Annotated in this window: 39 protein-coding genes (1 of these 39 only partly in view); 17 read left to right on the top strand and 22 right to left on the bottom strand. The window is 60.1% G+C overall.

Annotation, left to right across the window (positions count from 1 at the left end):
- A partial coding sequence (locus DXY16_RS04005; protein ID WP_305791104.1) for a sigma factor-like helix-turn-helix DNA-binding protein occupies positions 1 to 162 on the top strand: 162 nt, incomplete at its 5' end.
- A 182-nt stretch (positions 163 to 344) separates the two neighbouring features.
- On the opposite strand, the gene DXY16_RS04000 is transcribed toward DXY16_RS04005, so the two are convergent.
- Positions 345 to 824: a hypothetical protein gene (locus DXY16_RS04000; protein ID WP_115119706.1), complete on the bottom strand. Its 480-nt coding sequence runs from the start codon at positions 822 to 824 to the stop codon at positions 345 to 347.
- Between the two features lie 49 nt (positions 825 to 873).
- Positions 874 to 2,556, bottom strand: a complete 1,683-nt coding sequence (locus tag DXY16_RS03995) for an AarF/ABC1/UbiB kinase family protein (RefSeq protein WP_170953832.1) — start codon at positions 2,554 to 2,556, stop codon at positions 874 to 876.
- A 105-nt stretch (positions 2,557 to 2,661) separates the two neighbouring features.
- Between DXY16_RS03995 and DXY16_RS03990 the strand changes: the two genes are divergently transcribed.
- Positions 2,662 to 4,071 (top strand): lysine decarboxylase, encoded by a 1,410-nt coding sequence (locus DXY16_RS03990; protein ID WP_115119744.1) that lies wholly within the window; start codon positions 2,662 to 2,664, stop codon positions 4,069 to 4,071.
- 10 nt (positions 4,072 to 4,081) lie between these two features.
- Positions 4,082 to 4,948: a phosphatidate cytidylyltransferase gene (locus DXY16_RS03985; protein ID WP_115119742.1), complete on the top strand. Its 867-nt coding sequence runs from the start codon at positions 4,082 to 4,084 to the stop codon at positions 4,946 to 4,948.
- Between the two features lie 8 nt (positions 4,949 to 4,956).
- Here DXY16_RS03985 and DXY16_RS03980 read toward each other — a convergent pair whose 3' ends face one another.
- The 5 genes from DXY16_RS03980 to DXY16_RS03960 all read right to left on the bottom strand — a co-directional run bounded on the left by DXY16_RS03980 (position 4,957) and on the right by DXY16_RS03960 (position 10,866).
- Positions 4,957 to 5,592: a DUF2993 domain-containing protein gene (locus DXY16_RS03980; RefSeq protein ID WP_115119704.1), complete on the bottom strand. Its 636-nt coding sequence runs from the start codon at positions 5,590 to 5,592 to the stop codon at positions 4,957 to 4,959.
- A gap of 5 nt (positions 5,593 to 5,597) precedes the next feature.
- Entirely contained in the window at positions 5,598 to 6,458 is an 861-nt protein-coding gene (locus DXY16_RS03975) for an alpha/beta fold hydrolase (RefSeq protein ID WP_115119702.1), read from the bottom strand.
- Entirely contained in the window at positions 6,455 to 7,594 is a 1,140-nt protein-coding gene (locus DXY16_RS03970) for an iron-containing alcohol dehydrogenase (RefSeq protein ID WP_115119700.1), read from the bottom strand. The genes DXY16_RS03975 and DXY16_RS03970 overlap by 4 nt, the downstream gene beginning before the upstream one ends.
- A 7-nt stretch (positions 7,595 to 7,601) precedes the next feature.
- Positions 7,602 to 10,211, bottom strand: coding sequence for an ATP-dependent Clp protease ATP-binding subunit (locus tag DXY16_RS03965; RefSeq protein WP_115119698.1), 2,610 nt, complete (start codon positions 10,209 to 10,211; stop codon positions 7,602 to 7,604).
- A 202-nt stretch (positions 10,212 to 10,413) separates the two neighbouring features.
- Entirely contained in the window at positions 10,414 to 10,866 is a 453-nt protein-coding gene (locus DXY16_RS03960; RefSeq protein ID WP_115119696.1) for a GNAT family N-acetyltransferase, read from the bottom strand.
- Between the two features lie 79 nt (positions 10,867 to 10,945).
- On the opposite strand from DXY16_RS03960, the gene lysA reads away from it, so the two are divergent.
- The 4 genes from lysA to bioB are packed head-to-tail and all read left to right on the top strand — an operon-like array spanning position 10,946 to position 15,011.
- Positions 10,946 to 12,316, top strand: coding sequence for a diaminopimelate decarboxylase (gene lysA / locus DXY16_RS03955; protein ID WP_115119740.1), 1,371 nt, complete (start codon positions 10,946 to 10,948; stop codon positions 12,314 to 12,316).
- Between the two features lie 21 nt (positions 12,317 to 12,337).
- Complete coding sequence (cdaA, locus tag DXY16_RS03950) at positions 12,338 to 13,207, top strand: diadenylate cyclase CdaA (RefSeq protein WP_115119694.1); 870 nt, start codon at positions 12,338 to 12,340, stop codon at positions 13,205 to 13,207.
- Positions 13,204 to 14,001, top strand: coding sequence for an isoprenyl transferase (locus DXY16_RS03945; RefSeq protein WP_115119692.1), 798 nt, complete (start codon positions 13,204 to 13,206; stop codon positions 13,999 to 14,001). Before cdaA ends, DXY16_RS03945 begins: the two co-directional genes overlap by 4 nt.
- A 20-nt stretch (positions 14,002 to 14,021) precedes the next feature.
- The gene (gene bioB, locus DXY16_RS03940) at positions 14,022 to 15,011 is read left to right on the top strand and encodes a biotin synthase BioB (RefSeq protein ID WP_115119690.1); all 990 of its coding nucleotides are present in this window, start codon (positions 14,022 to 14,024) and stop codon (positions 15,009 to 15,011) included.
- A gap of 77 nt (positions 15,012 to 15,088) precedes the next feature.
- Here bioB and DXY16_RS14295 read toward each other — a convergent pair whose 3' ends face one another.
- Positions 15,089 to 15,331: a hypothetical protein gene (locus DXY16_RS14295; protein ID WP_137007015.1), complete on the bottom strand. Its 243-nt coding sequence runs from the start codon at positions 15,329 to 15,331 to the stop codon at positions 15,089 to 15,091.
- A gap of 8 nt (positions 15,332 to 15,339) precedes the next feature.
- Here DXY16_RS14295 and DXY16_RS03935 point away from each other — a divergent pair, with 8 nt between their 5' ends.
- Genes DXY16_RS03935 through DXY16_RS03915 form a run of 6 tightly spaced genes read left to right on the top strand, consistent with a single transcriptional unit; the run spans position 15,340 to position 18,551 of the window.
- Positions 15,340 to 15,594 carry a DUF1651 domain-containing protein gene (locus DXY16_RS03935; RefSeq protein WP_371410857.1) on the top strand — a complete coding sequence of 85 codons (255 nt, stop codon included), beginning with the start codon at positions 15,340 to 15,342 and terminating at the stop codon, positions 15,592 to 15,594.
- Positions 15,595 to 15,645: 51 nt separating this feature from the next.
- Positions 15,646 to 15,804 (top strand): hypothetical protein, encoded by a 159-nt coding sequence (locus DXY16_RS14610; protein ID WP_170953831.1) that lies wholly within the window; start codon positions 15,646 to 15,648, stop codon positions 15,802 to 15,804.
- Positions 15,805 to 15,808: 4 nt separating this feature from the next.
- Positions 15,809 to 16,021, top strand: a complete 213-nt coding sequence (locus tag DXY16_RS14290; protein WP_137007014.1) for a hypothetical protein — start codon at positions 15,809 to 15,811, stop codon at positions 16,019 to 16,021.
- Positions 16,018 to 17,046, top strand: a complete 1,029-nt coding sequence (locus DXY16_RS03925) for a rhodanese-related sulfurtransferase (protein ID WP_115119686.1) — start codon at positions 16,018 to 16,020, stop codon at positions 17,044 to 17,046. The genes DXY16_RS14290 and DXY16_RS03925 overlap by 4 nt, the downstream gene beginning before the upstream one ends.
- Positions 17,043 to 18,035, top strand: coding sequence for a DUF952 domain-containing protein (locus tag DXY16_RS03920; RefSeq protein WP_115119684.1), 993 nt, complete (start codon positions 17,043 to 17,045; stop codon positions 18,033 to 18,035). Before DXY16_RS03925 ends, DXY16_RS03920 begins: the two co-directional genes overlap by 4 nt.
- A gap of 3 nt (positions 18,036 to 18,038) precedes the next feature.
- Positions 18,039 to 18,551: a hypothetical protein gene (locus DXY16_RS03915; RefSeq protein ID WP_115119736.1), complete on the top strand. Its 513-nt coding sequence runs from the start codon at positions 18,039 to 18,041 to the stop codon at positions 18,549 to 18,551.
- A gap of 48 nt (positions 18,552 to 18,599) precedes the next feature.
- Here the strand turns inward: DXY16_RS03915 and lipA are convergent, their stop codons facing one another.
- Complete coding sequence (gene lipA, locus DXY16_RS03910; RefSeq protein ID WP_115119682.1) at positions 18,600 to 19,535, bottom strand: lipoyl synthase; 936 nt, start codon at positions 19,533 to 19,535, stop codon at positions 18,600 to 18,602.
- A 19-nt stretch (positions 19,536 to 19,554) separates the two neighbouring features.
- The gene (recR, locus tag DXY16_RS03905) at positions 19,555 to 20,124 is read right to left on the bottom strand and encodes a recombination mediator RecR (RefSeq protein ID WP_244281534.1); all 570 of its coding nucleotides are present in this window, start codon (positions 20,122 to 20,124) and stop codon (positions 19,555 to 19,557) included.
- A gap of 102 nt (positions 20,125 to 20,226) precedes the next feature.
- Between recR and psbP the strand changes: the two genes are divergently transcribed.
- The 3 genes from psbP to DXY16_RS14605 are packed head-to-tail and all read left to right on the top strand — an operon-like array spanning position 20,227 to position 22,311.
- Positions 20,227 to 20,781 (top strand): photosystem II reaction center PsbP, encoded by a 555-nt coding sequence (psbP, locus tag DXY16_RS03900; protein WP_115119678.1) that lies wholly within the window; start codon positions 20,227 to 20,229, stop codon positions 20,779 to 20,781.
- Between the two features lie 46 nt (positions 20,782 to 20,827).
- Entirely contained in the window at positions 20,828 to 22,141 is a 1,314-nt protein-coding gene (locus DXY16_RS03895; RefSeq protein ID WP_115119676.1) for an NHLP bacteriocin system secretion protein, read from the top strand.
- Positions 22,141 to 22,311 (top strand): hypothetical protein, encoded by a 171-nt coding sequence (locus DXY16_RS14605; RefSeq protein WP_170953830.1) that lies wholly within the window; start codon positions 22,141 to 22,143, stop codon positions 22,309 to 22,311. Before DXY16_RS03895 ends, DXY16_RS14605 begins: the two co-directional genes overlap by 1 nt.
- 28 nt (positions 22,312 to 22,339) lie before the next feature.
- On the opposite strand, the gene DXY16_RS03890 is transcribed toward DXY16_RS14605, so the two are convergent.
- The 5 genes from DXY16_RS03890 to DXY16_RS03870 form a co-directional block, all read right to left on the bottom strand.
- Positions 22,340 to 23,509, bottom strand: coding sequence for an FUSC family protein (locus DXY16_RS03890; RefSeq protein WP_115119674.1), 1,170 nt, complete (start codon positions 23,507 to 23,509; stop codon positions 22,340 to 22,342).
- Positions 23,506 to 24,459, bottom strand: coding sequence for an aromatic acid exporter family protein (locus DXY16_RS03885; protein ID WP_115119672.1), 954 nt, complete (start codon positions 24,457 to 24,459; stop codon positions 23,506 to 23,508). Before DXY16_RS03885 ends, DXY16_RS03890 begins: the two co-directional genes overlap by 4 nt.
- Positions 24,460 to 24,513: 54 nt before the next feature.
- Positions 24,514 to 25,458, bottom strand: a complete 945-nt coding sequence (locus tag DXY16_RS03880) for an LCP family protein (protein WP_115119670.1) — start codon at positions 25,456 to 25,458, stop codon at positions 24,514 to 24,516.
- A 70-nt stretch (positions 25,459 to 25,528) separates the two neighbouring features.
- Positions 25,529 to 27,631, bottom strand: coding sequence for a cation:proton antiporter (locus DXY16_RS03875; RefSeq protein WP_115119668.1), 2,103 nt, complete (start codon positions 27,629 to 27,631; stop codon positions 25,529 to 25,531).
- A 32-nt stretch (positions 27,632 to 27,663) separates the two neighbouring features.
- On the bottom strand, positions 27,664 to 29,469 hold the full coding sequence (locus DXY16_RS03870) for an ABC transporter ATP-binding protein (RefSeq protein WP_115119666.1): 1,806 nt from the start codon (positions 29,467 to 29,469) through the stop codon (positions 27,664 to 27,666).
- Positions 29,470 to 29,540: 71 nt separating this feature from the next.
- Between DXY16_RS03870 and DXY16_RS03865 the strand changes: the two genes are divergently transcribed.
- A complete protein-coding gene (locus DXY16_RS03865) occupies positions 29,541 to 29,738 on the top strand; it encodes a hypothetical protein (RefSeq protein ID WP_115119664.1) in 198 nt (65 codons plus the stop codon).
- An 83-nt stretch (positions 29,739 to 29,821) separates the two neighbouring features.
- Here the strand turns inward: DXY16_RS03865 and DXY16_RS03860 are convergent, their stop codons facing one another.
- The 7 genes from DXY16_RS03860 to DXY16_RS03830 form a co-directional block, all read right to left on the bottom strand.
- Entirely contained in the window at positions 29,822 to 30,193 is a 372-nt protein-coding gene (locus DXY16_RS03860) for an RNA-binding protein (RefSeq protein ID WP_115119662.1), read from the bottom strand.
- 403 nt (positions 30,194 to 30,596) lie between these two features.
- Entirely contained in the window at positions 30,597 to 30,887 is a 291-nt protein-coding gene (locus DXY16_RS03855) for a hypothetical protein (RefSeq protein ID WP_244281533.1), read from the bottom strand.
- Between the two features lie 4 nt (positions 30,888 to 30,891).
- Complete coding sequence (locus DXY16_RS03850) at positions 30,892 to 32,721, bottom strand: DEAD/DEAH box helicase (RefSeq protein WP_115119658.1); 1,830 nt, start codon at positions 32,719 to 32,721, stop codon at positions 30,892 to 30,894.
- A 104-nt stretch (positions 32,722 to 32,825) separates the two neighbouring features.
- Entirely contained in the window at positions 32,826 to 33,182 is a 357-nt protein-coding gene (locus tag DXY16_RS03845) for a phosphomannose isomerase type II C-terminal cupin domain (RefSeq protein WP_244281532.1), read from the bottom strand.
- A gap of 17 nt (positions 33,183 to 33,199) precedes the next feature.
- Entirely contained in the window at positions 33,200 to 34,864 is a 1,665-nt protein-coding gene (locus DXY16_RS03840; RefSeq protein ID WP_115119654.1) for an ATP-dependent RecD-like DNA helicase, read from the bottom strand.
- Complete coding sequence (locus DXY16_RS03835; protein WP_115119652.1) at positions 34,861 to 38,520, bottom strand: UvrD-helicase domain-containing protein; 3,660 nt, start codon at positions 38,518 to 38,520, stop codon at positions 34,861 to 34,863. The genes DXY16_RS03840 and DXY16_RS03835 overlap by 4 nt, the downstream gene beginning before the upstream one ends.
- A protein-coding gene (locus tag DXY16_RS03830; RefSeq protein WP_115119650.1) for an exodeoxyribonuclease V subunit gamma crosses the window boundary here: on the bottom strand, positions 38,517 to 40,790 show its 3' portion. 969 nt of this gene lie beyond the right edge of the window; 2,274 of the gene's 3,243 nt are visible here — the last part of the coding sequence; its start codon lies beyond the right edge, outside the window — the gene reads right to left on this strand; it ends in the stop codon at positions 38,517 to 38,519. The genes DXY16_RS03835 and DXY16_RS03830 overlap by 4 nt, the downstream gene beginning before the upstream one ends.

The following is a 40,790-nucleotide window of genomic DNA, read 5'->3' as shown; positions in this document are numbered from 1 at the left end:
TTGCGGATGCGCTATGGGATGACGGGGGAGGACCCGATGAGCCTCACCGGCATCGCTAAGTCCCTGAAGATGAGTCGAGATCGCACCCGGCGTCTCGAGCGCGAGGGTCTTGAAATGCTGCGTCATAGGGATGCACAGCTTGAGGCCTATGTGGCCATCTGAGCCATGCGCCCAACCTGCAGTCTCGAGAGATTTTGGGCTTGATTTGTAAGCGTTTTGTTTGAGGCCTTTGTTGGATCTCTTGTTAAACGCTGGTTCAGATTGCGGCAATCGCAGCAGCTGTTGCTTTGGTGATCACCGGCTCACGACATCTGAATCACTCAGCGCCACACCTCTCGCTGGTTTCAGAAGAACTCGTCAAAATTGTCGAAGTCAACAGCCTTGAAGGTTCCAGCCTCCACCTGCTTCATCAGGCCTTCAAGCTGAGTCCAAAGGGCTCCTCCTGTTAGCAGAGATAACAATAATGCGACCAGAAATGCGGCGCCGGAAGCAAATCCGAACACCTGCAGAGAGCCGCCGATGAACAGCGTCACTCCGATCACGATGCCTGCATAGCTGCTGGTGGTTTCGAATCGGCCGAGGGGGAGTAATGGCAGTCGGTCGTTTTTCCAACCATTGAGCCGATCTTTGATCAGTTGCGCGAAGGTGAGACCACACACCACCCCAATCGCAAGCCCCAGGCCTGCTAGCAAATACGGGGGCTGACTTATCCTGGCGTATTCGAGAAAGATCTCGTCAGCATTGAGATCTCCGAACAAGCCGGAGTAGGTATCAAGATCAGCTTGCTGGAGGTCAACGGGCGCGAAATCTGGCGCGAGTGCCATGGCTAGGAGGCTCCGTTGAACGGCAGAACAACGATCGACCTTAAAGGACTCATGCCGCCGCCAGAGGGTTCAGACGCTGAAGCATGGTCTCGGCCATCTTGACTGGTGCGAAGGTTCTGCCAAGCATCGATCCCAGGGCGCGCAGATCACTGGTACTGAGGCGATCGTCCTTAATCAGGGTGAGCAGGAGGCGCCGGCGCAGATCGCTGCCATCTTTGCCAAGCAGCAGTTTTAGTCCCGCCCCAGCGACTGGGATGAGCTCTAGCCCAGGTGAGGTTCCACTGTCTCCAACCACCTGAAGCAGGCTCTCCAAGCGTTCGATCCGCAGTTGGCCCTGTTGATCGAAGATCACCTCCAGGAGCTTCTCTCGCATTTCTCGGGTGTCTCCCGCTAAGAGCCGCTTGGCCACATAGGGATAGGCCACTGCAATGATCCTGAAGTCAGGGTCCAGCCGCAGGGCAAGACCCTCCTGGCTCACGACGGCACGGATGATGAGGGCGAAGCGAGCTGGCACCCGGAAGGGGTAGTCGTACATCAGCTCTGAGAAGCGGTCGGTGATCGCCTTGAAGTTGAACGAACCGACGGAATCACCAAGGCTGCCGCCTAAAACCTCCTCAAGCGCCGGCACAATCGGTGCGAGGTCGGCATGGGGCAGAAGGAATCCCAGTTGTTGGAAGTCTCGGGCAAGGGCTTCAAATTCTCTGTTGATCAGATGCACGACAGCCCCGGTGAGCGTGAGCCTGTCGGTATCGCTGATTGAGTCCATCATTCCGAAATCCACATAGGCCACGTGGCCTAGTTCGCCGGTCCGACCGCTGAGTGCGAACAGATTGCCGGGGTGGGGATCGGCATGGAAATAGCCGAACTCCAGCAACTGCTGCAGTCCACTAATCACGCCAGTGCGGATCAGAGCACTTGGGTCCAGGCGTTGAGCACGTAGTTCCTGGCGATCGCGCAGTTTGGTGCCGTGAATCCAGCTTGTGGTCAGCACCCGTCGTGAGGTGAGCATCCTCTCCACCCGCGGGATCGTCACTGCAGGGTTGTCGGCAAACAGACCAGCGAATCGCTCGGCATTGGCTGCTTCACGTTCGTAGTCGATCTCCTCGAAAAGACTGCGACCAAATTCATCGATAATCTCCCCGAGCCCAAAGCCGAGGTTGAGCGGCAGGAAGGGGGCAGTGAGGACGGCGAGACTGCGGATCAGCACCATGTCGCGCCGAAGGATGAAGGCGAGATTCGGTCGTTGGACCTTCACAGCTACCCAGTGCTGGCCGTGGAGTCGAGCCCGGTACACCTGGCCAAGACTGGCTGCGGCCATGGGCTGATCAGGGAACTGTTCGAACAGTTGCTCCACAGGAGCGCCGAGTTCCTCCTGAATGGTGGCAAGCGCCACGGCATGGTCGAAGGCGGGCAGATCGTCCTGCAGGCGGGTGAGTTCCTCCAGCCAGTCCCTCCGGATCAGATCCGGTCGAGTCGAGAGAGCCTGCCCGACCTTGATGAAGCATGGCCCCAGGTTGGTCAGGGTGCGCAGCAGCGTTCGCGCCAGTTTTCGCTGCACTTCTGGATCTTTGCTGTTCCCTCGGATCAGCAGGCTCAGCATCAGCCCAAGCAATGCCCAGGTGATGTGCAGAATCCTGGGGAGTGCAACCCAAGGCCTGAACAGTAGCCACCGACTGTCGCGTCCGGGTTGGTAGCGCAGAGAAGCACTCTGCTGGTCGGCGCTGCCTGCCATGCCGTTGGGGAGTGAAGGCCACGAATCTAGGCAGCAGTTGAGAAGCACTGGTCGTGCTGATCAATGATGGAACGAACCGGCGAACCGGCTTTGGACACGCCTTTGATGCCGCTGTTGCGTCCACGCCGGGGGCTGTTGCGTCCAGGTCGGGGACGGTGGCTGCATTTGCCCGCCCACGGAGGTGGGCCTGGATTGCCTGCTGCGATGCGGCGTTTGCTCTCTGGTCGCCCTGGCGTTTGGGATTTGCCCGAGCTTCCCGCAATTGGTGGTCCTTTATTAGAGAACGGCGCCGTAGCCGCCAGCCAGCACGCGGCGGCGGCGGCTTACGGCGTTGACAGGTGTTGGTATGGAGTGAACGGCGCCACTGGCATGCTCCAGGCCGCGGTGTTGGCGATGGCCCAGCCTGGTCAGGCGCTTTTGATGCCACGCAACAGTCATCGCAGCTTGATCCAGGCGTGCGCTCTGGGGGGCATCACCCCGGTGTTGTTTGACCTGCCATTCCTTGTCGATCGCGGTCATGTGGCCGCTGTCGATGCCGTTTGGCTGGAACGTGTGCTCGCTGTCGTCGAGGCCGAAGGGCACCAGGTTTCCGGTGCCGTTCTGGTGCAACCCACTTATCACGGCTATGCCGTCGATCCCGGCCCCCTGGTTGCTCTTCTCCATCAACGTCAGTTGCCGGTGTTGGTGGATGAAGCGCACGGAGCCCATTTCCTGCCCGGGATTGACCCGCACCTTCCTGGTTCTGCCGTTCACGCTGGCGCTGACCTGGTGGTGCATTCCCTGCACAAATCCTCCACTGGCCTCGGTCAGACGGCCGTGCTCTGGCATCAGGGCGGACGCATCCCAATCGAGGCCCTGCAGCGCAGCCTCAGTTGGTTGCAGACCACCAGCCCTAGTGCTTTGTTGCTGGCCTCCTGTGAAGCGGCTCTTGCTGATTGGCAGACCCTGGATGGACGTCGACGGTTGAAGCATTTGCTCCATCAGGCCAGAGGCCTGCATGCGCGCCTGCGTCAGCAGCAGCTTCCTCTGCTCGCCACCACAGATCCCCTGAGGCTGATCTGGCATACCGGCGCTGCAGGCATCAGTGGCCTTGACGCTGACGCCTGGTTGATGCCGAGAGGGCTGGTGGCGGAGTTGCCGGAACCAGGCTGCCTCACCTTCTGTCTCGGGATGACCACCCGGCCCCGCCTTGCAGCTGAGATGCTGCGTCAATGGCGCGCATTGAAGGCCTCGCAGCCTTTTGAGAAAGCCCTGCCTCCTTTCACACCGCCACCCTTACCCCTGGTGGCGTCTCCGGACATGGCCTGCGGCAAAGCCTGGTGTGCTCCTTGTCAGCAGCTTCCTTGGGCTGATGCTGTGGGCGCGATCGCTGCTGAGATGGTTTGCCCTTATCCCCCGGGCATTCCTCTGCTTGTTCCGGGCGAGCGGCTTGATGTGTCCCGCGTGAACTGGATCGAGCAGCAGCGTCGCTTTTGGCCGGATCAGATCAGCAGTAGGGTAAGGATTGTGGCCTGAAGGTCAGGCGATGCAGAGCGTTTCCCGGCAGCGCCTGGTCAGCGGTCTTGCAGCCGGCCTGTTCGGATTGGTGGTTGTAGGCCTTGGCGGCTGGTGGTTCACCGTGGCCCTTGGCGTGATCGTGCATCTTGGCTTGCTGGAATTCTTCCGCATGGCTCAGTGCACGGGCATTCGGCCTGCCACCAAAACCACTTTGGTGGCCTGTCAGCTGTTGCTGATCAGCACCCAGTGGGATCTCACCGGCGGCCTGCCCTCCCATCTGGCGTCAGCCGTGCTGCCGCTATCAGGCGCTGCGATCTGCGGTTGGTTGTTGTTGCAGCCGGTCACCGGTTCGATTGCCGACATCGCGGCATCGATCTTCGGCCTGTTCTATCTGGGATACCTGCCCAGTCACTGGCTTCGTTTGCGTCAGCTCGGTAGCCCTGAGCTCCTTCCACATGGTCCTGCCTGGTTGTCAGCCGGTCTTGTCATCACCCTGATGGCCTGCTTGATGATCGTTGCTAGCGACATCGGGTCCTATTTGATCGGTCGTCGCTTTGGTCGGCTGCCCCTGTCTCCGATTTCGCCTGGCAAAACAGTGGAAGGAGCTCTTGGCGGGATGCTGGCAGCAGTGGCTGTGGGCATCACCTTTGCCCTCTGGATGCACTGGCCATGGGCTGTCTTCTCCGGTGGCTTGCTCGGGGCACTTGTGGCGTTGTTCGCCTTAGTGGGTGATCTCACCGAGTCGATGATGAAACGAGATGCTGGGCTGAAGGATTCAGGCGATGCTCTACCGGGTCATGGCGGCATCCTTGATCGGATCGATAGCTATCTGTTCACGCCCGCCGTGGTGTACTACGCTGTCACGTTGTTGTTACCGCAGTTGCCTTACGGATAAGGCCATATTCAGGGTGTGACGGTGGCCCCGCCATTGAGGTGTAGCTGGCCTGCTTTGAGATCAGCAGCTTCGATCGTGATCTTTTGATCCATCGGCAGTAGCACCTCTCCTTCCGCCTCAATCCTGCAGATGCGCACTGTGCCGTTGGCGGCATCGAGCCGAAAGCGCTTGCTCACCACTTCCCCCGCATTGCTCACCGGGGCGGTGAGCACCAGGATGTCATTGTCGATCTCCAGGCCGCCCAGGGTGGAGAGCCCCATTAACTGCTCCGCGAGCCAGTCCCCAAGCCAGCGCCAGCGTTCGGTGAGCAAGGCACGGTTGAGATCAACGCCGCGCATGGTCACGGCACCCGTCAGCTGAAAATCGTGTTTCAGTTGGAGGATCTGACCGGGTTGGGCGGGGTTGAGGTTGAGGCTCAGTGGTCCGCTCCGTAGTTCAGCGTGATGGATCGGAAGCCCCTGAAAGGTCACCAGACGCCCTTCCAGTTCTACGCCGTTCAACTTGCCCTTCAGCAGCTGAAGAGCGGACCCGTTGAGCAACAGATTGAGATCCCCGACCTCGTCACACTGGCTGCGGATCCATAGGTTCAGGCCATTGGCCAGAAACTGCAGGATGGGCCCTGAGCTGGAAGCCTTTTCGCTCATGCTGACTATTCCATCACGTTCCAGCGCTGGGCCACCAATTCAGCTTGATCGAGATGGGGCAGATGTCCACAGGCTGCAACCTCTTCAAGCCGTGTCCCCAGCAGCTCTTGCGCCGCCTGCTTTTGTGGTGCTCTCAAGATGCGATCCTGCTGGCCCCAGAGCACATGCAGCGGCTGGGAGGGCAGCGGCTCACCACAACCTGCGAAGCCACCACTACGGGCGAATGCCGCTAAGGAACGCCCCCAGCCGGGCACCTGGAGGTGAAGGGAAGCGATCTGCACTTCCGGAGCGCCAACACTGCTGGCAGGGTCGGCGAAGGCCTGACGGCATAGCCCCTTACGGACTCCCTGGCGGCCAAGGAACCACACTCCGAGTTGATCAAGACCAGGTGGCAATGGCCTTGGTGTTCCGTCTAGGCCTGCAGGAGAGAGCAGGAGCAATCGGCCAATCCGCTCAGGATGGCGTCGTGCCAGTTCCATCGCGACTGCTCCTCCCATCGAGGCGCCGATGATGCCGATCGGGTCACTGCTGGGAAGCTTTTCGAGCAGATGGCCCAGATGGTCGAGCACCTCTTCTGGTCCAACGGCTGCGTGGTCGTGCCTCGGGCAGAAGCCAAAGCCATAGAGATCGGGAATGATCAGGCTGTAGCGATCGCGCAGCAGGGGCACCAGACGCCGGAATTCAAGATGGCTGCTGTCAAATCCATGCAGGAGCAGAACCGGCATGCCGCTGCCGAGTCGCACCACTGGATACTGATCGGGGATCGGACCACTTAGCTCCCACCACTCCAAACCGTCCAGTAGTGCTCGAGCCTGGGGATCTAGCAATGTGGTGGCGGCGTCTTTGAGAAGCTGCCGGTTGCTCAAGCCTGACTCTCCATTGGCTGACGATGCGTGTCGTGGGCTTCAGTTTCCATGCTCACCAAGGCCTCGAGCAAGTCGCTGTCGCTGACAGTGAAGGGAAGGTGGTGGAGGTCCGATCCGGGTCGGCAGGCAAAGCAACAGGCCGCTTGCAGTTGGTCCAGACCAGCCTTGCCGAGCCCGAGATCCTTCAGAGTGACCGGCAGCTGAAGCGTTTGGAGGAGCGGCAGCAACTGTCTTCGCGCTTGGGCTGCGAGTTGATTACCGCCCAAGCGTTCCTCCAGACGAAGTTGCACCAGGATTCCGAAGCCCACCTTTTCGCCGTGGAGCACCCCATGACAGGCCATCAGTTGGGTGAGACCGTTATGGACAGCGTGGGCAGCAACCGTGCGGCATTGGGCTCCACCTAGACCGCCGATCAGACCAGCGGTGAGGGCGCAGGCTTCGGCGACACGGACCCATGCCTCACTTCCAGGGTTCTTGAGGGCGTCCTCGGCATCCAGTAGCAGCTGATCGCGCAGCACTCTGGCCATCTGTACCGCCTGTTGGATCATGCCGTCACTGCTGGACCCACTGCTAACAGAGGCCTCATACCACTTGGCCAGGGCATCGGCGACCCCGCTAGCAAGGGTTCGGCTCGGGGCCTGTCGCACCAGGTTGTGGTCAAAAATGAGTAGATCCGGGCAGCGATGAAGGCTGACATCGCCGCGGAAGGCTCCCTCTCTGGAATAGAGATTGGCAAGGGCGGTCCAACCGGCACAGGTGGCAGCGCTCAGCGGCACGGTGATACAGACGATGCCGAGGCGATCGGCCAGAAGCTTGCCGGCGTCGAGAACTTTGCCTCCTCCTGCTGCGATCACCGCGTCGCAGCGATTGATCGTGAGCTGCTCCTGAAGCTGCTTCAGATCCTCTTCGCAGCAGTCGTGTTCGAGGGTCAACTCGACCGGCTCAAGCCCCTGCGAGCGCAAATCAAGATTGAGTTCTTGGCGCAGATGTTGTGTGGCTTGACTGCGACCGAGCAGGGCAGGATGCTTGCAGAGATCAGAAATCAGCGGCAAACCTTCCTGCCAGGCGGATTGTCCGCGGATCACCTGGGCAGGAGCGATGGCCTGCATGGAGCAGGCTGATGGTTGGAGCTGCATCGTTGGCTCAGAGGCCGGCGCTGGCCAGTTCAGGGGTGACTGGTGTTGCTGCATTGCGGTGACGCACGACCACCTTCTTGTCGGCATCGACATCGACTTCGACGCAGTCTCCATCCTTAATGCGTCCAGAAAGCACCTCTTCGGCAAGGCTGTCTTCCAGAAGGCGCATCACAGCACGGCGTAGGGGACGGGCTCCATAGGCGGGGTTGAAGCCCTCCTCAACGAGACGTTCCTTGAAGGCGTCGGACACCGTGAGCGTGATGCCTTTTTCGCCAATGCGTGAGAACACCTCCCGCAGCATAATTTCGGCAATCTGCTTCACCTCTTCACGGTTGAGCTGACGGAAGACGATGATCTCGTCGAGACGGTTGAGGAATTCGGGACGGAAGTACTGCTTGAGTTCTTCATTCACCAGTGAGCGGATGCGGTTGTACTGGTTCTCTTCGGCGTTTTCACCTGAGAACTCGAAGCCAAGGCCGCCGCCGCCTTTCTCAATCACTTTCGAACCGATGTTCGACGTCATGATCACAAGCGTGTTCTTGAAATCGACTGTGCGGCCTTTGGAATCGGTCAGTCGGCCGTCTTCCAGAAGCTGCAGCAGCAGGTTGAACACATCAGGATGGGCTTTCTCGATTTCATCGAAGAGAACAACGGTGTAGGGGCGGCGACGCACGGCCTCAGTGAGTTGTCCACCCTCGTTGAATCCGACGTAGCCAGGAGGGGATCCAATCAGCTTGCTGACGGTGTGGCGCTCCATGAATTCGGACATGTCGAGGCGGATCATTGCCTCCTCGCTTCCAAAGAAGTAGGTGGCCAGCGCCTTGGTGAGTTCAGTTTTTCCGACCCCCGTGGGTCCGGAGAAAATGAAACTTGCAATGGGGCGATTGGGATTTTTGAGGCCTACCCGGGCCCGACGGATCGCTTTCGACACCGCTTTGACTGCTTCGTCTTGGCCGATTAGACGCTTGTGGAGTGTGTCCTCCATGTTGAGCAGCTTCACCGATTCACTTTCGGTGAGTTTCTGCACAGGGACACCGGTCCAGGACGCCACGATTTGGGCAATATCCTCCTCATCCACCACTGGGGTGGTGAGTTCCGTTGCCTGAGCTTCAGTGCTGTCGACCGGGGCGAGTGGCTCTGCCGTCACAACACCAGTCGTGCTCGCTGAGGTCTCTACGGCTGTGCCAGAGGGTTCGCCTTCACTGCTGACGTTCTCAGCTGCATCGCGGTTGGTTTGCAGCAGGCTGCGGATCTGTTCGCGCAGTTCAACTTCCTTATCTCTCAGTTCACCGGCACGGGTGAAATCCTGTTCACGCACTGCTTGTTCTTTGTCCTTTTGCACAGCGCGGAGTTCCTTATCCACCTCTTTGGCTGCGGGGGGGAGCTTGGAATTGAGCAGGCGTACACGGCTTCCAGCTTCATCGATCAAGTCGATGGCCTTGTCGGGAAGGAAACGGTCGGAGATGTACCGGTCGCCCAACGTGGCGGCTGCCTCCAGGGCTTCATCTGTGATCTTGAGACGGTGATGTTGTTCATATCGCTCCCGCAGGCCGCGCAAGATCTCGATCGTGTCTTCGATCGAAGGCTCTCCCACATTCACAGGCTGGAAGCGTCGTTCCAGGGCAGCATCCCGTTCAATGTGCTTGCGGTATTCATCCAGTGTGGTGGCACCGATGCATTGCAGTTCACCTCGGGCCAGAGCCGGTTTGAGGATGTTGGCAGCATCGATCGCCCCCTCGGCGGCACCGGCGCCAATCAGGGTGTGAACCTCATCGATCACCAGGATCACGTTTCCGGCAGACTTGATCTCCTCCATGATCTTTTTGAGACGCTCTTCGAACTCGCCGCGATATTTGGTGCCGGCCACCAGCAAGCCAATATCGAGAGTGAGAACACGTTTCTCTTCAAGAATGTCAGGAATGTCGCCCTGTTGAATCCGTTGGGCTAATCCTTCTGCGATGGCTGTCTTGCCTACGCCGGGCTCGCCAATCAACACAGGATTGTTTTTGGTGCGACGGCCCAGGATTTGAATCACGCGGTCAATTTCATTCTGACGACCAACGACAGGGTCAAGCTTGCCCTCTCCAGCTAATTGGGTGAGGTTGCTGCCGAATTCATCAAGAGTTGGAGTTTTTGTCGAACCTTTACTGCCACTGCTGCCCGTCCCAGCACCCACTTCGGCGGTTTCGCCGAGCATGCGGATGACCTGAGTGCGCACCTTGGCGAGGTCGACGCCAAGATTTTCGAGCACCCTTGCCGCGACACCCTCACCTTCTCGAATCAGGCCAAGCAGCAGATGCTCGGTACCGATGTAGTTGTGGCCCAGCTGACGTGCTTCTTCGAGTGACAGCTCAAGGACCCGCTTCGCTCTTGGTGTGAAGGGGATCTCAACGGCCACAAAGCCGGAACCGCGACCGATGATTTTCTCGACTTCGACCCGGGCATCCTTGAGATTGACGCCCATTGACTTGAGCACCTTGGCGGCAACACCAGTGCCTTCACCAATCAGGCCGAGCAGAATTTGCTCTGTTCCAACAAAATTGTGCCCCAGGCGGCGGGCCTCCTCTTGGGCCAGCATGATCACCTTGATGGCCTTCTCGGTAAACCGCTCGAACATCGTCCAGGCCGGAAGTAGATAGAACTAACTTATCAGGACCGGAGCAGGATTGTGGCAAATGGCTTCGCTTGACCACATCCCTTTCCAGTAGCGGGGTTGGCTCAGGCAAAAGTATCAATCAAGCCATTCAAATTGACGGTGATTTCTATCGCTCAGGCCGGTTATCCGCACCGAAAATCAGCGGTCACTTGCCGCGTGCCTTTCAGGTCAGACTTCTCCACTGAATCAGGGCATCCCGTCCGTCGCTGTAGTAGCCGCGACGGCTTCCGCAGCTCAAGAAGCCGCAGCGTTGATAAAGCGCCAGAGCTGCCAAGTTGCAGCTGGCGACCTCCAGCGTTGCACTGACTGCACCGGCCCTGCGTGCCTGATCAAGCAAAGCACTGAGAACAGTTTTTCCCAAGCCACGTTTGCGTTGGCTGGATGTCACGGCCAAGGCGGTGATCTGTAGTTCATCCACCACCAGCCAACCGCAGGCGAGGGCCGCTAGCCGCCCCCCTGCCCGGATGCCGAGACAGAGGCGATCACTGGATTCCAGTTCACGTTGCCACTGGCGTTCTGTCCACAGTCCATCCAGGGCCTCGCTATCGAGCAGTAGGCAAGCCTCCAGATCCTCAGGCCCCAACGCAAAGGGTGCAGCGTTCAACTCCATAGACATGGCGCGGCGTCCAGCTCGTTGTGGGATTGATCGCGTCGCTTCCTACATTGACCTTCAAGCCTGCCCATGTCTGAGCTCCATGCCCCAATCTTTCGAGTCCGGCTGTGATCCGCTCAGTCCAAATCGCAACCTGGCCCCGGTGACTGCCAGAATTGATGACCAGGGCTGCATGACGGTGGGTGGCTGTCGCCTCAGCGACCTGGCTCAGCGGTATGGAACGCCTCTGTATGTGCTTGATGAAGAGGGGATTCGGGCCGCGTGTTGCGCGTATCGCACCGCCCTTGAACGTCATTACCCTGGCCCATCCTTGGCTGTGTATGCATCCAAAGCCAACAGCTCCTTGGCGATGACGGCAATCGCTGCTTCGGAGGGCCTCGGGCTGGATGCTGTCTCTGCCGGCGAGCTGCTTACCGCCCTTCAGGGGGGCATGCCCGCTGAGCGGATCGTTCTGCACGGCAATAACAAATCCGATGACGAACTTCTGCTGGCCTACCGGAGCGGAGTCATGATCGTGGCGGACAACCAGCACGATCTCGACCGATTGGAGGCGCTGATCCCGGCTGGTTCCCCCCCCGCGCAGCTGATGCTGCGTTTCACACCAGGGATCGAATGCCATACCCACGAGTACATCCGAACCGGGCATCTCGATAGCAAGTTCGGCTTTGATCCGGATCAGCTTGAGCCAGTGCTGCGTCGGCTCAAGACCTGTGCCTGGGCATGCGTCACCGGTTTGCATGCCCACATCGGCTCTCAGATTTTTGAGTTGAATCCCCATCGTGATCTTGCGGCAGTGATGGCGGATGCCCTGCAGCTTGCCCTTGAGCTGGGTCATCCCATTCGAGACCTCAATGTCGGCGGTGGACTGGGCATCCGTTATGTGCAGTCAGACGACCCCCCGACGATTGATGCCTGGATTCAGGTCGTGGCTGAGGCTGTGGTGAAGGCCTGCCGTGAGCGTGACCTTGCCCTGCCCCGTCTCCTCTGTGAGCCGGGTCGATCGTTGGTGGCGAGCTCAGGTGTCACCCTCTACAAGCTCGGTTCTCGTAAGGAGGTGCCGGGAGTACGCACCTATATCTCCGTGGATGGCGGCATGAGCGACAACCCCAGGCCGATCACGTATCAGTCTCTCTATACAGCCTTCCTGGCGGATCGCCCCCAGGCGGAGGCCACCGAATCAATCACCCTGGCCGGCAAGCATTGTGAATCTGGCGACGTGTTGCTCAAAGATTTGGCCCTCCCCCCCAGCGTCAGTGGCGACGTGCTTGTGGTGCTGGCCACCGGCGCCTACAACGCTTCGATGAGCTCCAACTACAACCGTATTCCCCGTCCTGCTGCAGTGCTCGTCCATGACGGCATCGCCGATGTGATTCAGCGAAGGGAATCGTCGGAGGATCTTTTGCGCTACGACAATCTGCCCACTCGCCTCAATCCGAGGGTGTCGGTAGGCTAAGAGCACCATCGGGGTGAAGGAGTGAGCTGGCCGGATTGGTTTGAACCGCGCCTGCTTGATGTTCTTCTTGCTTCTGCCCTCGGCTTTCTGCTCTTCTCTCGCATCAGTGAGCAGCGTTCGCTTTGGTTGTTGCGCGGCTACCTCCTGCTGGTGGCCTTGGCTTGGGTGTTCAAAGGGGTGCTTCTCGTCTCTGACACCCCTCTCCTCCCCCTCACCGCAGCCCTGATCGAGGCCTTGGTCCTGGCTTGTTCACTGTCCCTGGCGATTCTCTGGCAAGGGGAACTACGCCGGCTGATGGAGCTGTTGGGCACGTGGCGTCTGGATGTCCTTCTCGCCAATCCCGCCAGCAAATTGCGGGTGAAGGCCGGCACTGTCGTCCAGCTCACCGACGCGGCTGGTCGCCTCTCCCAGAGCCGGCGCGGAGCTTTAATCGTTGTGGACCTTGGCAGTGATCTGCGTCCGGAAGATTTCCTCAATCCAGGCGTGACGATTGATGCGCACCTCAGTAGTGAACTGATCCTCAATCTGTTCGCATCTGATACCCCTCTCCACGATGGTGCTGTGGTGGTGAAGGGAAACCGGATCGTGGCCGCCGGTGTGATCCTGCCTCTGTCTCGACAGGGCCATAGTCGCTATGGCACGCGTCATTTGGCCGCACTCGGAATCACTGAGCGATTCGATCGATGTATCTGTGTTGTTGTGTCTGAGGAGACCGGAACCCTCTCTTTGGCCAATCATGGTCGGTTGGAACGACCGATCACAAGTAGCCGTCTCCAGGGGTTGCTGACCGAGTTGATGGGCGTCACACCAGCGGTGTCAGCACCCACCGCTGCTTCATCTGGGGCATCTGGGCGTAGCGTGTCCGTTGCCAATCAGGACATCGTTTCGTGAGCCGTCGTCTGGCTTCTGCTTCTAACGATTCGATCGGCAAGGTTTGTCCGGCTGAGCTCGACCCCACCTGTCTGCCGGCCCATGTCGCGGTGATCATGGATGGCAATGGGCGCTGGGCCCAAGCCCGTGGGCTCCCCAGGGTGATGGGACACCGTGCCGGAGTTGAGGCGCTGAAGTCGACCTTGCGTCTTTGCAGCGACTGGGGGGTTAAGGCCCTGACCGCCTATGCCTTTTCCACTGAGAACTGGTCTCGCCCTGGCGATGAAGTCAATTTCCTGATGACGTTGTTTGAGCGTGTGCTCCAGCGGGAACTGCAGGGCCTGGAAGCAGAACAGGTGCGGATTCGCTTTCTCGGTGACCTTCAAGCGCTTCCCGAGAAGCTGCAAGACCTGATTGCTGACGCCACCGCACGCACGGCAGCTAACACCGGCATTCACTTCAATGTCTGCACCAATTACGGCGGTCGGCGCGAACTGGTTTTGGCCGCTCAGGCCTTGGCTTCTCGGGCAGCACGCGGGGAATTAGATCCAGCCACGATCGACGAGAACACTCTGGCTGCTGAGTTGTACACCGCAGGAGAGCAGGACCCAGACCTCTTAATCCGAACCAGTGGTGAACGACGTATCAGCAATTTCTTGCTCTGGCAGCTGGCCTATGCCGAAATTCACGTCACTGACGTTTTCTGGCCTGATTTCAACCGGGATGCTCTGATGGCGGCTCTAGTGGATTACCAGGGTCGGAAGCGTCGTTTCGGAGGCCTTGAAGCACTAAGGGCCGACGCTCTGGGATCCTGAACAACAGCAGATCGGCGTTGATGACGGATTCGTTTACCTTGCGCCACGACTGGAGCATCGCAGAAATCCAGGCCATTCTTGATGCGCCGCTGATGGATCTGCTCTGGCGGGCGCAGCAGGTGCACCGGCAGGCCAATCCCGGTTATCGCGTGCAGTTGGCGTCCTTGCTCAGCGTCAAGACCGGCGGCTGTGAGGAGGACTGTACCTATTGCCCCCAGTCCATGCACAACAGCAGTGATGTGACGGGCCAGCCTGAATTGGAGGTGGAGCCTGTGCTGGCAAGGGCCCGTGCCGCCAAGCAGGCGGGTGCTGACCGCTTCTGCATGGGCTGGGCCTGGCGCGAAATTCGTGATGGCGCCCCCTTTGAGGCGATGCTGTCGATGGTGCGTGGTGTGCGCGAGATGGGGCTTGAAGCCTGCGTCACCGCCGGCATGCTCACTGATGCCCAGGCCATGCGTCTGGCCGAAGCCGGCCTAACGGCTTACAACCACAATCTCGACACCAGCCCTGAGCACTACGACCGGATCATTACCACCCGCACCTATGAGGAGCGCTTGGAAACACTGCAGCGGGTGCGCAGGGCTGGGGTGACCCTCTGCTGCGGAGGGATCATCGGTATGGGTGAAAGCGACCGTGATCGTGCCTCAATGCTGCAGGTGTTGGCCACGATTGATCCCCATCCCGAGAGCGTGCCCATCAACGCATTGGTGGCTGTGGAGGGAACCCCGTTGGAGGCGCAGACACCTGTGGAGCCTCTTGAGCTGGTGCGAATGGTGGCCACGGCCAGAATCCTGATGCCCCACAGCCGCGTGCGGCTCAGTGCTGGCCGCGAGCAGCTCAGTCAGGAAGCCCAGATTCTCTGCCTTCAGGCTGGCGCTGATTCGATTTTCTATGGAGAGACCCTGCTCACCACCGGCAACCCTGCTGTGGAAGCGGATAAGGCGCTGCTGGCGGCTGCCGGTGTGCAGGCCAGCTGGCAAGCGCAACCAGAAACGCATGCATGCAATTAAGGGCTGAGCAAGCTTGCTCTAGGCATGCTCTCGGTGTTTCCTCATGCCAAGAGGGGGTGTCGCTGTGAGCGGGCAGCTCAACGAGCAAGGATCAGCCAAACTTCATTTCGCGCCTGAGTGTGTCGGCTTTGGTCATTCGCGCCATGCCATTCGTTCATTGGCGTTAAAAACCCCGGCTTCTCGCTGGCCTGTTCGCATGAATCGAATGGTGTTGAAGGAAGTGGGTCACAGCCGATCAAAGCCTCGCCGTTGATGTCTTTGTTCACGTCTATCTGCACAAAACCAGAACCACACCGCGACCGTTGATCCGTCGTTGCCATTGCTGGAGATGTACCACTCACCTGCAAGCTTGATGGAAGGTTGGCTCAGGCACCCACAGTTGAAAGACAATGCGCTCCGCTTCCATCGAGATCCAAAGAGCTGGAACGAAGACGCGATGGTTCTCGTGGATCACGGTAGGGAGATGCCCCATGGTGATCCGGCTTTGCTGAAGACACGCCAAAGCCTGAGATCTTCAGATGCGTTGATTCTCTACAAGCACCTGATGACGATGGGTTGGTCTGAGTCGGAGCCTGTCTGGTAGTGCGATTGACCGGCCTGACTTTTGCGCCATCAGAGACCCCTTGATGTGGCCATGGTCTCCATGGCTTGGGCGGTCTCAACGCTGCCGGATGGAGGGATCACCCATTCGAGGGAGAAGACGAGTGGTCAAAATCGCTTGGATGCAGGCGTGCTGATCGCCATGCCGGTGCAGTCGGACCCAACGTTTCAACGACGTCAGGTGTCTTGCTGAGGCCGTGGGTTCCGTCGTGCTCAATCAGTCGGTCCAGGGCAGCACCGCGGAGCCGCAGACTGGGGGGATGGATGGTCAGTTCCGGCAACGCCTGCAACCCAGCCGAAAGGGCTCGCATGTGTCTACTGCTGGCGCGAATGGTTTGCCGCCACGCCATTTCAGGCGTTCCCTTCCTGTGGCCTGTGGAATTGCTCCGGTCGCATCTCTTGCGGCATGACCAGTACAGAACCCCAAGCCAACAGCAGTGTTCAAGGTCGTGGTGACTCAGGCATCTCAGCCGAGCTTCTCGTCGCCGCCTTCTATGCCTTCACGCCTCTCTCGGAAGCAATGCGATCTCAGCTGCTTGCTGGTCTTCCCAACCTTGCGTCCAGCGGCGGGGTCCGAGGGTCTGTCCTGGTGGCGCTGGAAGGTGTGAATGGAACCATCAGTGGCCCTGAACAGGGTGTCGAGGCCGTGTTGGAGCATCTGCACCAACAGCTTTGCCTGGGTGACGATCATTACGCCCGTCTCGAGGTCAAGCGCAGTTGGTGTTCTCAGCAAGCATTCCGTCGCTTCAAGGCGCGAGGCAAGCGCGAGATCGTCACGATGGGTCGCCCGGAAGTCAGTCCGGCTAACAGCGTGGGGACCTACGTGGAGCCCGAGCAGTGGAATGCCCTGATTGATGATCCCGAAACGTTGGTGATCGACACACGCAATCGCTATGAAGTGTCGATCGGTACGTTCACTGGTGCCGTCGATCCAGGTACAGACACGTTCCGGGAGTTCCCGGACTGGGCGGAGCGTGAGTTACGCCCCTTGATCGAGCAACAGGGGCCGAAGCGCATCGCCATGTTCTGCACCGGCGGCATCCGCTGTGAGAAGGCAAGCAGCTATCTGCAACAGCAGGGCTTTGGCGAAATTCACCATCTGCGCGGTGGCATCTTGAAGTACCTGGAAGAGATCCCCGAAGGGAGTAGTCGTTGGCAAGGCGAGTGCTTTGTCTTTGACCAGCGGGTTGCCCTCAACCATCGCCTCCAGCCAGGGGTGCATCGCCTCTGTCATGCCTGCGGACTTCCGCTCACGCCGGAGGAAAGGAGCCTGAAGAGCTACATCCCAGGGGTGCAGTGCGTCCATTGCATTGATCGCTTCACGGATGCGGATCGTCAGCGCTTTGCTGAACGGCAACGTCAGTTTGATCAGGCCAACGCCAAAGCCAAAGCCAATGCCAACACCAACGCAGACCAGAAGCGCCTCACGCAATGAATTGGCCCGTTCTTTATAGCTTTAGGCGCTGCCCCTATGCGATGCGGGCTCGCTGGGCACTGCTCCATGCCGGGTTGCTGGTTGAGTGGCGTGAAGTCTCCCTGCAAAGCAAACCGGCGTGTCTGCTTGATGCATCGCCGAAAGGCACCGTGCCGGTGCTGATCACGCCGCAGGGCAGGGTGATTGATGAAAGCTTGGCGGTGATGCGCTGGGCGTTGCAGCAGGCCGATCCCTTTGATTGGCTTGGCGCTGGTCTTTCGACTCCGGAACGGGAGGCGATCGATGGGTTAATCGCGACGAACGACGGGCCGTTCAAACACCATCTCGATCGCTTCAAATACACCGATCGCTATCCCGGTGCCAGCCGCGAGCAGCACCAGCACCAAGGGCTGACGATTCTTTTGGATTGGTCCGAGCGCATCGCTGGCGCCGGTTGGCTGGTGGGTGATCGCTGCAGCCTGGCCGATGCGGCTTTGTGGCCCTTTGTGCGCCAGTGGCGAATCGCTGATCCGAAGGGCTTTGCGCAACACCCCCAGCTTGATCCTTTGCGCTGCTGGCTTCAGGCGTTTTTGGATTCCCCCGCCTTCCCTCGACTGATGGAACGGAGCGATCCATGGCAGCCGAGTGATCGCCTCAGACTGTTCCCTGCAGATGCCGCGGCGGTGCCAGTCGATCAGCCTGTGTTTCATCTTGCCCTTGCCCCCGATTGGCAGCAGGCCGAGAGGCTTGGCGTCTATCGCGTGTCAACGCGAGGACTGATGCTTGAGCAGGTGGGCTTTCTTCATGCTTCCACGGCTGATCAGCTCGCCGCTACCTATCGGCGCTTTTACGCCGATGCTGGGGATGTGCTGCAGCTCACGATCGATCCGACCCGCATCCCCTATCCCCTGCGGGCCGATCCAGTCCCCAGTGGTGAGCAGTTTCCCCATCTCTACGGGCCTCTACCGGTGGCGGCGGTGACGGCGGTTTCCCCTTATCCATCCTGCTGAGTGATGGCTTTCCCTTCCCTGGAGCAACTTGAACAGCAGGCCCAGGCGCGGGCGTTGCTACTGCGCCTCCAGGTGGGTCGGCCGGTGGGGCTTTGGTCGTTACGACTGGTTGTCGCCCAGTCCAGCGGCAATGGTCGCGCTCAGCTGCTGGGAGAAATGAAGGCCTGGGCCCACGGCGGTGCCAGGGGGCTCCAACTCGACACCATGCGGGTGCAGCCGCAGGCTCCAGCTGGAGTGGGGGCCTTGGTTTGGGCTGCGACCTTCGCGTGGGCACTGGAGTGCACACCCTGCCGAAAAGCTCGCTTGCTGGCGATTGAAGACGATGCCCGCCAGCACCGCCGTTTGGTCCGCTATTTCCAGGCTCTGGGTTTTACTCCAACCCGCAGGTTGGGAGGCTCTGCGTCTGATCTCCCCTTGCGGTTGATCTGGGGAGGGGCTGGCCAAATGATGGTGGGAGATTGTGACGAGGTCCTGACCAGGGCTCTGAGTCGCTGGGCTGCCTCCGAGTGCGGCTAAAAACCTCACGTCTGATCTCTTCCTCGGGCAGGCGGCTTGTGGAGTGGTTCAGACAGGCGTTGCTGGTCGGTTTGAGGGTTCGGCGGCGTGGTAGCTGCTGCGCACCAGCGGTCCGCTACGCACATGACTGAAGCCGAGAGCTTGTGCCGTGTCTCCCAGGGCGTTGAATTCCTCGGGGTGCCAATAGCGCTGCACCGGTAGATGGGCCAGGGATGGTCTTAGATACTGGCCAATGGTGATCCGCTCACAGCCTGCATCCCGCAGAGCTTTCATCGCGTCTACCACTTCCGCTTCGGTTTCACCAAGGCCAAGCATGAGCCCGCTTTTGGTGGGAATGGTCGGTGCCAGTTCGCGAGCGGTGGAAAGGAGTCCGAGAGAGCGGCTGTAGGTGGCCCCGCGACGTACTTCCCCCTGCAACCGTTCAACCGTTTCCAAGTTGTGGTTGAAGCACACCGGTGCGGCTTCCAGCACGGTGCTCAGCCGTTTGCGCTGTGCTTGCAATCCGGCAGTGAGATCGGAATGGCCACCCCAGAAATCCGGTGTGAGCACTTCGATCTGCACGAGCGGGTTGCGCTGGCGGATTGCTGCCATGGTGGTCGTGAACAACGTGGCCCCGTGGTCGGCGAGGTCGTCGCGGGCAACAGCGGTGAGCACGACGTAGCGAAGGCCCATGCCTTTCACCGCATCGGCGACCCTCTCCGCTTCGAGGGGGTCGAGGGGCATTGGGGCGCGACCCTTCTCCACTTGGCAGAAGGCACAACTGCGGGTGCAGATGGAGCCGCCTAGCAGGAACGTGGCGGTGCCGGCTGCATAGCATTCAGCCCGATTCGGGCATCGCCCTTCCTCGCAGATCGTGTGCAATCCGCCTGCTTTCACCAAACCCTGCACGGTCTCCAATTGGGAGACCGTGCCGATGGGTCGCCTGAGCCATTCCGGCAGACGTTCCTGAGGACGGATCTGGCTGTAGCGGCTGGGCTTGTTCATCGGTGAACTCATCCTCGACTTATTCAACGGCGCGTCGCCCTTCCAAGGCTCGGGACAGGGTGACATCGTCGGCATATTCCAGTTCGCTACCCACCGGTAATCCGTAGGCGATCCGGCTCACCTCGGTAAAGGGTTTGAGCAACCTGGCCAAATAAAGGCTAGTGGTATCTCCCTCCACGCTTGGAGTGAGCGCCAGGATCACTTCTTTGATGCTGTCTTGCCCGACCCTTTGCACCAGGCTGGTGATCTGGAGCATCTCTGGACCGATTCCGTCCATCGGCGAGATCAGTCCTCCGAGGACGTGGTACCTGCCGCTGTATTCACGGGTGCGTTCCAGAGCGAGAAGATCGCGGGAATCCGCGACCACGCAGATCAGTCCGTTGTTGCGTTCTGGGTTGCGGCAGATTTCACAGGTCGGTTCGGCGCTGAGGTGGAAGCAGGTCTGACACTGGCCCACCTGGCTGCGCGCGGCTAGCAGCGCCTCGGCAAAGCTCTGGATCTGTTCCTCCGGTTGGCGGAGCAGATGCAGGGCCAGCCGCTGCGCGGTTCGGGGGCCGATCCCCGGCAGCCGTTCAAATTGATCGATCAACCGGGCCAGCGGTCGGGTGAAGCCGCTCAGTGGTTTGCTGCAAGTGCCGGAAATCTAGGCAGGCCATCCAAGGCAGAATGTCTTCAGGTCCTGATTCTGTAGATGCCTTCGTTGCCGCACTCTTCGCTGCGTCTGCTGATGTCGCTGCTCTGCGTTGTGATGCTCACAGCCTGCAGCGGTACTGCAGCCGGGCTCAATTCCTTCCAAAGTCCAGATGGCCGCTACGCCTTTCTTTATCCAAGCGGCTGGACCCGGGTGGCAGTCAGTGGCGGGCCCCAGGTGGTATTCCATGACCTGATCAACAGTGATGAAACCGTGAGCCTTGTGGTCTCAGAGGTGGATGCCGATGATGAGCTCCAACAATTGGGCAGTGTCGTGGCTGTTGGTGAGCGGCTTCGCCGGGATGTGATCGCTCCGGCTGGCAGCGGCCGCGATGCAGAACTGGTCGAGGCTCGAGAGCGTGAAACGTCGGGCCACACGTTCTATGACCTTGAATACGCCGTCCATCTCCAGGATCGTGACCGCCATGAATTGGCCACGGTGGTGGTCGATCGTGGTCGCCTCTACACCTTGGCGGCAAGTACGAATGAGCTTCGTTGGCCCAAGGTGAAGGGTCTGTTTGAACGGGTGGTCAGTTCCTTCACCCTTTTGATCTGATTCTCCGCACAAGACAGGTCGATGGGAACACGTCAAGCTTGCGGCTATGAGGTCTCTCCCATCCATCCGTAGCCTGAGGCAGCGCTGGCATGATCTGAGCGATCACCAGCAGGTCGGTGTTTCGTTGGTGGGGGTCGCCGGCCTGTTCTGCGGCTGGTTGCTGTTTTGGCCTGTGCCGACCCAGGTGCAGGGCAAGGGGGTGCTGATTTATCCAGACAACGCCGGCATCCTCAATGCCCGTGCCGGTGGTCAGGTGTTGACCGTGGCCGTGAAGATTGGCGATCGGGTTCGCAAGGGTGAGGAGCTGATGCGCCTTTACCTGCCGGTACTGGAACGAGAGCTCGAACAGCAGAAGGGCAATCTCGCCCAGCTCCGTCGACAAAACACTGACCTGAATCAGCGTGATGCACTGCGTCTGTCGACGGCTCGTGCAGCTCTAGAGACCACCCTTGCCAAGCTCATCGATGATGAGAAGCGGTTGAGCCAGCTGCTGTCCACCTACAACGCCAAGGTCACCAATCTCAACTGGCTTGCTCGCCGTTCTGTGGTGGCACCACTCTCGGAAGCCGTGGTTTCTGCCGAGCAGGGGCTGACTGGCACAAGCGTTCAGCTGGATGACGTCAAGATTCAGCGCAAGCAGGCGATGACAGCCTTTCAGCAGATTGAGCTCGGAATTGAAACCGAGCAGTTGAACCGCAACTTCGCTATCGCGGATCTAGAGCGGCAGATTGCGGTCACCGAAGCCAAGATCGCTTACGACGGCACAGTCAGTGCTGGGCGTGACGGTGACGTTCTTGACCTCCAGGTGATTGCCGGCCAGACGATCAAGATTGGCGATCGCCTCGGCACCATTGGCCGTGGTGCGAACTCGGAACAACGGGAACCCAGTGACCTGATGGCCGTGGCCTACTTTGCACCTGCTGATGCCCGGCGTCTGCCTAGGGGGTTGCCTGTGGAGGTCGTACCGCTCTGGAATCAGCGAGGTCGTTTTGGTGGCATCGAAGGATCGGTCCGCTCTGTGCTCAGTCTGCCGGCAACGGCAGACGATATCTCCACCACGATCGGCAATCCGCAGCTGGCTGAGGAGCTCGTCAAGGATGGTCCCGTGATGCGGGCAGAGATCGACCTAGCCCGCGACCCTCGCTCCGATGATGGCTACCGCTGGACCCTGTCCCAGGGGAGTGGGGTCTTCCCAATTCGAGATGGTCTCACCATCGATACCTTCGCCTACGTCGAATGGCGATCGGCGATTACCTATATCTTGCCCGGAATGCGATCGCTCACGGGTGGCTATCGCACCCTCCGCATTGACCGACTCTGGGATCTTCCCTTTCTACGTCAGCCCGGTACCTCTCCCTGATGACTCTGAGACCACTGTTGCGCCAGGAGCTTCCTTGGCTGATCTCCGAAGTTGTTTTGCTGGTGGTACTGATGAACGCCAACCCTCCGGAGCTGTGGTTCTGGCTTGTGGTGTTTCTGGTGATCTTCGCCTATCGGACCGAACGCTGGTGGACCTCGCGGCAGCGCTGATCACAGAGGTCAGTGGTTGCCCTGCCCCTCAATGGTTTGGTGTTGACGTTGTCTGCTGAAGCTTTCTCCTGCTTGCATTCGATGATGCGTTGGTCATCGTTGCGATCCCCTCGCTGATCACGACAAGTTGTTCGATCAAGGTGCTCCGAACGATCAGTTGGCGCAGTCTGGAGCTGGGCAGATCTCCGTCCAGTGCCTTGCAGGTGCTGGTGAGTTGCTGGTTCAGTTGCTCCCCTTTTTGGTGCAGTGCCGTCACCGTCTTGTGTAGGCAAGCAGCCTTGAACGCGGTGTGGCCGGTTTGCGTCAGAGTGCTGAGATCACGAACCAGCATCGTGAGCAGCTGTTCCATCAACTGCAGGACCTCAGCTTCCCGGTGATGGAGTTGTCTTAGAGGTTCAGGACCGTGGATTGGTATGGGCAGGCACGCCATCCCGGACACCACGCTCACGGTTTGGGAGCACATCCAGTCGATCTGGCCCCAGAGCAGATAGAGGGGCTGTTGCTCTGGGTTGAGCCCGAGCTCCAGCAGAGCGTCTTGCCTCTTCAGACGGATGGCAGCCAGCTGATGCAAGAGGTGATTGCGTTGCGTCTCACGGCGGGGTGAGCGGTTGCTGCCTGGTCCCTCCTGATTCAGGCGTGACGCTTCCTCGCTCAATTCCTCTGCGATCGCCTGCATCAGTCGCCCCTGCTGGCGGTGTAGATCGGGAATCGCTTGGCTTGGCCAGATCCAGCGGCTGGCCCAGAGAGAGAGAGCGATGCCGAGGGCTGTCCATACCAATCGCAACGGGCCCCAGGTTGTTTCCGTGGCGCTATGGACCAACCAACCCATCACGATGATGTTGCCGGCCACTTTGTACCCCACCTCAAGGCCGAGCATCCCCCCCAGCAGCCGCGTGCTGCCAAGGGCCATCCCGATCGCCAGAGCTAGGGGAAGGGCCAGGCTCTTGGAAAAAATGATCAGAAGTAGGACGCCCATCAACGATCCAAGCAGGCGTTGCACTCCCAGCTTCAGGGCGTTGCCGTAGCTGCTTGATAACACCGTCGCCGTGGTCATCGGCAGGTAGTAGCCGTAGGGAATCGGACTGAGTAGACCGAACCCCGCTGCTAGGCCTGTCACGACGGCCAGCCGCAGGTCACTGCGCAGTAACCAGGGTCTTTGATTGGGGCGACGTCTGCTCTGCGTGGTTGCGTTCCTCACGTCACCGCAGCCTCAATCCGTTCCTGGCTGCGCAGCAACCAGCGCAGCCGTGTGACCTCCTCCTCTAATGCGATTCGTAGCGGTGTCTGAGAATGGTCTGTTCCGCCAAGGTGTAGTCGGCTCCAGCCTTGGGCTTGGTGGTGATCAAGCTGTTGACTCAGTTCAGGCATGGCATGGTCATGGTGGCGGTAGAGCCGTTCCAATAGACGCTCCACCAGCAACCAGCGCGGCTGCAGTGTGCTCCAGAGCAACACGCGTTGCCGCCAGCGTTGACGTTCCAGTCTGGAATGGCGATGGGGTTCGAGGCTTGTCTCTACCGCGACGAGGCGCTCCATTTCCAACAGGTTGCGCGTCACGGGTTCGGCATTCACCGCTGGTACTGACCCGCCCTTTGCGAGGGCTTGTTGGTGGAGCGCGAGGCGCTGGTGCAGTATCTGCTTCTGCAGTTCATTCAGTTCCGCCAGGCGCGCCAGTCTGTTCTTTGGCCAGAGCAGCCGTCCCATGATCAGGGCCACCACGATTCCGATCAGGGTGTCGACGCTGCGGTTGAACACATACCCCCAGTTGAGCAGCGAATACCCGGGAATTCCAAGGAACATGATGGTGATAACGGCTGCGGTCGAAAGACCGCTGCTCCAGCCAAGGCGCCGCAGTAGAGGGATGCTGATCAGCAGGCTGACGAGGATGCCGATCCAGCCAGACAGGATGGTGTGCACAATGAAGGTGACCAAGCCACCTGTGATCGTGCCGAGTATCCGCCCGCGGGCAGCGCGGAACGTGTTCTCATCCTGATCGTCGACCACAAAAATCACCGCCATCAGGGGATACCACAGGTAGGTGATGCGTTCGAAGTGCTGGGCGATCGCACAGGTGATCAGAACGCTCAGCCCTAGGCGCAGGCTTTGTCGCACCAGGTTGCTCTTCACCGATGCCATTGCAGTCGTAGCCATTGTGCGTCCAATGACTCACTTCAGCTTGATCTCTGTTGCCCAGCTCTCCGCCCCTTAAAACTGTGGTCGGTATCGCCAGTTGCTGTTGTTGCTTTCGGAGTGCTCCTCCTCTGAATGGGGTCGTCTCCGGGAGTGGCTGGGCCATTGGGTATCGAGGTAGCTGATCCCATCACGCTCGAAGGGGGTCGCGTCCAACCGTTCAGCCTTGAGGTCAGTGGTGCCCATCGCGGTGATCAGGCCACCAAGTTCCATCGGGCCGAGATCGGTGTTGAGGTTGCGACCGGCGGCTGAGATTAAGGCCGGAAGACGCATGATGTTGTCTGGTTTGGTCAGTGATCCAAACAGGCTTTTGATCACGAGTTGCTGGCGTTTCAGCCGGCCGAAATCTCCTTCTCCATCATTACGCCAGCGGAGAAATCCCTCCAGATCCCGACCTTTTAAAACTTGGCGTCCGGGCTGTAGGTCGATGTAGAGCCCTTGTGAATTGTCAACGTAGTAGAGCCGTTTGGGGACATCGATCGTGACGCCACCCATCAGATCGCTGATGCTGCGGATCCCTTCCAGATTGACGAGGATGTAATGCTGAATCGGTCGACCCATCAGTCGACTGAGTTCTTGCTTCACGGCATCGGTACCGCCGTAGGCGTACAACGCATTCGCCTTCATTGGGCCGAACCGGGCCGAATTGACGTAGCTGTCTCTTGGAATCTGTGTGATTTTTGTCTGACTGTTGTCCACCCGGATCGTGAACATCGTGTCGGTGTTTCCCCCGCCGGCATCCATGCCGAGTACGACCACTTCGCGATCGCCAATCCCGGTCCAGGCGGTGAACGGATTGGTCAGGGGAAGTCCCAGCAGCGCTGACTGCCGATTGCTCTCCGGCACCAGCATTGTGGTGAGTGGTAGAGCCAGCAGCAACCCTGATCCCAACCCGAGCGCGATGGCGATCCCCAGGGATCGAGCACGCGGGCCAACCCGCTCGGGCTCAGGTGTTGTCATGAAGCAAGTTTAGGTCGGTCTTAGTCTCTTCTTTATTCAATCTTTGGTTTTTTGCAGAGGCGCATCGCGCCTAGAGCAGCGGTTCGCTGATCACCATGGATGGACATGGCAACTGGTTGATCAGGCTGCTGGTGCGATCGCTGGCTGGGATCCGCAGGCCTGCGACACGACGTCGCTGCGAGCGCAGGATGACGAGATCGTGATCCCAGCTCAGTCGCTGGATCGTTTGGTCAATACCGGGCCCACGCACCAGTTCGATTCGGATGCTCTGCCCCATCGTGTTTTGTGGAATCCAGCGATTCAGTTCTTGCTCCATCCAGGCGCGATCTTGGCGGCCGAAGCGAGGGTCGTGAATGTGCAGCAGGGTGATGTGAGCGGGTTGCCGTTCTGGACAGGACGCCATCAGCCGCAGTGCTAGCTCGAACTGTTCTCGGGCACTGGCCGATAGATCTTTGATCGGCACAAGGACTCTGCCGAGCTGTTCCGGTGCCTGGTCCCCCAGGTTCACAACAACCACGGGGCAATGGGCGGTGCGGCAGACGCCGTCGACGAGATCGCCAAACAGCCAGTTCCGCAGTTTGTCAGGGCGACCGGTGCCGATCACGAGCAGGTCAGCACCTTGCTCAAGGGCGCTGCGGCTCATGCCACCGGCGATGTCTTCATCAAGACGGAGCACCCCGTGGGTGGTGACCTCGAGATCCTGACCGATCAGCGCTGCCTGACTGAGGCGGGCACGGGCTGCGGCGATGGCCCGGTTCAGCCCACCCCGGGCTTCCTCCACGCTTGGGCACACCAGTGCCAGGGGAATCAAGGTCCCGGAGGATCCCGTGGCATTGCTGCCGGTGAGCAGCTTTGAGGCGATGCTGAGCAGTCCTTGTTCGGTGGCTGGATTCGCCACGGGAACGACAATGCTCAGCGGGCGCTGAACCACATCCGAGGACCCGCCAGCGTCTGCGTTGGTTTGGGATGGCGCTGTTGGGTTGCGACTCGGATCGCTGGGGGCCACCAAGCGGGTGACTGAACGTGTTGTCAGCACAGGACCCAGCGTGGCGGTCACCACCATCACTGCCAGCACGCTGTTCAGCACCACTGCATCGAGCAGACCGGCCTGGTAGCCCACGAAGGCGGTGGCCAGGGTCGCAGCCACTTTGGGCATGGCCAGTGACCACATCATCAGAATCTGGTTGCCGTTGTATCCGAACAGCCGACCGGCGATCAGGGAGGCCGCACCTTTGCAGCCAAGGGCTCCCACCAGCATCAGTGCGGTGAATTCAAAGTTGCTGATGCTGGCCCCCAGGCTGTTCACATCCAGCAGCAGCCCGAGATGGATAAAGAAGATCGGGATAAAGAGGGCGCCACCTACGAAGATCACCAGTTCCTTGGCCTTGCCCTCCGGCAGCACAGAGTTCACGGCAAGGCCGGCGAGGAACGCACCAACGATCTTTTCGACCCCTGCCAGCTCAGCGCCGAGTGAGGCAACGAACAGCACCAGAAGCACCGCCAAGAACACCCTGTTCTCATCGGTGATGGTTCGGATCCACAGTCGCTTGCCCACCGCTCTGATCCCAAAAATCACCACGGCCGCAAACGCAAGAATGCTGGTCAGCAAGCTGACCAATCCCATAGGCGTGAGGCTGCCCTTGCCGAGGCCAAGGGCAACGGCCAGTAGGACTAAGGCGGAGATGTCGGTGAGGATCGTGCTGCCGACGCTGACGATTACTGATTCGTCGCGCTGGGCGCCATAGCTGCGAACGATCGGATACCCCAAAGGGGTATGAGTGGCCATAAGCGCCCCGAGCAACAGGCTTGGCACCAAGCCGAAGCCGAACAGCTGGCCGATGCCAACGCCAGTGCCGACGCCGAGCAGAAACACCAAGATGCCGAAGCTGGCGGACCTGCGCTTGACCCGGTTGAACTCTTCAAGGTCGATTTCCAATCCGACGATGAACAGCAGATAGATGGCACCGATATCGGAGAGCAACCGAATCGTTTCGCCGTCGGCTTCTAGCCAGTGGAGACCGTGGGGGCCTGCGGCCAGACCGGCCAGCAGCAGACCCACAAGATCAGGCAGGCCCAGACGCCTTATCAAGGGCGGCACCACGACGATGATGGCGACCAGCAGGGCGAAGATGCCGAGCGGGTGGTGCATCAGATGGGAGAGCGTGGCACCCATGGGGAGAACAGTATGGGGAGGACGAGGGCGCTTTAGAGCGCCAGTGTTTCACCAGGCAGAAGGCCCGCCTGCACACGCCAGAGGTCCGCATAGGCACCGCCCTGCATGAGCAGGGTGTGGTGCTGACCTTGTTGCACGATGCGACCTTGATCCATCACCACAATCTGATCAGCGTGGCGCACGGTGCTGAGACGGTGTGCAATCACCAGTGTGGTGCGGTTGGCCGTGATCTGCATCAACGAACGTTGGATCGCTGCTTCGGTTTCGTTGTCCACTGCAGCCGTGGCCTCATCCAGCACCAGGATGGGAGCATCCTTGAGAATCGCCCGTGCCAACGCGATTCTTTGCCTCTGGCCTCCGGATAGTCGTTGCCCCCGTTCACCCACAACCGTGTCGTAACCCTCGGGTAGGGCTGAGATGAAGCCGTCAGCTTCCGCTAGCTCAGCTGCCTGGATCACGGCAGCTCTGGAGGCTTTGGGATCGGCGTAGGCGATGTTCTCTGCCACCGTTCCATGGAAGAGGTACACGTCCTGACTGACCAGCGCGATGCAGCGGCGAAGGTCTCCCAAATCGATCGCTTCGATCGATTCGCCATCGAGAGAGATACTGCCGTTGCTCAAGGGGTAGAGACGCAGAAGCAGCTTCACAAGCGTGCTTTTGCCCGATCCTGTTGCGCCGACGATCCCGATCGTCGCCCCGGCCTCCACATGCAGGCAAAAGTCCTGCAGCAGTAAGGGGCGATCGCGGTAGTGAAAGCTGACGTTCCGGTAGTCGATCACTCCGCTGACGCTGTTTGGGCTGAGACGTTTGTACCCGCCCTTGATCAAGATCGGTGTGTCGATCAGGTCAAGCACCCTTCGGGTGGAGGCCATCGAGCGTTGATAGTCATCCAGGGTGCGCCCCAAGGTTGTGAGGGGCCAGAGCAGTCGCTGGGTAATGAACACCAGAAAGCTGTAGGTGCCGATCGAAAGCTCGCCTTGCCAGGTCTGCAGCCCGCCGATGATCAGGATGGCAATGAAGGCGAACAGAATTGCGAAGCGGATCAGAGGGATGAACGCGGCAGAGAGTCGGATCGCCCGTCGGTTGCTCTGTCGGTAGGCGTCACTGTCTTGACGCAGTTGCTCCAGCTCCCAGGCTTCGGCGGTGAAGCTCTTAATCGTGAGCATGCCGCTGATGTTGTTGGCCAGGCGTGAGCCGAGATTTCCCGCTCGCTCACGCACCTCGCGATAGAGCGGCGCCAGGCGCCGCTGAAAGAGCAATGAACCCCAGAGAATGACAGGGATGGGCAAATAGGCGAACAGGGCGACACCGGGAGCCATCACCGCCATCGCTCCTCCCACCAGAACCACCGTGGTGATCAGTTGCAGAATCTCGTTGGCGCCTCGATCGAGGAAGCGTTCCAGTTGATTGATGTCTTCGTTCAGTACGGTCAACAGCCGACCGCTGCTGTCGTGTTCGAAGAAGTCCATCTCCAGGTTCTGAAGATGGCTGTAGGCCTCCAGGCGCACGCTGTGCTGAGTGGTCTGGGCCAGGTTTCGCCAGAGCACTCCATAGAGGTACTCAAACAAGGATTCGGCGCTCCAGACGATGAAGGAGGCCACCGCAAGGACCAGGAGTTGGCTCGGCACATCATGCGCTCCGAGCTGTGATAACCAGTCCATCTGTTGCTGATCAATGCGGCTGGAGGCCAGCACCTCGACAGCAAGGGCGATCAAGACTGGCGGAGCAAGATCGAAGAATTTATTGATCACTGAGCACAATGCTGCCCACGTCACCAACCGCCTGTGGGGGCGGAGATGGAGTAGCAGCCGCTGCAGAGTTGAGCCCTTGGCAATCAAGCGTTCTGTTGCGAAGGAACGGTTTTTTCTTGTTATCAGTTCTAGACCTCTCTTAGAGCGATGAGGTGTTCATGACCCGTTCCCGTTCGATTAATCGATTTCACCGCTTTGTGGCACGCAAGCGTCGTCGCGGCCTGCGCTCAGTCCTCCCCCATCTGCGCCCAGATCGGAGCGAAGCTGTGGATCAGCTCGATCTCTCTAACCGGTTGATCGCTCGATCCGAGCAAATGGATCTTCGCCAGGAGCTGGACGAGCTCGGCACGAACTGAGGCTTTCGCTCCTCGTTGCTAACAGCAAAAAGGCCACCGCTTGCGCAGGTGGCCTGAATGAACAATGAGGCGAGGTGGTCAGTTCACCAACGGTTTCCGCCACCGCCACCGCCACCGCCGTAGCCGCCACCGCCACCGCCACCGCCGTAGCCGCCACCGCCGCCACCGCCGTAGCCGCCGCGGCCACCGCCACCGCCACCGCCACCGGTACGCTCGCGGGGGGTTGCTTTATTGACGCGGATCATCCGACCCATCCATTCAACGTTCTGGAGGTCATCGATGGCCTTCTGCTCGTCGGCATCGGTATTCATCTCAACGAAGCCGAAGCCGCGTTTGCGACCGGTTTCCCGGTCGAGGGGGAGGCTGGCGCTCTTAACTTCGCCGTACTGGCTGAACAGGTCAAGCAGGTCTTCCTGCTCAGCCTGGAAGGAGAGGTTGCCGATGTAAATGGTCATTCCTGTGGGGACCGTTGGACGTGTGTGATCAGTGAAGTCGTGGTCCGAAAAGGATGTCCTTGATGCTGGAGCTGTTGAGCTGAAGCTGGGGGAGCGAGCCGATCAGAGCCGAACGCTGAAGCTGATGCCGCTCCACGCTACAGGGCCAGGTGGGTCGATCTCGGCCTAACAGACTGTCACAAGAGCCTTCAAGGGGTTCTCTTGAATCGCTTGAAGGCAGACGGGTGTGGATCGCAGCACACCTGCTTTTTACGCTTGAAAGCATCTCGGATGGAGTGGTCTGTCGCTCGGAGTGCGCCAGCGCGTGGTTGAACTCGATCAGAGCAGTTGGAATCCCCTCAATGCTGAAAGTGTGTCCTTCTGGCTTGCGTGGGGGGTGTCTGTCCAGCTGTTTTTCGATGTTTCAGAGCTTGTAAATCGAGGCTGCTTTGGACTTGCAGGTGGTTTGGGCTGCGTCGATCGAGGCCCCAGATTTCACTTCATCGAGGAAGCAACGACAGGTGTAGCTTCCCATCCCATCCGGTGGGGATTGACCGGCGTGGGCCATGGCTGCATTGAAGCTGGCTAGACAAAATTGTGTAATCAGTCCGTCATCTCCTTCTGCCCAGGCGTCACCTGGCAGTGCCGCCATCGTTGCTGACAGGCCAATTGGCACCAGTGTCGCCTTGAGCAGAGCAGGCATACGAGATGACATGGATTTAAGTAGCGGGCCGAATCTGTAGTTCTCTGTTCATCACCTTGAGCCGCTTCAGAGACGCGAAAACATCCTGTGGCATGCCTTTGGGAAGATCCACAAAACTGTGGGATTCAAAAATTTGAATGCGACCAATCATGCGACCTTGCAGGCCGGATTCATTCGCGATCGCACCAACGAGGTTGCCGGGTTTGACGCGATCACGATGTCCCACCTCGACGCGAAATCGTTCCATATTGTCTTCGGGTGGACGCGACGCGCGCTCGGGTCTGCGGCGATTACCTCTCTCGCCGAAACGGTCGTCGCGACGTTCGAACCGCTGGCGGCCGGTATTTTGCAGCCAACTCTCATCGCCCTGTACCAACAGAGGACCTGTGCCGACGGCAAGGGTCAGCGCGGCGAGCGCAAGCCGGGAGGGTTCGATGTCGTGCTCGTTGCTGACGCGCTGGAGTAATTCCTGCAGCAGGGCGGATTCATCGGGCTGACGGGCTTCGCCAGTGGCCGCATCGGTGAGCCGCTGCCGAAGCTTGTCGAGACGCGCTTGGTTGATCTCCGCATTGCTGGGGATCGCCATTGGCTCGATCTCCTGGTTGACAGCACGCTCGAGGTTGTTGACAAAGCGTCGTTCGCGAGGCGTCACGAACAGAATGGCCTCGCCGGTGCGGCCTGCGCGACCGGTCCGACCGATGCGATGCACGTAGGCCTCGCTGTCGAAGGGCATGTCGTAGTTGATCACTAGACCAATGCGCTCCACATCCAGGCCTCGTGCAGCCACATCTGTGGCGACAAGGATGTTGACCGTTCCCTTGCGCAGCCGTTCCACAGTTCGCTCCCGCTGGTTCTGGGGAACATCGCCATTGAGCACAGCCACATCATGGCCAGCAGCCTCAAGGGATTCAGACACATTGAGGGTGATCGCCTTGGTGCGGGCGAAGATGATCACCCCTTCGCCGGTGACGGCCTCCAGCACCCGGTTGAGGGCTTCAAGTTTGTGGCTGTTCTGGAGGGTGATGCAGCGATGGCGGATGCGACGTGCTTCCTTCTCCTGCGTTTTAATCGTGATCTCAGCCGGTTCGCTGAGGTAGCGCTTGGATAGCCTGCGGATCTCGGAGGGCATCGTGGCTGAGAACAGCACCACCTGCCGCTGTTCCGGCAACTGATCGAGAATCCATTCGACATCGTCGATGAAGCCCATGCGCAGCATTTCATCGGCTTCATCGAGAACCAGGCAGCGCAGGCCGCTGGTGTCGAGCGTGCCCTGACGCATATGGTCCATCACACGCCCTGGGGTGCCCACCACCACATCAACGCCGCGTTTGAGAGCGTGGATCTGGGACCGGAAATCAGATCCTCCGTAGATGGCCAAGACATTGAGATGGGGATGGCCGGCCGAGTAGGCACGGAAGGAGTCCGCCACCTGCATCGCCAGTTCCCTAGTGGGGGCAAGCACCAGAGCCTGTGGGCGTGGGCCATCCTCCTGCAAGCGTTCCAGGATGGGTAGGGCGAAGGCCGCGGTTTTGCCAGTGCCGGTTTGTGCCTGGCCAACGAGATCACGGCCGAGCATGAGCTCGGGGAATGCGGCCGCCTGGATCGGGGAGGGCTCCTTATATCCCTTCTCGTTGAGGGTGTTTAACAGCGCATCGCTGAAGCCGAACTGGGCAAATCCAGAGGGCTCGTCTGGGGTGTCTTCGGTTGTTTCAATCACCGTGGTGAACACCGCGTTGGTATCGCTGGTTTCCTCAGTCGCAGGGGTCGTTTCGCCCTCTGCTGCCAGCTCTGTGGCGCTGAGATCCACTGAGCACGCGAAATCTCCGTGCGCTGCACTTTGAGTCATTTTGAAAAGGCAGTGGCCTGATTGATCCCTGCAAGTCAGGCCGGCAAAGTCCAACACGGCCGAGGCCGATCTGATTGCTTGCCCTTTCTTTCAAGGTTGATTGATCAACTTAACACTCGACCGAAATCATCTTCCAATCGTTCGATGTCGCTTTCCTCAAGCAATGCACCGTGCTGCACCTCAATCAGCAGCAGTCCCTCTTCCCCGCCCTGCGCTCGGTGAATGGCGCCACAGGGGATGTGCAGTGTCATGCCAGGGGTCGCTGAGCTCCAGCGGCCATCGCAGAGCAGAGCGCCGCTCCCTTCCGCCACTGTCCAGTTCTCGCTGCGATGGTGATGACGTTGCAGGCTCAGCCTCTGACCTGCATCGAGCCAGAGTCGTTTGAGCTTGTAACCGGAACCTTCCCGCAGTTCTTCGTACCACCCCCAGGGGCGGATCACCCGTTCATCTGCGCTGCTCACCGTCTCCCTGCGGGGTTTCAAGCATGGCGAGGTTGCTCTGATCCGGCCAGGTTTTTGCTGATTAAAGGTGTGATTAGCAGCACCTTTGAACGGGCACGGGTCAGGCCGGTGTAGGCCAGACGGGGGTCTGGATACCGGGTTGGGGGGAGCAGCAGGGCCACGCGGCCGTACTGGCTGCCTTGGGATTTGTGCACGGTAAGGGCGAAGGCGGGTTCCGCTCCAGACAGCTGGGCCGGGTGAAGCAGGCGTCCTCCAGGCAGCAGCACAAGCGAGTGCTGATCCCTCTGCACCATCACACCGATATCCCCATTGGCCAGTCCTTGCTCCGGTCTGTTGTGGCGATTGAGCACCGGCGTTCCTGCTGGCCAGTGTTGAACAGGCCTGCGGCTGAGCTCCCCCAGCAAGGCCCGGTGGATGGCCTCAACGCCCCAAGGGCCTTGTCTCACCGGACTGAGGGCGATCTCAGCCTCCAGCTGTCCAAGCAGGGCGGCTACATCGTCGGGATGGGGATCGTCATTTTGCCAGCGCAGAGTCCTGGCCAGTGCTTTGAGGCACTCCTGTTGCTTCAGAAGCAGTTCCACCAGCACGGATGGCAGGGCCTGACTGGGGGCCTCCAGCCAGGTCACATTGTCGTTTGGCTTGAGACGGCTGAGGCATTTTTGGTCCAGGCCCGTCATCCCTTCACGTAGTTGTGAAGCGAGAACCGCGATCGCACCGTCATTGCGATAGGTGGTGCGCAGTTCGACCGCAGCGGTACCGAGTCGCTGGAGACGTTGAGGCTGGATCAGCTCCTGCAGCACAGCTCCGGGGCCAACAGGGGGGAGCTGATTGGCATCACCGACCAACAGCAACTGGCCGTGCGCGGGCATGGCATCCAGGAGTGCTCCCATCAGGGGCAGATCCACCATCGAGAATTCATCCACCACCAGTAAGTCGAGGTCGAGAGGGGTCTGTTGATTGCGGCGGAACCGTCCCTCTCCCTGCGCTTCGAGCAGACGGTGCAAGGTGCAGCTGGTGAGCTGGGTCAAGGGCTTGGCTTGCTCAGGCTCCAGCCCCTCGCCACCCAAAGTCACGGCCTCGAGCAGGCGGGATGCTGCCTTGCCGGTCGGAGCAGACAGCTGAATGCGAAGGTCAGGTTTGCGTCGTAGGGCAGCCGCCAGCATCTGCACCACGGTGGAGGTCTTGCCGGTACCAGGGCCACCAGTGAGCAGGACCAGCCGCCGTTGCAGCAACGTGATGACCGCGTCGCATTGGCAGCCGTCTAACCCTGCCTCTTCCGCCTGGATGCGGCACGTCTCCAGCAGCTCAGGTGGGGGTGGCTCGACCATTGGACACTCGCCCAGCTCCAGCAGACGTTGCAGGCAGCTGTCCAGGTCCTGATGCCAACGTCGCCAGCGCAGCCAATCGCCGTCGTGAACGATCGGCGCCTCAGGCTTGTCGTTGAGGGTCTGGCTCGAGACCATCCAGCCACTGGCCTCTAAGACCTGAAGCATCCTCTTTGGCCATTGCTCAGCAGTGATGCCATCGGGTGTTTCGCCCTTGAGGTGGATCCCGAGCTCGCCTTGCTCCAAGGCATCGGTCAGCGCAAGGACCACGGCCTCCAGGACACTGACATCGGCTTCCATCGGTGGCAGGAGCCGCATCAGAGCTTCGACCAAGCTGTTGCCGAGGACGCTGGTCATGGTTGGCCCTCTTGCAACAGTGCATCCAAGGCCATCACTCTTTCCAGGCTGGGTTGATCGACCAACACACCTGGGGTAGGTGCCTTGGCTGAGTGCCCGGGGTGGTTGATGGCGCCGGGTACACCCCTCAAGAACACATAGGCATAGCCACCCAGATGTCGCTCCGGTCTGTAGTCGTGCAGTCGCCATTTCAGGTAGCGATGCAGAGCGACCACATAGAGGTGAGCTTGCAATGGGTAGTGATTATTCGCCATCAGGCGCACCATCGCCTCCTGTGAGTAGCTACTTGGCCCGCATTGACGCACCGTTCCCTGCTGATCACGTTGCCCGAGCCAGTTGCTCTTCCAATCGGCGACCCACCAACGCTCTTTGCATTGGAAGACCAAATCGATTGAGCCGGTGAGAAAGCCTCTGCTGGCGATCTCCAGCTGACTGAGCCTGTTGGCATAAGCGGTGTTGAACACGCCGCCGGGATGGTTCTGAAAAACCCTGGCCAGGCCACTGCTGCGTACCTGCCGCTTCGCCATGGTGTGGGCCAAGGGCAGATCGAAGTTCATCTCGTTGAGCCAGCTGCCCGCTGTCAGATCACCAAGTCGGTAGGACCCAAGCGGTCCTCCGAGAGGGCTTTGCACCAATTGGATGAGCCCTTTGATCAGTGGATCTGCGAGCGCATCACTCAGTCCTGCGCGGGGCAGCTCCTGCTCCACCACGGTCCGGCATGGCTCAAGATCACCGCCTGCCAGTTGGTTGTAGTTGATCCGCTCCAAAATCCGATGCAGGGCCTCACCGGGGCCGGCGCCTCGAGGGAAGTCCGCCAGAGGCCCGAGCTCCTCCCAGGTGATTCCGTTTTCTGTTGTTTGATTGGAAAAATCGCCAGGCGAATCGCCCGTTTCGCTTTGATCCAGGCCCAGCGCATCGGTGTCTCGACCGTCCTCCTGCATGGTCGGCGGTATGGCCTTCTGCGAATGGGCCCAGGCGGAGTAGCTGGCTCGGCCCCAGCGGCTGTCAAGGCTGCGTGCTGGTACAGGGCTGATCGCCAGGTCTCCTTCCGGAGGGGGGGGCTGCCAGGGAGCTCCCTTGCCTGAGGCCTCAAGGCTGAGACGAAGCAGAGGAAGCTCCCGTTCCCTGCTCCCGTCCACAAGCCAATTGCTGAGTGGGTTTCCTGCTTCCGCCAGGTCGGCGCCTGGCCAGCCCAGCACCAGAAGATGGCGCGCGCGGGTGCAGGCCACGTAGGCCAGGCGTTCAGCTTCAGCCGCCTGGGCCTGTTGATCCTGCTGGGAGGCAAGGCGGCCGCGGCCCCAGTGAGGGTTGAGGTGAAGATCCATGTGGGGCGGCCCCCCTGGCTCCGGTGTCCACCGACGACCGATCATCCGGGTATCGGCCCTGATCGTTTTGCTGCCCTTCCAGAGGTAGGGACAAATCACGACGGGATACTCGAGACCTTTGCTGCGGTGCACCGTGACCACGGCGATCGCGGACTCTGCTGCATCGCTGCGACATAGATGCGCATCAGGGATTTCGCGATGCTCCTGCAGGCGCTGTCGTCGGAGCCAGTCGGCCGCCTGCTGAGCACCTAGGCCTTGACGGTGCATCTGTTCTTGCACCAGTTCGGCGGCCTGCTGAAGATCGGCGAGAACCCGGCCGCGTATGGAGAGCTGCGCCAGTCCTTCGCTGCCCTGTAGCTGAGCAAGAACCGCCGTTAGCCCCTGGCGCGGTAGACGTTCCGCCAGAAGGTTCAACTCGGCGGCGAGGTGATCCCAGCGTCGTGTGTCAGCTGTTTGGATCTCCGCAGCTGACCAGCTCAACAGAGGCGAGGCCGCTAGCAGACGCTGACGGCCGTTATGCCCTGGTTGGGCTAGGGCATCGAGGAATCGCTGCAGGGCGTTGGCGCCGATGCTCTCGAACACGTCTCCTTTGCTGACTAAACGGCTCGGGATCTGACGGCGTTCCAGCGCAGCACGTAGGGCTTCGGCTTGGCTGTGCTGGCTCACCAATAGGCAGAGATCCCCAGGCACCAGTGAGCGAGGGCTTGGTCCGTCCGTCAGCTTCAGTTGCTGTTGCAGCAGCTGCTGGCAGAACGTCGCCACCATGTCTTCGAGCTGGGTTGGATCCAGCTCAAGAAGCTGGAGAGGAGACTCTCCTTCCGGAAGCATGAGGCGTCCTGTGTCGGCCTTCGCTTGCACGGCAGGAACCGCAAGGCCTGTGCGGGGGAGCCCCGGCTCCATCAGGCCATTCAGGGCCTGCACGAGCCCTTCACTGGAACGGCGGTTTTCGTACAGCCCAAAGCAGTTTTCGGCCCGGTCAGCGGCCTGCCGATAGGTCGCCAGTTCCCCACCACGAAAGCGGTAGATCGCCTGCTTCGGATCGCCAACCATGACCAAAAGGTGCTGGGCAGGGTCGGCGGTGAAGGCCCGAGCCAGAATGCGCCACTGAATCGGATCGGTGTCTTGAAATTCATCGATTAGTGCAGCCCTATAACGCTTTGCCACCGTTTGCAGCAGGGGGCCAGGTACGCCATCGCCTGGGCCAGGATCAAGCTGTTCCAGCAGTTGCCCAAAGCTCATCTGGCCACTGCGTTCCCTGCGGCGCTTGAGCTCGCTGCGGCTCCAATGGCCAAAGTGGAGGAGGAGTGCTTCTGCCGGGCCATCCACCAGGTCGGCGCAGGCCAAGAGCAGTGCCTTCTCCGGTAGTGACACCCGGTCGCCGTGAACCGGTGCTGCCATTTTCGTGAATGGCCCTGGATGGAAATACTTCTGCAGATCGCTCTGGGCGAGCAGATCGTCGTAGCCCGGTATCGTCTCCCCCAGGGAGTTGATCCAGTCCTGGACTTTGTTCAGACGGTCAGATTTTGGTTTGAGGCGATAGGGGCTGTAGGGCGCACCAAGGCTCTTGAATTCAACCGCCGCCGTTGCGAATCCCTGCTCTAAAGATTCGGCTCTCTCCTGCCAGAGGGAGAGGAAGTTCATCCAGCGCTCGTTCCAAAGCTGGCCGAGCTGAGCGGGAAGGGGTCGCTCCGCTGACACCCCTTCCGGTAGGGGGTCGAGTTGCAAGGAAGGATCACTATCCAGGTTGCTGAGGATCCGGATCAGGCTGTCTGGATCGACCCCCCGTTGCTGCAGACCTGCTAGCAACGTTTGAGGCAAGGGCAGAACTTGCTGGTGCCAGTAGTCGTGCACGAGTTGTTCACGTCGCTCATGGCTTTGGCTCTCGAGGGCCACCGATGGGCCAAGGCCCGCTTCGAGGGCTTGACGCTGCAGTGTGCGTCTGCAGAAGCCATGGATGGTGGTGATGTCAGCACGATCGAGCCGCTCGAGGGCGAGCAGCAGATGGCCTTCAAGCTTGCGGTGATCACTGTTCTTGCGGGTGTTCAACCAGTCCTGTAGTGGACTGTCCGCGTCGCTGGAGTCGGCCCCCTGGAGAAGACGCAGGGCATCCTGAAGTCGACGGGTAATGCGGTCACGCAATTCCGCTGCTGCGGCTTCGGTGAAGGTGACGACCAGCAACTGCTCCACCTGCAGAGGTGTTTCCCCTTCGCTGAGCAGGCGCAGAACCAGGTGGGCCAGGGCGAAGGTTTTCCCTGTGCCTGCGCTGGCCTCAAGCAGTCGTAATCCAGGCTCCAACGGAAATTGGTTGGCATCAAAGCGGGGGTGATTCAAGCTTTCACCTCCTGATGTCTCTCCAAGAGCGGCTGATGCAACGCCAAGGCCAATGCCTGACGCTCATCGTTGAGAAGTTCGCTCAGGGGCAGATCAGACCCAAAGCACAGTTGTTGCACTGCCTCGAGGCGTTCTCCCTGAACTCTTGCGTTGCCTTCCCAGATGTCCCTGGCTTTGGTCCAGCCTTTGCCTTGCCCTTTGGCCTCGCCTGAGGCGAAGGCCCATCCCGTTTCCGGTGGGAGGGGCCAGCAATGCTCTTGGTGCTGCTTGCGCCAGCCCTGCAGTTGATCGATCAGTGTGTTGGCTTGATCGCGATCGGGGGGCGTGATTCGCTCGAGGATCCGGAAGCGATGTCCGTCACGCGCCACCAGCACACCGGCGCGAAAGGGGCAGCCTGCTGCAGCGGCCAGAACTGCCCAGAGCCAAAGTTGCAGTCGTTGAGGGGTTCGGGGTCGGGCGGTGTGGACCAGCACGATTTGATCGCCGCGGAATGGCAGGGCGGCCTCAAGGGCGCCCACCTGCACCAAGTTGGATCGCTCCTCACCCAGCGTTGTCAGACAGGACGCCAGGCTTTTCCAGCGTTGTTCCAGCCGAGATGCTTCTAGGGTTCCGGCGGAGAAGGCTGGCAAGACTCCACGTCCATGCTCGAGAGCCAGCCAGTCGGGGCTGTCGTTCTTAAGGAGGGTGTTCTCAGGGGTGAGCTCACGCCTGAGCAAGCTGGACCGTTGTGCTTCGTCCAGCGTGTGTGCCTCGAGATCGACCACGGGGTGATCGTGTTCCCGTGGTCGCAGGTCAATCTGCTTAAGCCAATGCTTCTGAGGAGCCTTGAGCCATGTCAGGAGATCCTCCCAGGGAGTGAGGGGGCTCGGTGCATCGCTCGGTTGAGGCGGAGTACTGCTTGCCAGGCCCGCGTGCTGATCAACGCCACCGCCTTCTAGATGCTGGCGCACCTGCAGCAGACGCTGATCGCAGCTGGATGGCGGCCAAGCCGGAGAGTGCAGAAAATTGCTGCGTTCGAGAGCGTTGGCGGCGTGCTCCCGCACGGGCACGTGCTCGAGCAGGTCCATCAATTGGCGCACGGGGGTGGAGGCCTCAAGGCGTTCACCCGTGCGCTCATCGCGACAGCTCCAGCTGATGAGCAGGTGCTGTCGGGCCGACAGAACTGCTTCCAGCAGCACATAGCGGTCCTGGTCGCCACTGCTGGGATCTCCGAGTAGGCGTTGCTGCTCCATCAGGTGAAAGCCTGGGCGCTGGCGCTGGCGAGGGAAGGCTCCTGCATCGAGCCCCATGAGCACCACCACCTTGTGGGGAATGGCTCGCATCGGTTCCAGGGCACTGATGGTGAGGGCGCCGGATCGATGGCCGAAACGACCACTGCCCTCGCTGAGGCGCTCCCCGAGAATGTCTCCCACAACCGCAGCGGCCAGTTTCAGGCTGCTTTCCGCAGCGATCCCATGCCAATCCGTTAGGGCCGCATGGATGGTCTGTAGCTCCCAAGCCCAGTCGCCGCCATCGCCAAAGAGGAGGCTTAGATGCTCTTGAAGGCCTTTCACCCAGGCTTTCACTGATCGGCTGTTGCCCAACCATCGGAGGCTGCGCAGCAGTTGTCGCAGCAGGCTCAGCCAGCGACCTTGCTGCTCAAGGCTGCCTGGCAGGGCCATCGGGGCAGTGGAGGCAATGGCGAGCCCTGGACGATCGGGCAACACCAATCCGAGCATCATCCGGTCGATGGCCCAGCTGAGGCTGTGGCTGGGATCACCGCCACGATCATCAGCATCGATTCCCCATCGGAATCCTGCTCGCTGCAGGGCCTGGGTGATGGCTTCCGCATCTTCAGGTTCCAGCTGGTGCGCAGCGAGCAGTGGTGGGTTGGCTAGCAGTCCTTCCAGCTTGGATGCGGTGAGGCGTTCGCCCCCTAGTGCCAGGAGTTGCAGCAATCCCTGGGCGATGCCGGCGTCACTTTGCTGGCTGCGGTCGGTCAGTCTCCAGGGGAGATGCACACCCGTGGCCTCGCTGTCTCCGAAGACGGCACCAACTAACGGGGCGAGAGCCTCCACCTGCGGTGTCATCACCAGGATGTCTCTTGGCTCCAGGCTGTCGTCATGCGCCAGCAATTGCAGGATCTGATCACGGATCACTTGCAGCTGCCGTAGCCGACCTGGACAAGCGTGGAACTGGAGCGAACGATCCTCCGCTTCCAGGCACAATCCATTGGCTTCCGCGCCATCGATCAGTTGCTCCTGAAGCTGCTCCAGCAGACTGGGTCGACG

This window comes from Synechococcus sp. UW105 (assembly GCF_900473935.1).
Lineage (GTDB): Bacteria > Cyanobacteriota > Cyanobacteriia > PCC-6307 > Cyanobiaceae > Synechococcus_C.
Note: the sequence above shows the minus strand (reverse complement) of the source record. Positions and strands in the feature narration are given on the sequence as shown.

Bases quoted from the DNA above. Each gene is read 5' to 3' on its own strand.
- DXY16_RS04000 (WP_115119706.1), bottom strand. From the start codon at position 824: ATGGCACTCGCGCCAGATTTCGCGCCCGTTGACCTCCAGCAAGCTGAT.
- DXY16_RS03995 (WP_170953832.1), bottom strand. From the start codon at position 2,556: ATGGCAGGCAGCGCCGACCAGCAGAGTGCTTCTCTGCGCTACCAACCC.
- DXY16_RS03990 (WP_115119744.1), top strand. From the start codon at position 2,662: ATGCCGCTGTTGCGTCCACGCCGGGGGCTGTTGCGTCCAGGTCGGGGA.
- DXY16_RS03985 (WP_115119742.1), top strand. From the start codon at position 4,082: ATGCAGAGCGTTTCCCGGCAGCGCCTGGTCAGCGGTCTTGCAGCCGGC.
- DXY16_RS03980 (WP_115119704.1), bottom strand. From the start codon at position 5,592: ATGAGCGAAAAGGCTTCCAGCTCAGGGCCCATCCTGCAGTTTCTGGCC.
- DXY16_RS03970 (WP_115119700.1), bottom strand. From the start codon at position 7,594: ATGCAGCTCCAACCATCAGCCTGCTCCATGCAGGCCATCGCTCCTGCC.
- DXY16_RS03965 (WP_115119698.1), bottom strand. From the start codon at position 10,211: ATGTTCGAGCGGTTTACCGAGAAGGCCATCAAGGTGATCATGCTGGCC.
- DXY16_RS03960 (WP_115119696.1), bottom strand. From the start codon at position 10,866: ATGTCTATGGAGTTGAACGCTGCACCCTTTGCGTTGGGGCCTGAGGAT.
- lysA (WP_115119740.1), top strand. From the start codon at position 10,946: ATGCCCCAATCTTTCGAGTCCGGCTGTGATCCGCTCAGTCCAAATCGC.
- bioB (WP_115119690.1), top strand. From the start codon at position 14,022: ATGACGGATTCGTTTACCTTGCGCCACGACTGGAGCATCGCAGAAATC.
- DXY16_RS14295 (WP_137007015.1), bottom strand. From the start codon at position 15,331: ATGGCAACGACGGATCAACGGTCGCGGTGTGGTTCTGGTTTTGTGCAG.
- DXY16_RS03935 (WP_371410857.1), top strand. From the start codon at position 15,340: ATGTACCACTCACCTGCAAGCTTGATGGAAGGTTGGCTCAGGCACCCA.
- DXY16_RS14610 (WP_170953831.1), top strand. From the start codon at position 15,646: ATGGTCTCCATGGCTTGGGCGGTCTCAACGCTGCCGGATGGAGGGATC.
- DXY16_RS03925 (WP_115119686.1), top strand. From the start codon at position 16,018: ATGACCAGTACAGAACCCCAAGCCAACAGCAGTGTTCAAGGTCGTGGT.
- DXY16_RS03920 (WP_115119684.1), top strand. From the start codon at position 17,043: ATGAATTGGCCCGTTCTTTATAGCTTTAGGCGCTGCCCCTATGCGATG.
- DXY16_RS03915 (WP_115119736.1), top strand. From the start codon at position 18,039: ATGGCTTTCCCTTCCCTGGAGCAACTTGAACAGCAGGCCCAGGCGCGG.
- lipA (WP_115119682.1), bottom strand. From the start codon at position 19,535: ATGAACAAGCCCAGCCGCTACAGCCAGATCCGTCCTCAGGAACGTCTG.
- psbP (WP_115119678.1), top strand. From the start codon at position 20,227: ATGCCTTCGTTGCCGCACTCTTCGCTGCGTCTGCTGATGTCGCTGCTC.
- DXY16_RS03895 (WP_115119676.1), top strand. From the start codon at position 20,828: ATGAGGTCTCTCCCATCCATCCGTAGCCTGAGGCAGCGCTGGCATGAT.
- DXY16_RS14605 (WP_170953830.1), top strand. From the start codon at position 22,141: ATGACTCTGAGACCACTGTTGCGCCAGGAGCTTCCTTGGCTGATCTCC.
- DXY16_RS03885 (WP_115119672.1), bottom strand. From the start codon at position 24,459: ATGGCTACGACTGCAATGGCATCGGTGAAGAGCAACCTGGTGCGACAA.
- DXY16_RS03880 (WP_115119670.1), bottom strand. From the start codon at position 25,458: ATGACAACACCTGAGCCCGAGCGGGTTGGCCCGCGTGCTCGATCCCTG.
- DXY16_RS03875 (WP_115119668.1), bottom strand. From the start codon at position 27,631: ATGGGTGCCACGCTCTCCCATCTGATGCACCACCCGCTCGGCATCTTC.
- DXY16_RS03865 (WP_115119664.1), top strand. From the start codon at position 29,541: ATGACCCGTTCCCGTTCGATTAATCGATTTCACCGCTTTGTGGCACGC.
- DXY16_RS03860 (WP_115119662.1), bottom strand. From the start codon at position 30,193: ATGACCATTTACATCGGCAACCTCTCCTTCCAGGCTGAGCAGGAAGAC.
- DXY16_RS03855 (WP_244281533.1), bottom strand. From the start codon at position 30,887: ATGTCATCTCGTATGCCTGCTCTGCTCAAGGCGACACTGGTGCCAATT.
- DXY16_RS03850 (WP_115119658.1), bottom strand. From the start codon at position 32,721: ATGACTCAAAGTGCAGCGCACGGAGATTTCGCGTGCTCAGTGGATCTC.
- DXY16_RS03840 (WP_115119654.1), bottom strand. From the start codon at position 34,864: ATGACCAGCGTCCTCGGCAACAGCTTGGTCGAAGCTCTGATGCGGCTC.